This window comes from Winogradskyella marina (genome assembly GCF_015645385.1).
Taxonomy (GTDB): Bacteria; Bacteroidota; Bacteroidia; order Flavobacteriales; family Flavobacteriaceae; genus Winogradskyella; species Winogradskyella marina.
The window spans coordinates 115,343-173,013 of record NZ_JADOET010000001.1 but is presented as its reverse complement, the minus strand read 5'-3'; the positions used below and the strand labels follow the sequence as shown (position 1 = coordinate 173,013).

Genomic DNA, 57,671 nt, shown 5'->3' with positions numbered 1-57,671 from the left:
ATGTTGTGTTCTGCACTTGTTCAACTGCAGCTTCACCATTGTCTACAACGTCACAATAAAGATCCATTTTATTCAGAATCTTCTTAGTAATCATTTGATTGATTTTGTTGTCTTCTACAATGAGAATCTTAACCTTGCTTAAATCCAATCCTTCCATCTTATTTGCTTTATTAACTTCTTCTACTTCGGTTTTGTCGACCACTTCATCATACTCTAAAGGAATTTCAAAATAGAATGTTGTGCCTTTACCAAGCTCACTCTTTAAATGAATTGTTCCTTTAAGGATTTGAATTAGTCCTTTTACAATAGATAAACCTAAACCAGTACCTCCATACTTTCTGTTAATCTGTACAGAACCTTGAGAGAAACTCTCAAACATGTGGTCTTGTTTTTCTTTTGTAATACCTATGCCATTATCTTCAATTTCGAAGCGTAGCTTGTACATGTTGTCTTTTAGATCAACTTTACAAGCTCTCACCCAGATGTCTCCATCTTTTGTGAATTTAATAGCATTTCCAAGTAGGTTAATTAAGATTTGGGAAATTTTTAATTGGTCACCAACAAATGTTTCTGGTAACCCTTTTTCATATTCTAAATGAATATTAGTATTCTGATCCTTAGCAGAATTGCTAAGTGCCGAGATAACATTTTCTAATTTGTTTTTAAGATTAAAATGTTCTGGGTCAATTTCAACTTTATTGGCTTCAATTTTATTAATTTGAAGAATATCGTTGATAAAGGTTAATAGGTAATCTCCAGAAAACTTTAAGGATTTTAAGTGTGGCACTTGATGTTCTTTTGGATCTTCATCCAATAACATATTAGTAAGTCCTGTTACAGCATACAACGGTGTACGCAACTCATGTGTAACGGTAGATAAGAAGTTAGCTTTTGTTTTAGAGGCTAATTCTGCTTTTTCTTTTGCAACAATAAGTTCATCATTCTTTTTGTGAAGCATAGTGTTGGTGTTCAACCTAATATTATTGTTTTTATACAGCGATAAGGTTAACAACGATAAAATTGTTATTAATGCAATACTTAATATTGTAGTTATTCTGGTAAATGCACTTTCTGCACTTACTTCGTCTATTTGTGCTTTTAACTGCGCATTTTCGGCATCCTTGTAATTGCTGATAGATTCACCAGATATACTTGTTGTTATATTTTCTCGTTTTACATTTAGTATAGAGTCTGATAAATGAATATGCTTTTTAATGTATTCATGAGCACTTTTATAGCTTCCATTTTGTTCGTGAATATCACTTAAGGTTACAAAGGCTTCATTTATATTTTCTATTAACTTTTGTGACTGTGCAATAGTTAAACCTTCTTCCGTTTGTGCTAAAGCTATTTTTGTATTATGAAGTGCACTATATACTTTTCCGCTTTGAATCAAAGCACTACTCAGACGACGCTTTTGGTCGTACTTCTTAGCTATTATTATGGTTCTTTCGAGCTTTGATTTAGCATCTTCATAATTTTTTTGTGCAATAAGAGCTTTAGCTTCGTTCAGTGTAACTTCTGAGACATATTCTTCTAAATCTACTTGCTCAAAAAGGTTTCTTGCCGATTTGAAATACACTAAAGCTTTGTCGTATTCTTGTTTTGTACTTAAAATGACGCCTTTTATATTATAGGTAATGGCAAGATTGCCATAATCATCAATTTCGCGTTGAATTTTTATTGCTTTACTAAGAGAAATCGTAGCTTGATCTTCCTCTCCAACTAAAAACTGAACTTTGGCGATTTTGGTATGCGTTTTACCTTGGCTAGATTTATCGTCAATTGTTACTGCAATATCTAAGGCTTTTACAAGGTTGTCTTTAGCACTATAATACTTGCCTCGATCACTGTCTAATTTTGCTTGATTTATATGTTCATTAAGCCTCAAAGACAGAATGTCTTCATCTTCTACACTGGCTTCTTGTGCAAAAATAAGACTACAAAAACATGCTAAAAAAACAAATATGTAATATTTGATCTGGGACATTCAGCTCACTTTAGGTTTGAACAAATATAATTATTTATTCGATAAAAGTGATTGTTTGTTCGATAAATCGCAAATTAAATCTAAAATTCTTGAACTATAACCAGTTTCATTATCGTACCAACCGACTATTTTTACCATGTTTCCTATAACAGAAGTCATTTGCGCATCAAAGATACATGAGCTTGGGTTTCCAACAATATCTATAGATACAATTGGGTCTTCGGTATATTCAATAATTCCTTTTAGGCCATTATTGGCTGCATTTTTAAATATTTCGTTAACTTTTTTAATCGTTGTTGGTTGTTCAACATTTATTGTAATGTCTGTTAATGAGCCGTTTGCAACAGGAACTCTAATGCCACAACCACCTATAACATCAGATAAATCAGGAAATATTTTTGTCAATGCTTTTGCTGCTCCTGTTGTAGTTGGCACAATAGATTGTCCTGCAGCTCTTGCACGTCTTAAATCTTTATGAGGTTGATCGTGCAGACTTTGATCTGTTGTGTAAGAATGAATAGTTGTTATGTAGGCTTGTTTAATGCCAAGATGTTCTTTTATTAATGCAATCATTGGTGCTGCATTATTAGTTGTACAAGAAGCGTTTGACAATATGGTTTCTGTACCATCTATAGTTTGATCGTTAACGCCTAATACAATAGTTTTAATATCGTCTTCTAACGGCGGAACAGATAAAATAACGCGTTTTGCTCCATTTGTAATATGGTGTTGAAGTTCTGCTTTGGTTTTGAACTTTCCTGTGGATTCTATTACAAAATCGGGTTGTACTTGCGACCAATTAATATTTTTGGGATGTGATTCTCCATATAGAGGAATGGGGTCTCCATTAACAATTAAATGATGTTCGTCGAAAGAAATGGTGTCTGTTAAAACGCCATGAATACTATCATATTTTAATAAATGACTTAAAGTTCTGGTATCAGCCAAATCATTTATTCCAACGACACGAATTTGTGGATGCTTTAAAGCTAGTCTAAATACACGTCGGCCAATTCTGCCAAATCCGTTTATGGCTATAGTTATCATTAGTTAATATGTTTTTGTGCTTTGTACGAAGATCTAACTAATGCACTACTTTCTACATGTCTAAAGCCTAGTTCTAAACCAATAGCTTTATATTCATCAAACTGATCAGGGTTTATAAATTGCTTTACAGGTAAGTGCTTTTTGCTCGGTTGTAAATACTGACCAATCGTAACAACGTCGACATCATGAGCTCTTAAATCGTGAAGTGTTTGAATGACTTCTTCGCGTTCTTCTCCCAAACCCAACATAATACCAGATTTAGTTCTGCGTTGCCCTTGTGCTTTTAAGTATTTTAAAACGCCTAGACTACGATCGTACTTTGCTTGTATTCTCACCTCTCGGGTTAATCTTCTCACGGTTTCAATATTATGAGATACTACTTCTGGCGCGACATCAATAATCCGGTCAATGTGTTTTTCAACACCTTGAAAATCTGGAATAAGTGTTTCAAGCGTGGTTTCAGGATTCATCCGTCTTACAGCTTTTACGGTTTCTGCCCACATAATGCTTCCCATGTCTTTTAAGTCATCTCTATCAACACTGGTTAAAACAGCATGTTTAATTTGCATTAGTTTTATGGACCGAGCCACTTTTTCTGGTTCATCCCAATCAACTGTTTCTGGTCGACCTGTTTTTACACCACAAAATCCACAAGAACGTGTACATACATTTCCTAAAATCATAAACGTAGCTGTACCTTCGCCCCAGCATTCTCCCATATTAGGACAACTTCCCGACGTACAAATTGTATTTAATTTATACTTGTCAACTAAGGTTCTAAGTTCTGTATATTTTTTGCCTGTAGGTAATTTTACTCTTAACCATTTTGGCTTTCTTTCTGGTAAAATATTTGAAGCAACTTTCGTTTCCATGCAATTATCAATTTCAAGTCACAAAGATACAAAGTAAATAATAAAGATAGGTTATTGAATTGAGAGATGCCAGATGCTAAAGCCACTGATAAAAATGATTTTTAGCCTGGATAAAATATGAAGTTTTAAACGAGGTCTCTTGCTTTTTGGGGTGTATTTACCAGAAATTAATGTATAGTTGATAATGGCAAAAAAGGTGTTGAAGAAATAAATCGATAGTCGCAATGTTAATCAATAAACCCATTTACGGAGCAAATGCCAAATAGATTATTTGGTACGGATTGTTAAGATTAAAATCTGCTCTAACTCTTGTAAATTCTACTAAGTACGAAACACCAATTACAACAGCGGCAAATAATAAACGGAGACCTAGTTTTTGAAAGTTGAAGACATTAGCTTTTAACTATAATTTCGGCTAATAATTTCTTGGCTCTCAAAAGTTTTACTTTCACGTTGTTAATGGGCTCGTTAAGCTCAATAGATATTTCTTTGTAACTCAATTCTTGAAAATACCGTAAATTAATAATTTCCTGATAATGTGGTTTTAATTTTTTGATGTCACGTAAAAGATTTGCAAGGTTTTGCTCAGTGATAATCTTATCTTCAGGTGTAGGTGAATTGTCAACAATATCTAAATAACGGTATTCGTTGTCCTTAGAGGTGTTGTTAATTGTGTTTTTCTGTTTTCTAACTAGATCAATATGAATATTTTTTGAAATAGTAATCAACCATGTTTTAAACTTATAAGCGTCATTATAGGTGTCAATCTTATCGAATGCTTTAGAAAATGTCTGTATGGTAATGTCTTCAGCATCATTTTCATTCATGGTACGTTTAAGTTGAAACGCATAAACATCACTCCAATATGTGTCTAGCAAAAAATTGAATGCTATTTGATTATTGTTTTTCGCTTTATTTATGGCTTCTTTTACTTCCAATGCTTTGGCTTAGATATCAGATTAGCTATAAAGATACTTAATTGTGTAGTAATGAGAAATAATTCTAAAATTGGCATAAATAGAATGAGGTCTGATTCTTTAAACTTTTTTGCGGTAAACCCAAAGCATAACCATTGAATTATAAAGCGTAAACTAATTAATGCAACAATCCAAGGCCATGAAAACCCTATAATTAGTAAAGAACTACCTAAAATCCAAAATAGTAAATTGGTAATATAAAATAGCCCTAATAAATATTGATGCTTTAATTTGTAAAATTTAGCGGTACTAATATGTCTTCGTTTTTGAAGAATCCATGCTTTAAAAGATGTTTTCGGTTCTGAAATTGTAAAACTGTCATTTGTAAAACAAATTGATGTGTTAGACGCATTTGCGACTTCATTTATAAATAAATCATCATCACCAGATTTGATAGACATATGGTTGTTAAAACCATTATTATTGAAAAACAACTCTTTTCTATAAGCCATATTACGACCAACTCCCATATATGGTATTCCCATTTTGGTATAGGAGAAATACTGTAAGGCTGTCATTACAGTTTCAAATCTTATAAGCTTATTTAAGATTGAAAACTTCTTTTTAGAATAAGCTCCATAACCTAAAACAATAGAATTTTCATTTGAAAAATGACTGCTTATTTGTGCCAACCATTGATCAGAATTCGGTGAACAATCGGCATCTGTAAACACTAAAAAATCATGTTTAGAAGCTTTTATGCCTAAAGTAAGTGCGTATTTTTTATTTCCCCAAAAAGCTTCATTAGATTTTACATCAACAAGTTTAATGTTGGTGTTTTCCGCATCAAAAGATTTCATTGTTTCTAATGTGTCGTCGTACGAACTATCGTTGACTAAAACAATTTCGAAATTTGAATAAGCTTGGCTTAATATGGACGGAATATTTTTCTTTAGATTCTCAGATTCATTTTTAGCACAGATAATTATAGATATTGGGATGTGCTTTTTTAGTCGTGTTTCGGCACGTTTAATACTAAAAGAAAATAGAAAACTAAGGTAATATGTTATTTGAATACTAACAACTGCAATAAATGCATAAAATAGCATTGAGGGAAATACCATTAATGCTTATGAATGTTGAGGTTCGCTACAGTCTTTATATTCTTCTGGTGATTTTCCGCAAAACCCACAAGCTTCACCTTCTTTATTAAGCATAGGGTTTTGGCTTGCACAAGTACCTGCAAATTTACCGTCTTTTTTTGCCCATATTTTAATGGCTATTCCGGCCACTGCAAGAGCTAATAATCCTAATGTAAGTAGTAGTAATTTCATCTGTTTTTGTCTGTTATTTTTTAATTGCCAGATGGAACATCTATAACAATTCCTTTAGTAAACAAGTATTGAATGTTAAGATGTTTCACTTAAATGGAATGCAAAGATAGTGCTTTTACATTTATTTTCTTACTCATTTCGATGTGACTTAACTTGTTGATTATGTGTCATACTGCTAATACATATTTTTACTAACTAATTAATTTAAGAATTATGAAAAAATTATTCGCAGAGTTCTTCGGAACGTTTTGGCTTGTATTTGGAGGTTGTGGTAGTGCAATTTTTGCTGCAGGATTTCCTGAATTAGGAATTGGATTTCTAGGAGTTGCTTTGGCATTTGGTCTTACAGTATTAACAATGGCTTTTGCTGTAGGTCACATTTCAGGTGGTCATTTTAATCCGGCTGTATCTATTGGGCTTTGGGCTGGAGGAAAGTTTGAAGCTAAAGATTTATTGGGATATATTATTGCTCAAGTTATTGGAGCTGTTGCAGCTGCAGGTGTGCTATATCTTATAGTTTCTGGTAAAGCAGATTTTAATGGAGTAGGAGGATTTGCTGCTAATGGCTATGATAATTTGTCGCCAGGAGGATTTAGTATGATGTCTGCATTAGTCGCTGAAGTGGTTTTAACGGCATTCTTTTTAATTGTTATTTTAGGTAGTACAAACGTTAGAGCTCCTAAAGGTTTCGCTCCTATTGCTATTGGATTAGCCTTAACCTTAATTCACTTAATTAGTATTCCTATTACAAATACATCTGTAAATCCGGCAAGATCATTAAGTCAGGCTATATTTGCAGAAGGAGCGTATATGTCTCAAGTATGGTTGTTTTGGGTAGCTCCTATAGTGGGTGCTGTTATTGGTGGTATTATCCATAAATCATTTTTTGAAAAAGAGTAAACTTTTTTAAATTTCAAGTATAAAAAAAGAGGCACAGTTTAAACTGTGCCTCTTTTTTTTATGGTAATTACCTTATTGCTTATCTTTTAATGAAATTTCAGCAACTTCTGTGTCATTTTCTTTGGCATTGTCTTTTTTGCCAATTTTAATACTAAGTGCTAATGCATCTTCCATATAAGGGATCTGCTTTAACTTACGGTCAGATTCATCTAAAATACCTAGATTAACCATTCTATCTTGCAACTCAGCCCAAATTTGGTACTCCTGCTCTTTTGGTAATTGAGGTAAAGTAATTACATCAATCATAGAGGTTTTCTCAATAGGGTTAATGTAGGCTACCGTTTTAAGATTCTTAGCACGATCGTTACCGTTAATAACATACTTCTTAGAATCTGGATTGTTGAGTTTTAGCAACTCTCTAGATAATTCATCTAATTTTGAATTGTTATTTTCAATATCGCTGCGTAAGTCATAAATCTCATCAACTACAACATTGTTTTCGCTATTCAATTCAATGTTTTTTTGATAGAGCATAAACGAAGTCGCTGCAAATAAAATAGCTGCTGCACTTGCTGCAATACTGTACCAAGGTGTTTTTCTGTCTTGTACTAACTGAATTACTTTAGTGTCATTTGTTTCTTCTAAGGCGTCTAAAATGTCTTCTAAACTATTCTTTGGTACATCTACAGCACCTGCTTTTGCAATAATCTCTAAATTATCTTGAAGCTTTTCATAAGCCTGAGCTGCTTCTGGATACTTAGAAATGAAGTGTTCTACTTCTTTGGATTCTTCCAAAGAAATGTCTCCAACCAAATACTTATTAAGTAGGTCAGAATTTAAAAAGTGTTGTAATTTTTTTTCCATGATCAAATAATTTATGGATTGTAAACCTTTTTCAGTTCTCTTAATCCTATTTTTAATCTAGACTTAACTGTGCCAAGTGGAATATCTAATTCGTCGCTGGCTTCTTGTTGCGTCATCCCTTGAAAAAACAAGGCATCTAACACAATTTGATATTTTTCTTCTAGTCTCCCAACATGTTCTTTGATGTCCATGACATCTTGGTTAAAGTTTGTTGTTGGTAATATATATACGTTAGAAGTGTCAATTTGGACTTCTTTATGGTATCGGTTATTAAAACTACGCAGTTTATCAATGGCTGTATTTCTAGCAATACGAAATAACCAAGTAAAGAGTTTAGCTTTGGAAGCATCGTACTTTGAAGCGTTTTTCCACACTTTTACAAAGGTTTCTTGTAACGCGTCTTGTGCAACTTCTTCATTCACTGTTATTTTTAAAATAACACCATAAAGACTATTGGAATAATTGTCATAAAGCAAATTCAAAGCGCGTTTATCTCCTTGTTGGAGATATTCAATGATTTTTTTTTCTGTAGGTGTTATACTCAAAGTGTTAAAGTATTGTTTTTTGTAGGTTAAATAGTCTAAATCAGGTTTCTGAACGTAAATATACTTAAATACACCATATAGGTGCTTAATATATACTATTAGAATGATTTTTTCTTCATAAGAGGTTGATTAATAGCATTTTCAAAAGAATTATTCTAAATTCAAAAGTCACAATTCAAAATTGTGACTTTTGCTTTATATAATATTTACTTCAGTTTCTATTCTAATATTAAATATTCGTTTTACTGTTTTTTGAATTAATTGTGCTAAGTCAAAAATTTCCTTCCCGCTGGCATTGCCGTAATTAACTAAAACTAAGGCTTGTTTATTGTGGACACCATAATCATTAAATCGCTTTCCTTTAAATCCAGCTTTTTCAATAAGCCATCCTGCAGGTACTTTTATAGCTTCATCTGATATTTTATAAGAAGGCACATCTGGAAAATTGCATTCTAATTCACTAAATTCTTCAGCCGAAATAATAGGGTTTTTAAAAAAACTACCACTATTACCAATCTCATTTGGGTCTGGCAGTTTACTTTGTCTAATAGCAATTACAGCATTTGAAACGTCTTGAATCGTTGGTGCTTTTATACTATTAGCATCTAATTCGTTTCTTATAACACCATAATCCGTGTGTAATTGATGTTTGGTCTTGGTAAGTTTAAGGTTAACACTTGTAATGATGTATTGATTTTTTAAGCCTTGTTTAAAAATAGACTCTCTATAGCCAAAGTTGCAATCAGAATTTGTAAATGTTTTTACGGACTGATCATCGATTTTTATGGCTTCACAACTCACAAAAACATCTTTAAGCTCAACTCCATATGCCCCAATATTTTGAATAGGAGCTGTACCTATATTACCAGGAATTAAAGATAAATTTTCAATACCTCCATAATTGTGTTCCAAACACCAAAGGACAAAATTATGCCAGTTTTCACCAGCCATTGCTTTAATAATAACTGAGTTATCAGTGTCACTAACGATTTCTATGCCTTTTAGGTTAATATGAAGCACCAAGGCTTCAATATCTTTAGTTAATAACATATTGCTTCCTCCACCTAAAACAAATAATGGCGTTTTGTAATGCTTTTTTAAAACATTATAAAGCGTGTCAAGGTCGTTAATATCACAATAAGACTGCGCCTTAGCATCGATACCAAAAGTGTTAAACGACTTTAGAGAAGCATTGTTAATAATAGTCATTAGTCTTTATATGCCTTTAATGCTTTTTCTAGAATATTTACGGCAATTGTTAAACTCTCATTATTTAACACATAAGCGATTCGTATTTGGTTGAGTCCAACACCAGGAGTAGAATAAAACCCAGCAGCAGGAGCTACCATTACGGTATTGCCGTTATCATCAAAGGATTCTAATAGCCACTTTGCAAAATTATCAGAGTTTTTAACCGGTAATTCTGCAATACAGTAAAACGCTCCATTAGGTTTAGCGACTTTTACACCTTCAATTTTTTCTAAGGCCGAAATTACTGTGTTTCTACGTTTTACATATTCTTCTTTTACATCATCAAAATAACTTTGAGGCGTGTCTAAAGCAGCTTCGCTTGCAATTTGTGCTAAAGTCGGTGGACTCAATCTTGCTTGAGCAAATTTTAAAGCTGTTTTTATGAAGTCTTTATTTTTCGATACTAAATAACCAATACGTGCACCACACATACTATAACGTTTCGATACGGAATCAATAACTATAGCGTGTTCTTCTAATCCTGGCTCTTGGAGAACAGAATAATGTTCAATGCCATCGTAAACAAACTCTCTATAAACTTCGTCAGCTATTAAAAATAAATCGTGCTTTTTAACTATAGCAGCAAGTTGTTTTATTTCTTCCTTAGAATATAAATATCCAGTTGGATTACCTGGATTACAAATTAAAATAGCCTTTGTTTTTGGCGTTATTAATTTTTCAAACTCATCAATTGGAGGCAGTGCAAAATTATCTTCAATTTTAGAAATTACAGGCACAACATTCACACCAGAAGCTGTTGAAAACCCATTGTAATTAGCATAAAAAGGCTCAGGAATTATAACTTCGTCACCGACGTCCATAATGCTACCAAAAGCAAATAAAAGAGCTTCACTTCCTCCTGTGGTTACAATAATGTCGTCATGCGAAACCGAAATAGAATTGCGTTTGTAATAATCTGCAATTTTTATTCTGTAGCTTTCAGAACCTTCAGATCTACTATATGCTAATGTTTCTATAGTTGCATTTTTAATAGCATCGAGAGCTACTTGCGGAGTTTTTATATCTGGTTGACCTATGTTTAGGTAGTAAATGTTTTTTCCTTTTTTTTGAGCTTCTTCTGCGTAAGGAACCAATTTTCTAATTGGTGATTCTGGCATCTGGATGCCTTTGTTTGATATTGTTGGCATGTGGTATTAGTTTTAAATTGCTAAGTTCTGAAAATTCTTAAGGTTAATAGAAAAAATACATAAAAAAATGAGCTCTCAAATTGAAAGCTCATCTTTTATCTATTATTAATATACTAGATTATTGCTCAAGCATACTTTTACTTTTCTTTTCTAAAACACTAGTCTTATTAGGGTCAACTACTAATCCTTTTATTTTTAATGCTACTGTTGGTGTTTCAGCATTAGAAAAAACAGTAATTGTCTTTCTAATAGGGTTGACTCTTTTTGTGTCGTATTTTACTTCGATTTCCCCTGTTTCACCTGGCATAATTGGTCCTTTAGGTTTTTTAGGTACTGTACAACCGCAAGTCGATTTTACATTAGAGATAACCAAAGGAGCATCACCTGTATTGGTAAACTCAAATGTTCTTACTCCATCAGCACCTTTTTCAATGGTACCGTAGTCTATAACATCTGTCTTAAACTCTATTTTTGCAACTTTCTCTTGTGCAAAAGCACCAACGCTCATTAGTCCTACAAATAATACTGCTATTAAATTTTTCATCATTTTATTTTTAAAATTGATAATTCAAAACTACTTACTTTTTCCTTTCAATCAAAATTTATTAGATGTAATACACTCCATTTAACAGAAATTTTGGCTTATTACCTCACATTCTTACACTAATAATTTTTCGAAAAAGGAATTATAAGTACTTTTGCTCGTTATAATCTAAGTATTACAAAAACAATACCAAAATATGGAAATTCCATCTAAATATAATGCATCTTCAGTTGAAAATAAATGGTACAACTACTGGATGCAGCACAATTATTTTCACTCTACACCAGACGAAAGAGAACCATACACCATTGTAATTCCTCCACCAAATGTAACTGGAGTGTTACACATGGGACATATGTTGAATAACACGATTCAAGATGTTTTAATTCGTCGTGCACGTTTATTGGGTAAAAATGCGTGTTGGGTTCCTGGTACGGATCATGCTTCAATTGCCACAGAAGCTAAGGTTGTTGCCAAGTTGAAGGAACAAGGTATTGATAAAAATGATTTGTCGCGTGCAGAATTTTTAGAGCATGCATGGGAATGGACTGATGAATATGGAGGAGTCATCTTAGAGCAACTTAAAAAATTAGGCTGTTCTTGTGATTGGGATCGTACGAAGTTTACAATGGATGACGATATGTCTGAAGCGGTAATAAAGGTATTTGTAGATTTATATAACAAAGGCCTTATTTATAGAGGTTACCGAATGGTTAACTGGGATCCTGAAGCTAAAACGACCTTATCAGACGAGGAAGTCATTCATGTAGAAAAACAAGGCTTATTATATTATTTAGAATATAAAGTTGAAGGAAGCGATGAAAAATTAACCATAGCAACTACACGACCAGAAACCATTTTTGGTGATACAGCGATTTGTATCAACCCAAATGATGAACGATTCACGCATTTAAAAGGTAAAAAAGCGATTGTTCCTATTTGTGGACGTGTTATTCCTATTATTGAAGATGAGTATGTCGATATTGAATTTGGAACTGGTTGTCTTAAAGTAACTCCTGCTCACGATGAAAATGATAAAGTTTTAGGGGATAGACACCAACTAGAAGTGGTTGATATTTTTAATGCTGATGCGAGTTTGAATAGTTTCGGAATGCATTACGAAGGTCAAGATCGTTTTGTCGTAAGAAAAGGAATCGTTAAAGAATTAGAAGAAGCTGGTATTTTGGTTAAAACTGAGAGCCACGTTAATAAAGTCGGAACTTCTGAACGTACAAAAGCAGTAATCGAACCGAGATTAAGCGACCAATGGTTCTTAAAAATGGAAGATTTAGCCAAACCAGCTATTGATGCCGTTTTAAAAACAGGTGATGTAAAATTGTTTCCTAAGAAATTTGAAAATACGTACAGACATTGGATGGAGAATATTCGCGATTGGAATATCTCACGTCAGTTACTTTGGGGACAACAAATTCCTGCGTATTTCTATGGCGATGGGAAAGAAGATTTTGTGGTTGCAGAAAGTATTGAGGAAGCGATTAAGCTTGCAAGAGTAAAAACTTCTAACTCCGAGCTTCAAGCTTCAGACTTAACTCAAGACACAGACGCACTAGATACTTGGTTTAGTTCATGGCTATGGCCAATGAGCGTGTTCGATGGTATTAGAAACCCTGAAAATGAAGAAATAAAATATTATTATCCAACAAACGATTTAGTAACTGGACCAGATATTTTATTTTTCTGGGTAGCGCGAATGATTATTGCTGGTTATGAATATAAAGACGAAAGGCCTTTTGAAAATGTGTATTTAACAGGGTTAGTTAGAGATAAGCAAAGACGAAAAATGTCTAAATCTCTTGGTAATTCACCCGATGCTTTAAAACTTATTGAAGAATATACAGCGGATGGAGTACGAGTAGGGTTACTATTAAGTTCTGCTGCCGGAAACGATTTAATGTTTGATGAAGCCTTATGTCAACAAGGTAAAGGTTTTGGTCATAAAATATGGAATGCTTTTCAGTTAACGAATCTTTGGGAGGTAGCAGATATTGAACAACCAAACTCTAGTAAGATTGCTTTAGAATGGTACGAAGCTAAATTTCAGTCTGTACTGGTAGAAATAGAAGATCATTTTAGTAAATACAGACTAAGTGATGCACTAATGTCAATTTACAAGTTGATTTACGATGATTTTTGTGGTTGGATGTTAGAAATGGTAAAACCGGCTTATCAACAACCTATAGATAGAACAACCTATGAGAAAGTGATGTCTATTTTTGAAGATAATTTAAAAATAGTTCACCCTTTTATGCCCTTCTTAACGGAAGATATATGGCAATATATTAAAGAGCGTTCTCCAGAAGATGCCTTAATTGTTGCAAAGTGGCCAGAAGCAAAACCGATTAATACCACATTAATATCAGAGTTTGATTTTGCATCAGAGGTAATTTCAGGAATTAGAAACATTAGAAAACAAAAGAACATAGCGTTTAAGGATGCCATTGGATTTTCAGTGGTTAATAACGAAAATGCATCTACTACGTTTGATGCTGTAATTGCTAAACTAGGTAACTTAGAAAGCTTTGATTATGTGAAGGAACCTGTAGAAGGTGCTTTAACCTATCGCGTAAAATCGAATGAGTATTTTATTCCGATGGAAGGTAGTATAGATGTTGAGGCTGAGATTACAAAACTAACGGAAGAATTAAAATATACAGAAGGGTTCTTAAAATCAGTTCAAAAGAAATTGTCTAACGAGCGTTTCGTAGCAGGAGCACCGGAGCAAGTTGTAGCTGCTGAAAAGAAAAAAGAAGCAGATGCCTTAGCTAAGATTGAAACAATTCAAGCGAGTTTAACAAGTTTGAAGTAGAATATTTAATTCCAAACCTACTAGGTTTTTAAAACCTAGTAGGTTTTAGTTTGCTGGTATAATAATTTCTTCATCTAGCAAAATAATACTAAAGTCTGGCTTTGCTTCAGAAATATTGACTTTAAAATATTTATTTAAATAATTTTTAGAATTATTACCAAGTGCTTTTGTGTCTTCGTATGTTCTACCTTCAAAAGTGTATTCATATCTAATATGTCTCGCTGATTTGCTGTTTCGATATTGGTCTATCACTTTACCAATGACTTCTATTTTATGTTTTTTTATTTCTGTCTTTTCATAATAAGCATTTAGTTGAAAAATAAGAGAACCCAAAACAATTAATCCAAAGAGTACAAAGAAGAATGGTTTTGTAATTGGTTCATCAAGTTTCATACATCTACCACTCATTAATCTTATTACTATCTAGCTTCACAAAAATAAACAGCAAAATAGTAAAGCCCCAAAGTCCGGAGCCACCATAACTAAAGAAGGGTAGTGGGATACCAACTGTTGGGATTAAGCCCATAACCATTCCAATATTTATCGTAAAATGCACAAATAGAATAGACGCAACTCCATAACCATACACACGACTAAACTGTGACTTTTGACCTTCAGCTAAGTATAAAACCCTAAGAATGAGGAGTACAAAAATGATTACCACAAAGCTCGTGCCTAAAAATCCCCATTCCTCACCTACAGTACTAAAGATATAATCGGTATGTTGTTCGGGTACAAACTTACCTGTGGTCCTCGTGCCTTGTAAAAAGCCTTTTCCTGAAAAACCACCAGAACTAATAGCTTGTTCAGATTGAATAAGGTTATAAGCTTCTGCTTTTTTCATACGTTCTAGTTTGGCTGGATCTTTTTCTAATCGCAACCAAAGACTAATTCTATTCTGCTGATGTGCTTTTAAGCCATGTTCATAAAACAACTTTACACCGTAAGAGAATGCTAAAGAGACTAGAAGTATAACAATATACTGTATGATGGAACCTCTTTTTTTCTTTCTAATAAAATAGAGACTCGTAAGAATTATAGTAGCCACAATGGCTGTTATAATTATGCCAAATTTTAGTGCTAAAACGGCTAATACAATTAGGGATAAAGCGATAATTAAGTATACTTGTTGTAAGCCTTCACGATAAAAAACAAAGAAAAATGCTAAATAAACAATGGTACTTCCGGCATCATTTTGAAGTAAAATAAGTATGGCAGGAATAAGAATAATAGGGGCAACCTTAAGCTGATCTTTAATGGTTGTCATGTTAGTTTGTAAGTCACTAATATATCTAGCTACCGCTAATGCAGTGGCAAACTTAGCAAATTCACTAGGTTGTATGGTCATGCTACCAATACCATACCATGAGCGTGCTCCATTAACATCCTTTCCAAAGATAAATAAGCCAATTAAGGACAACATGGCGATGATGTAAATTATACTGGCAAACTGTTCGTAAAACTTAGCTTCTAAGGAAAGAATTATCACAATAAGTAAGAAGGTTAGACCAATAAATATGAGGTGCTTACCGTAGAGTTGACTCGTATCAAAATAACTGGTAATTTCTCCAACATGAGAAGCCGATAAAATATTAAGGTACCCAAAAGCAAGTAATAGTAAAAATAGAATGATGGTAATCCAATCAAACTTAAAATGTCTTTGGTTTTCTCTTAACATGAAAAATTATAATTTAACGTCACTTTCGTTTTGGGTTGCTACTGGATAATTTTCTTCTGTAGCGTAATTTTCAATTACCTGAAGTGTTGTTTCACCGTTAATTTTAAAGGGTTCTCCAGAATACGGTTTTTTGTATTCATTTTCTAAACTATGCGTTAAAATCCATCGCTCTAAATCGGTTCTTGTAATATGGCCTTTAATGTGTTTTTCAATCATTAAACTTGCCATTCGGCCAGCAAAACGACTGCCCCAATATCCATTTTCAACAAAAACGGCAAGGGCTATTTTTGGGTTGTCTTTTGGTGCAAAAGCGACAAATATGGAGTGGTCGGTAAGTTGCGTTTTAACGCTGTCTATTCTTGTAAAGTTTTCTGCCGTACCTGTTTTTCCACAGATTTCAATATCTGGAACTTGAAGATATCGGGCTGTTCCATTGTTATAAACATCAAACATACCCTGTACTACTGGTTCAAAATGACGTTTGTCTATTGTGGTGTATTTAGGTGTTTTGTACTTTTTAGGAATAGTATCACCTTCAATATTTTTAATAATATGAGGTGTATAATAATACCCTCGATTCCCGATAGCAGCCACCATATTGGCTAGTTGAATTGGCGTTGCTTCAACTTCTCCTTGGCCAATAGCATTAGACACAATATAGGTGGATCCCCAACGATTGTCTCCGTATGCTCTATCGTAGTAATCACCATCAGGAATTCTACCTGGTTGTCCAACAGATAAATCGTTATTCAAGTAATTACCTAAGCCAAAACTTTTTGCGTGCTCTGCCCAAATATTCATTCCTTCTCCTACATCATCATATTTATCAACAACACGGCGATAAACATTTATAAAATAAGCATTACACGATTGAGCGATACCATCATTCATAGCTATTGGGCTTCTGTGGTAGTGACAACCTGTAAGTTTTCTACTACCATAATAATACCCCATTCTGCATGGAAATGTTTCGTTAACTGTAACAACTTCTTCTTGTAACCCAATAAGTGCATTGATGACTTTAAATGGTGATCCAGGTGGATATTGAGCTTGTAAACCTCTATCGAACGTTGGTTTGTTTACTTTGTCTAGGAATAAGCTTGAAAAGTTTTTATTACGCTCTCTTCCCACTAATAAGTTAGGATTGTAACTTGGACCTGTGACCATGGCGAGAATTTCACCACTACTTGGGTCAATGGCAACGATACCTCCACGTTTATGCTTCATTAACAATTCTCCGTAGGCTTGTAACTCTGAATCGATAGTAATTGTGATGTCTTTTCCTGGTTGAGGCAAGGTATCTAGTGTCCCTTCTTTAAAAGGCCCAATGTTTTTATTAAATCGATTTTTTTGAATGAATTTTATACCTTTAACTCCTCTTAAGGTGTTTTCGTAGGTTTTCTCAATGCCTTGTTTTCCAATAAGGTCTCCTAGCGAATAATAAGGGTCGTTTACAATAGTTTTACGATTAACCTCTCCAAGGTCACCAAGTACGTTAGCACCAATATTTGTTTGGTATGATCTCAGTGAACGTTTCTGAATATAAAAACCTTCAAATTTTCTCATTTTTTCTTGAAGAACAGCATAATCTCTTTTTGAAAGTTGTGGTACAAACGGAGAAGGAAGTCTAGGAGAGTAATGCGTGGCTTTTTCTAATTTACTATCGTAATCCTCTCGTGTAATTTTTAGAAGATTACAAAATTCTTGAATTTCCAAAGAATCTAACGGAGCCACTTCTCTAGGAATTACCATAACATCGTAAGACGGTTGGTTGGCAACTAATAATTTCCCATTTCGATCGTAGACGTAACCACGTTTAGGGTAATGGTATTCCTTTCTAATGGCATTGTCTTCAAAAACATTGTAGGCGTCATTATCATAGACCTGAAGATAAAACAAACGCGCAATAAAAACAAGACCAACAAAGATCACAGTTGTTAATAAAAGCAGTTTTCTCATTTTCGGTTTCGGCTAAATAAAATTATTATCAATACACTTAGAAGTGTCGTGAAGATACTAGAAAATAACGTCTTTTTTAAGGTTATTAGTATGTTGGAAATGTTAAATATTTCTAGAGAAAATAAAACTAAATGATGAATAACAGTTCCTAATGAAATATAAGTAATTAAGCTACCAATATCTGTCGTGCTAAACTTTATACTGTGGTGCTCGTATAACATTCCAAATGAGCTTTTTAAAAGTATAGGTCTAATATAAGCCAAACTTACTGCGGCTGCAGCATGTACTCCTCCAGAATCTGAGAATAAATCCACAAGCAAGCCTAGTAAAAAGCTAACAATTAAAAGCGCTAATCGTTCTTCTCTAATCGGAAATAGAAAGATGAAAATGATATAGATATAAGGATTTATATACCCTAAAAAGTCGATATGATTACATATGACCACTTGTACTAATAGTAGTAGAATAAATCGTGTGAGATTGATACCAGCAATACTATTCATTACTTTTATTTTCTAAGGATTGAATTTCGGTACGGTCTAAGTTTTCTAAAATATAAACGGTTCCGATGTTAGTCATGTCATTAAACAATTTTACTTGTATGGTGTAGGTATCTCCACTAATATCGGTTTCAAAACTAGTAATTGTACCAATGCCAATGCCTTTTGGGAAAATTGATGATTCACCACCCGTTTCAATAGTGTCTCCAACTTTTACAGGTGCAAATTGCGATACATCTTCTAACTGAACATAAACAGGAGATTTGCCATCCCAAGTTAAAGAGCCAATATGATTCGTAGTTTTAATTTTAGCATTAATCTGGCTTTTTACATTTAAAATAGATAATACTGTAGAATAGTTGTTAGACGTATTATCGATAATACCAATTATGCCATTGGACGTCATTACACCAAAATCTTGCTTAATACTATCGTTTTTACCTTTGTTTAAAGTAAGAATATTGTGAGATAAAGAGTAACTGTTTTTATAAAGTTCTGCAATTGTAACTCGGTAGAGCCCTTTTGAATACGAACTGTCTATATATGTTGAGTCCTCAATACCAGCAGTATTAAAAAGCTGTTCTCTTAGAAGTCTATTTTCTTCAGACAGAATATCATTGGTTGTTTTTAAATCGAAATATTGATCTACAGAATTCATTGTTCCATACACTCCACCAGTTAAAAAATTGGCAGAATTAATGAATTTACTTCTGTGATAAGAATGCGATTGAATGGTTAAAGCAAAAGCAATACTAAAAAGCAATAAAAACAACAGAAATGTTTTGTTTCTTATAACAAAATTAATAATTTGTTGCATTATTTATGGCTTATTTAATCAATATGCTTTTGTATTTAGGTAAGTTTTTAAGCACAATACCAGTACCTCTAACTACAGCTCTTAACGGATCTTCAGCAATGTACACTGGTAAGTCCGTTTTTTGAGATAAACGCTTATCTAATCCTCTTAACATTGAGCCTCCACCTGCTAAATAGATACCTGTGTTATAAATATCAGCAGCTAATTCTGGAGGAGTTTGAGATAACGTTTCCATTACAGAATCTTCAATACGTAAAATAGATTTATCTAAAGCTTTTGCAATTTCGCGAAACGAAATCTGAACTTGTTTAGGTTTTCCTGTTAATAAATCACGACCTTGAACACTCATATCCTCTGGCGGTAATTCTAAATCTTCAGTTGCTGCACCAATTTGGATTTTTATTTTTTCAGCCGTTCTATCCCCAACATATAAATTGTGTTGCGTACGCATGTAATAGATAATATCATTTGTAAAAACATCTCCTGCAACTTTTACAGATTTGTCACAAACAATACCTCCAAGAGCAATTACTGCGATTTCGGTAGTTCCACCACCTATATCTACAATCATATTTCCTTTTGGCTGCATAATATCTACACCAATACCAATTGCTGCTGCCATTGGTTCGTGAATTAAATAGACTTCTTTACCGTTTACACGCTCACAAGATTCTTTTACTGCTCGCATTTCAACTTCGGTAATACCAGAAGGAATACAAACCACCATACGTAAAGCCGGATTGAAAAATTTCTTTTTCAATGCAGGAATGTTTTTTATAAACATACTAATCATTTGCTCAGAAGCATCAAAATCAGCAATTACACCATCTTTTAATGGACGAATTGTTTTAATGTTTTCGTGTGTTTTTCCTTGCATCATGTTGGCTTCTTTACCAACGGCTATGATTTTTCCGCTTATGCGGTCTCTTGCTACTATCGATGGATTGTCAACAACAACTTTGTCATTGTGTATTATCAGTGTATTTGCGGTTCCTAAATCTATGGCTATTTCTTCCGTTAGGAAATCAAAAAATCCCATGCGCTATTCTTAATTATTTGGGTTGTTCGTGTGTAATTCTTAAGACTATCTGTAAAAGTAGTAAAATATACGTTATTTATATGTTTAAAGATGTTTATTGCTGAATTTTTTTTATTTTTTCTTACTCATTAATAATAAAATAAATGAGATGAGGACTTTGGCAAAAAAAAAGAACCCAAAATTAAGATGATTTACATCTCAATTTTGGGTTCTCAAATGACGGTTCTAATGTTTAAAATGACGTGTTCCTGTCATTACCATAGCCACATTATTGTCGTTACAATAATCAATACTTAGTTGGTCTTTTATTGAGCCTCCTGGTTGAATTACAGCTGTAATTCCTGCATTATCCGCAATTTCTACACAATCTGGAAATGGAAAAAAGGCATCACTTGCCATAACGGCTCCGTTTAAATCAAATTTAAAAGATTGCGCTTTGTGAATCGCTTGGTTTAAAGCATCAACACGACTTGTTTGTCCTGTGCCACTTGCACATAATTGTTTGCCTTTAACAAGAACAATGGTATTAGATTTTGTGTGCTTACAGATTTTTGAAGCAAATATTAAATCGTCTAGCTCTTCAGTAGTTGCCGTTTTATTTGTTACCGGTTTTAAACCTTCAAGTGTGTCTGTTACGTTATTTCTATCTTGAACTAAAACACCATTTAAGCAACTTCTAACGTTGGTTTGTGGCATTTCAATATCATTCAAAATTAAAAGGATTCTATTTTTCTTTCCTTTTAAAATGTCTAAGGCTTCTGCAGAAAAAGAAGGTGCAATAACAACTTCACAGAATAGTTTATGAATTTCTTCAGCAGTGGCTACATCAATTTCTGAATTACTGATTAACACTCCGCCAAAAGCAGAAACAGGATCACCTGCTAAAGCATCTACATAAGCTTGATGTAATGTATCGCGTTGTGCTAATCCACATGCGTTGTTGTGTTTTAATACGGCAAATGTTGGTGCGTCGTTTTTAAATTCTAACATTAAATTAACGGCTGCATCTACGTCTAAAAGATTATTGTAGCTTAATTCTTTACCATGTAGTTTTGTGAAAATTTCATCAAAATCACCGAAGAAAAAGCCTTTTTGATGTGGGTTTTCACCATAACGCAATACCTTTCCGTTGTTTTCTGAAATTTTTAAAGATGGAATTTCTTGGTTTTTGTTGAAGTAATTAAAGATTGCAGAATCATAATGTGACGATACATTAAACGCTTTCGCTGCAAATTGCTTTCTGTCTTCTTCAGAAGTTTCACCATTTTTAGATTCTAATAATTCTAAAAATTCAGCATAATCATCTACTGAAGAAACGCAAGTGACATCAGCATAATTTTTAGCTGCAGCTCTAATCAAAGAAATACCACCAATATCAATTTTTTCAATAATATCTTGATTGCTTGCTCCAGAAGCAACTGTTTTTTCAAACGGATATAAATCAACAATAACCACATCGATTTGCGGAATGTCAAATTCTTTTAGCTCAGCAACATCACCATCGTGGTTTTGACGATTTAAGATACCGCCAAAAACTTTTGGGTGTAACGTTTTTACACGTCCACCAAGAATTGAAGGATAAGACGTTACGTCTTCTACAGGTACGACGTCGATACCTAAGTCTTTAATAAATTTTTCTGTTCCTCCTGTGGAATATATCGTAACGTTGAGGTCGTTTAATTTTTTTACGATAGGTGCTAATCCATCTTTACTAAATACCGAAATTAGTGCCGATGAAATGGTTTTGTTGCTCATAATGTTGTGTTGTGTTTTTGATGCTGCAAAAGTACGCATATTCAAAAAGAAAAACTTAATCCAAAAATGAGTTTCTTTAAGTTTTTTGTAACAATATATTGTTGAAAACGTCCTATCTTTAAAATGTTATAAAACAAACCTTGCATGCTGGTCTATTTACGTTTATTAAAAGAGAGTTTTTCATTCGCGATAAATGCGCTTCGCACCAATAAACTAAGGACATTCTTATCACTTTTAGGTGTTACAGTTGGGATATTTTCTATTATAGCTGTTTTAGCTGCGGTTGATTCATTAGACAAAACGATACAAGGTCAACTGAGTTCTTTAGACAGTAATACCATGTATTTAGCGAATATGTCTTTTGGTCCAACAGACGTGCCGCGTTGGCAAAGAGAAACTTTTGATGAGGTCTCTTTTAATGAATATAGAAGTATAAAATCGTCTGTTGCAGAAGCGGAGCATGTAGCATTACAGTTGTTTGTAAAACGCGAAAATATTAGGTACGAATCTGAATTGGTAAGCAGTGTAAATACGGTTGTAGTTTCACATGAGTTTATTGATATACAAGTTATGGAATTTGAAAAGGGGCGTTTTTACAACGAGTCTGAATCTAATTCTGGTCGACCTGTTGTCGTTATAGGATCAGAAATTGCAAAATCTCTTTTTGGTGAGTTAGAACCCATCGGTAAAAAAGTACGCTTGTATGGTCAGAAGTTTACCGTTATCGGAGTTGTTAAAAAAGAGGGGTCTGGTTTGTTTGGAGATAGTAATGATGTTTCAATATTTCTTCCAGCTAATTATGTGAGAAATCGATATGGCGATAATAACCCTTTTATGAAATATATTGTAATCATTAAACCAGAAAAAGGTGCTGATGTTGAAGGGGTAAAAGCCGAAATCACACAAGTAATGCGAACTAAACGAGGTTTGAAACCTGATGAAATTGACACATTTTTTATCAGTGTTTTGTCCGGATTTCAAGATGTTATTGATACTATAATAGGTAGTTTAAATCTAATAGGTTGGGTTATTAGTGGTTTTTCACTTTTAGTAGGTGGTTTCGGAATTGCCAATATTATGTTTGTAAGCGTTAAAGAACGAACGAATCTGATAGGAATACAGAAATCATTAGGTGCTAAGAATAAGTTTATATTGTTTCAGTTTCTATTTGAAGCTGTTATTCTTGCTGTAGTTGGCGGCTTAGTAGGTTTGGTTTTAGTATGGATAGGAACTATAATAGGAAGTAGTGCTGTAGAGGAATTTGAATTTGTACTATCGCCTCAAAATATGGCTCTTGGATTTTTTATATCTTCAATAATAGGCTTAATATCAGGTGTTATTCCTGCATTATCGGCTTCACGCTTAGATCCTGTAGAAGCGATACGTACAGGAATGTAGTTTTTCCTTTTAACAAAAGTAATCTGAGTACTTTTAGTTGAGTATACTAGCTACTTTTTTGCACACAAATTCTAAAAATCGTTCATCTGCTTCAGTAAATGGGTCAGGAGTGTTAGAGTCTATATCAATTTGACCTATATTTTCATCATTCACAAAGATAGGAATTACAATTTCTGCCTTAACGGTTATACTACACGCAATATAATTATCTTGTGCAGCCACATCTGGCACTACAAAGTTTTTGTTACTAATGGCAACTTGTCCGCAAATACCTTTACCAAACGGTATTATAGTATGATCTGTTGGCTCACCAACGTAAGGGCCTAATTTTAATTCGTTTTTGTCTCCGTTTTTAAAGTAAAACCCAACCCAATTATAATAACTTATATTAGCTTCTAGAGTTTCACAAATTTTTAATAAACGTTGATCTACAGAAAGGTTACTCTGTTCAATAATAGATTTTATTTCGGGCTTTAACTCTTGTAAATTCATAGGTGTAAAAAACTTTTTGCAAAAGTATCTAAAATACACTGTTTTAAAATACTGTTTTTATAAATTTAACACCAAACTAACATTAGAAACTTTTGAAGGCACTTTTAGTAAAATATAAATCTGTAATTCGTTTTATAGTCACTTTTTTGATTGTTTATGGTGTTTTAACTATAGGTTATAATCTCTATTTAAATGTGTCAGATGGTTCTCACTTTTATCCGGATTACTTAACCCATTTAGTGGCAGAACAAACCAATGTTTTATTAAATGGTTTGGGTTATGAGTCTCGTATTATGCCACATCCTAATGAACCGTCAATGAAACTGATTATTAACGGAAAGTACTTGGCACGAGTTATTGAAGGCTGTAATGCCATAAGCGTCATTATTTTGTTTTTGTCTTTTATAATTGCTTTTGCAGGTAAAATTAAAACTACCGTATTATATGGCTTAGCAGGTAGTATAATTATTTATGCATTCAATTTAATTAGGATTGTAATTTTATCCATAGGACTTTATCATTATCCATGGAGAAGAGAAATTCTACATTCTGTAATTTTCCCATTGATAATTTATGGTACTGTTTTTCTGCTTTGGATGGTTTGGGTGAATCGATTTTCTAAAAAGTTGAATCAAAATGAGTAAAATAGTCTCCTATATAATAGTTGGAATTCTGATCTTGCTTTTAATTTTAATAAGAGCTTTTGAAAACATTCTATTTTACGACCCATATTTGTCGTTCTTTGAAAATGACTATTTATATATGGATAGCCCAAGACGAGAAATTGCTAAACTTGTGTTGTATACAACATTGCGATTTGTTTTAAATACTGTGATTTCTTTAGGTATTTTATACATCATCTTTAAAGATAAAAGCATTGTTAAGTTTTCGGTTTTAATATTTTCCATAGCGTATGTTTTATTACTCATTCCTTTTTTATATTTTGTAATAAATCCTAAGCAAGAAGATTACTACTTGTTTTTTAATATTAGACGCTTTTTAATTCAGCCAATTGGGTTAATTTTGCTTTTGCCAGCTTTTTATTACCATAAGCTAAATCGTTAAATGTTATTAAATCATATGCTGAGAATTTAATAATTTTGTAGCTTTGCATCGTGAAATTTTCATACACATATAAAACATTTTCTGTAGTCCTATCGTTATTGGTGTTGTTATCAACCTTATCATTAACCATAGAAAAACACTTTTGTGGTGATGTTTTAATTGATGTTGCTATATTTTCAGAATCTGAAAAGTGCGAAGATGATATTGCTATCAATGATGATTTGAATGAATCAAAGACCATTATAAACGATTGTTGTAAAGATGAAATTGATGTTATTGAAGGACTTTCTGAAATAATCATTACATCGTTTGAAGACTTTGAGGTTATTCAACAACACGTTTTAATAGCTTATAGCTATTCTTACCTTAATCTTTTTGAAGACGTATCAAATCAAGTCATTCCTCACAAAGATTATGTTTCACCGCTACTCATCAAGGATATACAAGTCCTAGATGAAACTTACCTAATTTGATTTAGATATAACTTTTTGAAACATTAAAATAGTGCAGTTTATGCACGATTAAGTTATACTTATAAATCAAACAAATGAAAAGATATTTAGTTATTAAATTCTTGTTCTTGTCGCTTATGTTATCAGCACAAGACCAATTAAAAGGCGTTGTTTTAGAAACTAGCAGCGGAAAAGAAATGCCATTACCTGGTGCAAATGTTTACTGGTTAGATTCCTCAATCGGAGCAATTACAGCTGAAGACGGCACATTTACATTACCATATAAGTTTTCATATAACGAGTTAGTTATTAGTTATGTAGGCTTTAAAACAGATACGTTAATAGTTAATAAAAACAAGCACATAAAACATGTGCTTCAAGCTAGCGATGAGTTAGATGCTGTAGAAATCACATCGCGAAATCAAGCAACCCAAAAATCCTACTTAAAAGCCGCCAATACATTTACAGTTACTAGTGATGAGCTGCTAAAAGCGGCTTGCTGTAACTTGGCAGAAAGCTTTGAAACCAACCCATCTATTGATGTTAATTTTGCTGATGCGGTTACAGGAACACGACAAATAAAGATGTTGGGTTTAACCTCTCCGTATATTTTGATTGCAACGGAGAATATTCCTGCTATTAGAGGCGCATCTCAGGCTTATGGTTTAAGTTTTATTCCTGGTACTTGGGTAGAAAGTATTCAGATTACCAAAGGAACAGGAAGTGTGGTTAATGGTTTTGAGAGTATTGCTGGTCAAATAAATGCCGAACTTGTTAAACCTTCAACCGATGATAAACTTTTTGTAAATCTTTATGGAGCTTCTAGCGAGCGGTTAGAGCTAAACACGCATTTTAATACTAAAGTGTCTGAGAAGTGGAGTACAGGTTTGTACTTGCATGGTAATACGCATCAAGAAAAGCACGATGTTAATGACGACGGGTTTTTAGATATGCCACTTTACAATCAGATTAATGTTATGAACCGTTGGCAATATACCAACCCTGAAAAAGGCATTGTTACCTTCATTAATTTGAAATACCTAAATGATGAAAAACAGGCAGGTGAAGTCGATTTTGATCCGGATACGGATAGTGGAACAACTAATGCTTGGGGAAGCGAAATAAATTCTGAACGTTTTGAATTGACAACAAAATTAGGTTATGTTAATCCGGAAATTCCATATCAAAACCTTGGAGTTCAAATGGCGTTTAGTCATCATGAACAAGATTCGTATTTTGGATTGAATCAATATGATATTCAGCATAATAGTTTTTATTCTAATGTAATTTATAGTTCTATTATTTCAGATTCGCGTCATAAAGTCAAGACAGGTTTGAGTTTTACTTACGATCATTTTGATGAATTGGTGAATACAACGGATTATGAACGTACAGAAAATTCCGTAGGTGGATTTTTTGAGTATGCTTTCGATAACTTAGATGATTTAACAATGACAGCTGGCATACGAGCCGATCAGCACAATAGATTAGGCTTTTTTGTAACACCTCGTTTCCATTTGCGTTATACACCTTGGGAGAAATCAGCGTTAAGATTCTCAATAGGAAGAGGAAAACGAAGTGCTAATATTTTTGCTGAAAACCAAAATATGTTTGCGAGCTCTAGACAAATCAACATATTAAATTCAGGCGGAAAAGTTTATGGGTTAGATCCTGAAATTGCATGGAATTATGGAATAAGCTATTTGCAAGGCTTTAACCTATTTGATAGAAAAGCAGATGTTACTTTCGATTTTTATAGGACTGATTTTCAGAATCAAGTGGTGGTCGATTGGGAAAACCCCTTTGAAGTTAACTTTTATAATTTAGAAGGAGATAGCTATGCTAATAGTTTTCAGTTTGAATTTAATTATAACGCTTTTGAGCATTTTGATTTACGAATGGCATATAAGTATTATGACATACAAACTGATTATGAATCTGGTCAATTAGAAAAACCACTAGTGCCAAAGCATCGCTTATTTACTAATGCATCTTATGAAACGGAAATAAAGAATAATTCGCAGTGGAAATTTGATGCGACCTATAATTGGTTAAGTGCGCAACGTTTTCCGAGTACAGATTTAAGTGCGCCGCAATATCAATTGCCAGACGAAACACCAACGGTAGGAACGTTGAATTTACAAGTCACTAAAGTATTTTCTCCAAAATTTGAAGTATATTTAGGAGGAGAAAATGTGACTAATGTGCGTCAAGACAATCCTGTAATAGGCGCAGATAATCCATTTGGCTCAAATTTTGATAGTAATTTTGTGTACGGTCCAATTTTTGGCAGTATGTATTATGCAGGATTGCGTTTTAGGATAAAGTAACCAATTCTTACCAGCACAGTCATTTAATAAATAGAAAAATTTAATTGTAAACAAATAGATTTCTGCTTTGGCAGGAATGACAAAAATCAAATAATATGAAAAACGTAATTTTAATCTTTACATTATTAGTAACTACACTAGCATTTGCACAAGACAAAAACAAAAAAGCGACAATAGAAGTTGATGGTGTTTGTGGTATGTGTAAAGAGCGCATTGAAAAAGCAGCGATTAGAACCAAAGGTGTAAAATCTGCTGTGTGGACAATCAGCACACATGAGTTGAAACTTATTTTTGATGAACGTAAAACGAATTTAAAAACTATTTCTAAAAAGGTAGCTTCTGTTGGTCATGACACCAAAGAAATTAAAGCTACAGAAGAACAATACAATTCAATACACGCTTGTTGTAAGTATCGCGATGAACAAGTTAGAAAAGACCATGACGTCGAGGAGAAAGAAGACGGTCAATAAAATTATTTTAGATAGGTCATAAAATAATTAAGAAAGCCCGAATGACAATTCGGGCTTTTTTTTTATGTAGTGTGCTTTATAACTTCTAATTAAAACAAAAGCCTTTGATGAAAATCAAAGGCTTTTTTAACGTTATAGTGTTATACACACTGATGTTACTTGTACCAGTATATAATTTATGTGTTTGTTCTATACAAACTACATCATGCCTGGCATTCCGCCTCCACCCATTGGTGGCATAGCAGCAGGTGCATCTTCTTTAATATCTACTAAAGCACACTCCGTTGTTAAGATCATACCAGCTACAGAAGCGGCATTTTCTAATGCAATACGTGTTACTTTCTTAGGATCGATGATTCCAGCTTTAAGCATATCTACATAAGTTTCAGTTTTAGCATCGTAACCGAAGTCTTTTTTGCCTTCTAAAACTTTATTGATAACTACAGAACCTTCTCCACCAGCATTTTCTACGATAGTACGTAATGGAGATTCAATTGCTCTATTCACAATTTGTACTCCTGTAGTTTCATCTAAATTGTCAGTAGTTATTTTTTCTAACGTTTCTTTAGATCTCACTAATGCAACTCCACCACCAGCAACAATGCCTTCTTCAACTGCAGCTCGTGTAGCATGTAAAGCATCGTCAACGCGATCTTTCTTTTCTTTCATTTCTACTTCAGAAGCAGCACCAACATAAAGTACAGCAACTCCACCAGCTAATTTAGCTAAACGTTCTTGAAGTTTTTCTTTATCGTAATCAGAAGTTGTTGTTTCTATCTGTGCTTTAATTTGATTTACTCTAGCTTTAATATCAGCCGCTTTTCCTTCACCATTAACAATGGTAGTATTGTCTTTGTCAATCGTTACAGTTTCAGCCGTACCTAACATTGATAAGTCTGCATTTTCTAAAGAGAAACCTCTTTCTTCAGAAATAACAACACCACCAGTAAGGATAGCGATATCTTCTAACATTGCTTTACGTCTGTCTCCAAAACCTGGTGCTTTTACTGCAGCGATTTTAAGACCACCACGTAATTTGTTTACAACTAAAGTGGCTAAGGCTTGTCCTTCAACATCTTCTGCGATGATTAATAATGGACGTCCAGATTGTGCAACGGGTTCTAAAATTGGAAGAATTTCCTGTAAGTTTGAAATCTTCTTATCAAATAATAAAATGTATGGATTTTCTAAATCAGCAATCATTTTATCAGAATCGGTAACGAAGTATGGTGATAAATACCCTCTGTCAAACTGCATACCTTCAACCACGTCAACGTAAGTTTCCATGCCTTTAGCTTCTTCTACAGTAATTACACCTTCTTTACCAACTTTTCCGAATGCCTTAGCGATTAAATCACCAATAGTGTCATCGTTGTTAGCAGAAATAGCTGCCACTTGCTTAATCTTGTCAGAGTCGCTACCTACTTTTTTAGATTGCTTGTCAAGATCTTTTACAATCGCTTCAACAGCTTTGTCAATACCACGTTTTAAATCCATTGGATTTGCGCCAGCAGCAACGTTTTTTAGACCTTCTTTTACGATAGCTTGCGCTAAAACAGTTGCGGTAGTTGTACCATCACCTGCTAAGTCGTTAGTTTTAGAAGCGACTTCTTTTACCATTTGCGCTCCCATGTTTTCAAGCTCATGCTCAAGTTCAATTTCTTTTGCTACAGAAACACCATCTTTAGTGACTTGTGGTGCGCCAAATGATTTACCAATAATCACATTACGACCTTTTGGGCCTAATGTTACTTTTACTGCGTTTGCTAAAGCATCAACACCACGTTTTAATCCGTCGCGTGCTTCAATATCGAATTTTATATCTTTTGCCATTTTTAATGTTTTTGTCATTCCTGCGAAGGCAGGAATCTATTTATTTAATTTTAGATTTTGGATTCCGCATCAAGTGCGGAATGACAGAATTTAAGTTTGTTATGGTTAAATAATTGCAAGAATATCGCTCTCACGCATCATTAAATAATCTTTGCCTTCTAACTTAAGCTCAGTGCCTCCGTATTTTCCATAGAGAACAGTGTCACCAACCTTTACCGTTAAAGGTTCGTCTTTTTTACCATTACCAATGGCAATTACAGTTCCTTTTTGTGGTTTTTCTTTTGCATTATCTGGAATAATAATACCTGAAGCTGTTTTAGTTTCAGCTTCCTTTGGTTCTACAAGAACACGGTCTGCTAATGGTTTAATGTTTAAGCCCATTTGTTATATGTTTTTAGTTGTTTAATTATTAATGCTACTGTCCTTTGACAGGCAGGTTGGTTTAGTTCGAAAATTATGCCAAGGCAGAAAGTCTGACAAAGTTTCAGACCCTAATTGTCGAACGTTATAGAATAAAAAAAGCCAACTTAAAAAAGTTGGCTTCATGTATTTATGGAAATAACCTCGTTATTGTCCTGATGTATCTTCTGAGGTTCCTGCATCGTTAGTTGTAGGTGCTGGAGTCGACATTGGCATTTCTGTTGTTTCGTCTGCATCGTAAGCCTTAGATTCGATGTTTCCACCAGAATTAATGGTTAAATTAGATGCTAAGATTAAAACGATTAATGCTGTTGCTAAAAACCATGTACTCTTATCTAAAAAGTCACCAGTTTTTTGAACTCCACCCATTTGCTGTGTGCCACCACCACCAAAAGATGATGATAATCCTCCGCCTTTAGGGTTTTGTACCATAATTACTATAACAAGTAAGAAGGCAACGATTACGATTAGTATTAGAAAAATTGAAAATGCACTCATTTTATTTTGTATTATTATCTTTTAACTCTTGTACCAATTTTATTTGGTGTGCAAAGAAACTACTTTTTTCTGGATATTTCAAACTTAAAATTTTGTAAGATTGAATTGCCTTATCATAGTTTTTTTGTTCTAAATATATTCGTGCCAAAGTTTCAGTCATTAAACTGTCTGAAATAGCGTTGTCATTGTTAACTAGCTTAGGCTTTGGTGTGTTGTCAGAGATGGGTTTAATCTTTGGGTTTTCGGTTATAAACTTATCTATAAGAGCTAGTTTTTTGTCAAGTGGAGATTCGGTTTCGGGTTTTGAAACGTCATTTTCTGCCTCAATTTCTGTTTCAGATTCTAGTTCTGAATCAACTTTAGCTTCATTTTTATCTCTGTTTATAGGTTTAAAACTCGTAATTTTTAGCCATTCTGTAAATGAATGATTTTCAGTTTTATCAAATTCTAAAGGTTTCCCAATTTCGAGTTCTTTTTCTGGTGTTATGTTTTTAACATCAACAGCAATAATTGAATCTTCAATTTTTGGTTCTAATCGAGGTTTTGGTAATGGTTTTACCTCAAATAGTCCTGGATCTAAAACACCTTCTGTTGCCTTAATGTGTTCTTTTAAAGCATCATCTATAGTAACGCTTTTATTAACAGAAATATCATCTACTTCATTAACTTCTATAGCTTTTATATATTCTGTATTCTGTTTTATTTGTTCAGATATTTCATTTTGATTGAAAACAGCCGACGTAATATATTCGAAAAGCACACTGCGATCTGTAGTATGAGCAGCTGTGATTTTTAAAGCATTATTGTATTTATAACTTTCTTTCTGTTTTAAGCCTTTAAGGTATAAAGCTCTTAAAGGTTGAAAATAAGGATACTCTTTAATTGCCGAAGAAAGCGTTTCGGTCTGAGATGCTGTAATGGCTTCTGGGTGTTGTAATAAATATGTAAGGTCTTGAAGCTGCATAGTTTTACCAATCTGCTAATGTAGCGTTGAGAATGTCTTGTGTGAGTCGTTCTAAAATTTCATCGAAAGCAGTGTCTTTTATGCTTCCAGAAAGCTGTGCTGCTGCAGGATAATCATAAAAAAAGGAAAAACGTTGCTCCAAATCTTTTTCTTCATCTTTAGTGTTAATATAACGTACATTGACACTTATAGTTAATCTGTTTTGAGCCGCTGTATTCTCAGCAGTTGCGGTCATTGGTGAAATGCGGTATTCTACAATTTCACCTTCATAGATCACTTCTCCTCCTGAAGTTACCAGGTTAGCACTCGTTTGGTTGACTATACGGACTTCAAGTGCATTTGTAAAGTCTCTATCCAAACCAGGTTCTACCAAATCGGCATTATTCTGAAAGAAATTAACCTGAAATGTTTCTGGTGTTTCTGTAATTCCTGTAAAAGAATAGTTCACCTTACAACCAAAGGATAAAAGGCAAATTGCAATTATAAAAAGATATTTGAATGCGTTCATTTAATAGATATTTGGTTTCTTTAGAGTTATCAACTTCAAAAAGATTTTAATCTTATTGTTGCTGTCATAAACTTTTCTTAAAGATCAAATTGTTTAATTTTTCTGTAGAGTGTTCGTTCACTAATGCCTAATTCTGCGGCAGCTAATTTACGTTTTCCGCTATGGCGTTCTAATGATTTTTTAATTAACTCTAATTCTTTATCGTGTAAAGATAAGGTTTCCTCTTCTTCAATTTCTTCAGCAAAATGATATTTGTCTTCCGTTTCGGGCTCAATTTCTTCTATAGTTTCTTTGTGTTCTGGAATTGATAATATTTCTAAATCTTCAACTGCAGCTTCAAACGCTTCATCCTTATCTTCGCCATATATTTTCTGAATTAAATGCTCGTTGTCTTTTTGAACATCGGAATTACTTCCTTTTTTCATGAGCTCCATGGTGAGTTTTTTAAGATCGCTGAGATCTCCTTTCATGTCAAATAAAACTTTGTATAAAATTTCACGTTCACTACTAAAATCACTTTCAGATTTAGACGTATTCACTATGGCTGGTAAATTACTGCCAGTGTTAGGTAAATAATTCTGAATTGTATTACCGTTTATAGTACGATCTTGCTCTAAAACAGAAACTTGTTCTGCCACATTTCGTAATTGTCTAATATTTCCATTCCACCTATATTTTACTAGTAAGCTAATGGCGTCATCAGTTAATTTAACCGTTGGCATCTTATATTTTAATGCAAAATCACTGGCAAATTTTCTGAATAACAAATGAATATCGTCTTTACGATCTCTTAAAGGTGGTAAGTTAATTTCAACAGTACTTAGTCTGTAATATAAATCTTCCCTGAATTTTTCTTTTTTAATAGCTTCAAACATATTAATATTTGTCGCTGCCACAATTCTAACATTGGTTTTTTGAACCTTACTAGAACCTACTTTAATAAACTCTCCATTCTCTAAGACACGTAATAAACGCACTTGGGTTGTTAATGGTAATTCACCCACTTCATCTAAAAAAATGGTACCTTCATCTGCAACTTCAAAATACCCAGAACGTGTTGATGTAGCTCCTGTAAAGGCTCCTTTTTCGTGTCCAAATAGCTCACTATCAATGGTGCCTTCTGGAATAGCACCACAGTTTACTGCAATATATTTACCGTGTTTTCTGTGCGATAATTGGTGTATTATTTTTGGGATACTCTCTTTTCCTACACCACTTTCTCCTGTTACTAAAACCGAAATATCAGTAGGTGCAACCTGAATCGCTTTCTCAATAGAACGATTAAGTTTAGGGTCGTTTCCTATAATACCGAAACGTTGTTTTATGGCTTGTATAGATTCCATCTTTAATTAATATATGAAAATACTTCGTTGAACTCAAAAGATAATTCAGGGCCGAAATTATAAGCGATATCTCTACTTTTTATTCTGCCTACAGTATTGTATTCTAAATCAAAATTAAACGCTGTACCATTGAATGAAGCTCCATTCCAATTGTTTGTAGAAAGAAATTGTGCAATTTGACCTCCAATTTCATCTGAATAATCATCCTTCAAAAAGGTTAAAATGTAATTGTCTTCATAAATGACTTGTAATGGGTTTGATTTATCGTCAAACTGATACGTTGTATTGCTTTGTGTTTCACCAGTAGTTGTGCTACTAGTAATATTACCTGCGGCATTGTAAGCAACTGTTTCAGTCTGAATAGAAAATTCGCCATCAAACGATTCTTTTTTAATAACACGATCTTGTCCGTCTACTGTAAATTGCGTAGAAATAGTAGAGCCAGGTTCTGTTCTTGTAATTATGTTTCCGTCGTATGTGAAGTTGTAGTTGTAATCGTCTTCGTCGTTATCATAATAATCATATGTTATATTAGAAACAACTCCATTGGTGTAGGTTATAACAGTTTCGTTTGTAGTAACTCCTGCTGAATTTACAGATTTATCGTTAATAATTTGTCCTGAACTATTTCGGGTTATAATGACATCTTCGTTTTCAAATGGGCTTCCATTAGCAGATAATGCGTTGGTTCCAGATGCAATTTTATTATTAGAAATATGTAATTCTGAATTGGTAATCGTTTCAATAGGAGCTCCAAAAAACACCACATTAATCTTTGTATCTAATTCATAAACCGACATGGATAAGTCAGCGCTCTCGCTACCTCCTCCTTGGTTACCACCTCCTTCTTGGTTGTAAGCCGAGTCTAAAGGCTCAATATTACAAGAGGTAATTAAAGTTAACGTGAATAATATTAAGGCTAATTTTTTCATTGATGTTTTATTTTTTTACTTCTCATAGCTATGAGAATTTAGTTGTTGGTAATCTCTTTTTTATTTCGAATAACCTATCAATTAAATAGTTTTCTAAATTATTCAGTTATGTCTTGAAGCTAGTAATACGAATAGGTTATTGTGTTTGTAACTTCGCCTGTAACTGTATTCGTAATTGTTGCAGAAACAGGATAATTATCATTGTTGTAAATATAAGTATACACGTCTGTGACCCCTTGAGCATCGGTTTTACTTAACACATTATTTGGTGACATGTCTACAATGTTATAGTCATCCATAAAGTAAAGTGCTAATTTGTAATTGTCCATAGTTTCAGCAATCGGATTTTTTTTATCGTCATACGTAAAAGTAGTGCTGTAATCAGCTTGAGAACCAAAATTTATGGTGGTATGACTTTCAATCATGTTGAAATTGGCATCATATTCATAATCTGTTATATTCCATACCGAGTTATCATTGTTTATCAAGGTGGACTTCTTTTGTATTAAATACTTTAAATTATCTAAACTAAATGTCCATTGAATATTTAAATCATCTTCTTCTATACCTGATTCTAATAGGTCATTATAATTAATGGTGTTATTATCTATGATAATGTTAGCATCCGTTTGATAACCAAATGTGACATAGTGATAATTAGAAATATCAGTACCAGTATAGGTTAGGTCTGCAAATGATTCTTCAGTCCCATAGGTATGATAAGAACTTATTAATTTATCGTCGTTTGAATATTCAAATTTAGACAGAATATAATTATACGCAGAAAGCGCACTAGTATCTGTTATAGAATCTAACCTTCCGTTTATATCGAAATAAAAATTACGCTCATTATTGTCTCCAATATCTTTAATGTGTTTTATAATTAGCGTGTTTGGAGTTTCATTTTCAGAATCTTGAATGTCATCAGAGTTACATGAAAATAAAACTGCAAATAATACGATATAAAACGTGTATTTCATGTTAATTGTTTTTTGAATAACCTACGGCTTTTCCAATAAGCGTAGCACTTGTGCAATCTGTAATTAACACATTAACAAAATCTCCAACTTTATAATGTTCTTTAGGAAAAACAGCAACCGTATTGTCTGAGGTTCTTCCAGACCATTCTAAATCCGATTTTTTTGAGGCCTTTTCAATTAAGACTTCTACCGTTTTATTAAGGTGAGATCTAGTATTCATCGCACTATACTTACGTTCTAATTGAATAATTTCGCTTAGTCGACGTTTTTTAATTTTTTCTGGGACATCATCTTCCATTTTACGACCAGCTAATGTTCCAGGACGTTCAGAATAGGTAAACATATAACCAAAATTATATTTTACATATTCCATTAAAGATAAGGTGTCTTGATGATCTTCTTCTGTTTCTGTTGGAAAACCAGCGATTAAATCTACACTGATTGAGCATTCAGGAATTAATCGTTTTATATTATCGATAATTTCAAAATATTCCTCACGCGTGTGCAAACGATTCATTTCTTTTAAAATACGATCGCTTCCGCTTTGTACAGGTAAATGAATGTGTTTACATATATTATCGTACTTCGCCATGGTTTCAATAACATCCATGGTAAAATCTTGTGGATTAGACGTAGAAAATCGGATTCTCATTTTTGGCTGAGCCTTAGCACACAACTCTAAAAGTTTAGCAAAATTTACAGCTGTAGCTTTTTGAAGATCAGAAGCGTTATTAAAATCTTTTTTCAAGCCTCCTCCGTACCAAAGATAACTATCTACGTTTTGTCCTAGAAGGGTGATTTCTCTAAACCCTTTAGACCATAAATCATTAACTTCTTCAATAATACTTTGTGGATCTCTACTACGTTCTCTTCCACGTGTAAATGGAACAACACAGAACGTACACATATTATCACAACCACGAGTTATTGAAACAAAAGCCGTTATGCCATTGGTGTTAAGCCTTACGGGTGAAATATCTCCATAAGTTTCTTCTTTAGAAAGAATAACGTTAATGGCGTCTCTTCCTTCTTCAACTTCGGCAAGCAAATTAGGTAAATCCTTGTAAGCATCTGGTCCTACAACCAAATCCACGATTTTCTCTTCATCTAAAAATTTCGTTTTTAGACGTTCTGCCATACAGCCCAAAACACCAACTTTCATTTTTGGGTTAATACGCTTTACAGCATTATATTCTTGCAATCGCTTTCTAACGGTTTGCTCTGCTTTATCTCTAATAGAGCAGGTGTTAACTAAAACAAGATCTGCTTCTTCAAGGGTTTGTGTTGTGTTGAAACCTTGTTCAGAAAGAATGGAAGCTACAATTTCGCTGTCACTAAAATTCATTGCACAGCCGTAACTCTCAATGAATAGTTTGCGTTGGTTGCCTTCTTTTTTGTCTATGACTAGGGTTTCTCCTTGTTTATTTTCGTCTATTATTTTTTCCATCAGTTATAGTGAATACTTCTAAATCTCAATAAGCATGCAAAGGTAATACTATTTTATTGATTGTGACAAAGTGGCAGTTATAATGTTTTATTAAACCTTAAAAGTCGTAAGGCTAAAGTTTTTTTGAATATGTAAAGAAAATAGATTTCTTTTGGAGAACTAACCAAATAAATAAAAATGAATAGTACAGAAATTAAAGGTCGAATTGACGATGCGAATGCTTTAGACTTTGGGCTTATATTTAATCAATCTATAGCGTTGTTTAAAAAAGTTTGGGTACAAGGCTTGGTGATTTTACTATTAAATATGGTGTTGGCCATACCAGTAATAATGATTGTTTATATACCGCTATTGTTCTTTGGTTTTGTTAGTGCTTTTACTTTTGATAGTAATTATGATTCTTATGGTCACACAGGTATGAGTGTTGTTATGGTTATTGTGGTTGTGTTAGTTTATGCTTTTATGATAGTAGCCATGAGTGCCATTGGGCTTGGATTAAAAGCAGCATTTTATCGTATATGTCAACTTAAAGACTTAGAACAACTAGGTAAAGAAGATTATTTTTATTTCTTCAAAAAACCGTATTTAGTTAAAACGATTAAGTTGGGAGTTGCGTATTCAGGCATTTCGCTTTTAGCGGCTATGTTATGTTTTCTACCCATTCTATACGTCATAGTGCCACTATCTTTTGTCGTTATTGTCTATGCTTTTAATCCAGATTTATCCATATCGGAAATCATTAAATTGGGGTTTGATCTCGGTAATAAAAAATGGTTGCTTGCTTTCGGTCTTATGTTTATCTCTGGGTTTTTAGCAATAGTAATTGGTTTTTTAATGTGTGGTTTTGGTGTCTACGTCACAACGTCGTTTGTTCAGTTGCCATCTTATTTTATTTATAAGGACGTGGTTGGGTTTGATAATGACAATGATCAAATGAGGCGAATTGAGCAATTATCTACCTTTTAACGCAACCCTTTATCAAATTATGCATCTATAAAGAAACAGTTTTATGAGTTTGAAAAAAATCACAGTATTTTCTTTGTTTTGTTTATTGTTGCTGAATTTTCAATGTGATGAAGATGATTTGTCAACGAAATCATGTGGATTAGTGGTCGTAAGTAATAATGAAACATATGACAATGCAGAATCGGAGCATTATGATGTATTAGATGTTAACTTATATGGTCATTGTTTAGTGTTTAATATCAGTTCAAGTGGCTGCGATGGTAGTTCTTGGGATTTATCGTTAATAGATTCAGAAAATATTGCTGAGTCGATGCCGCCACAACGTTATTTGAAACTGACACTTACTAATAATGAAGACTGCTTAACAGTTATAGAAAAAACGGAGCCATTTAATTTAACACAGTTACAGGTAGATGGCTCAAATGAAGTTTTGTTAAACATTGAAGGTTTATCAGAACCTATTTTATATGTCTATTAAATAAGATTAAATATTTTTTTTAATCCTAAAAGCCTTGCAAATCGTAAGGCTTTTTCTGTGTTTTACATTCATTTAATTGCGTTAAAATGTATGGTATTTACGACCAAATTAGGTTTGTATCTTAATTTTCACATACATTTGTAAACGCAAAATTTTAAGAATGTCAAAAAATCTCGTTATTGTTGAGTCACCTGCAAAGGCTAAAACTATTGAAAAATTTTTAGGTAAAGATTTTAAAGTGGAGTCCAGTTTTGGACACATTGCAGATTTACCATCCAAAGAATTAGGGGTAGATGTCGAAGGAGACTTTATGCCTAATTATCAGGTGTCTAAGGATAAAAAGGATGTCGTTAAAAAACTAAAAGAATTAGCAAAAAAAGCGGATATTGTATGGTTAGCGAGTGATGAGGATCGGGAAGGAGAGGCTATTGCTTGGCATTTGGCAGAAACTTTAAAATTAGATAAAGATAAAACGAAGCGAATTGTATTTCATGAGATTACTAAAAGCGCGATTAATAAAGCCATTGAAAATCCAAGGAGTATAGATTATAACTTAGTAGATGCACAACAAGCAAGACGTGTTTTAGACCGTATTGTAGGTTATGAATTATCTCCGGTTTTATGGAGAAAAGTGAAAGGTGGCTTATCTGCTGGTCGTGTACAGTCGGTTTCTGTACGTTTAATTGTAGAACGTGAACGCGCTGTACAAGCTTTTGAAGCAAAAGCATCGTATAGAGTAGATGCAGAGTTTACAAATGAAAACGGCAATTCATTCAAAGCAAAATTACCTAAGAATTTTAGTTCAGAAAAAGAAGCCTTAAAATTTTTAAATGATAATATAGGAGCATCTTACGAAGTTTCAGATTTACAAAAGAAACCAGCAAAAAAATCACCTGCTGCGCCATTTACAACGTCAACACTTCAGCAAGAAGCGTCACGTAAATTAGGATTTTCTGTGAGTAGAACGATGCAAAATGCACAACGTTTGTACGAAGCTGGTCTTATTACTTATATGAGAACAGATAGTGTTAATTTATCTGATGAAGCTAAAAAAGGAGCGGAGAACGAAATTATTTCGGCCTATGGTTCTAAGTTTAGTAACCCAAAAAATTATAAAGGAAAATCTAAAGGAGCACAAGAAGCACACGAAGCAATTAGACCAACAGATTTTTCAAATCATACCGTTAATGCAGAGCGCGATCAGGCAAGATTGTACGATTTAATCTGGAAACGAGCTATTGCATCTCAAATGAGTGATGCAAAATTGGAACGTACCAACCTTAAAATTCAGATTAATGCAGAAAATAAGATTAGTGAGCAATTCACTGCAAATGGTGAAATCATAACATTTGAAGGATTCCTTAAAGTCTATTTAGAAGGAACCGATGATGAAGATACTGAGCAAGAAGGTATTTTGCCAGATTTAAAAGTAGGTGAGGCACTTCAAAATAAATATATTACAGCAACCGAACGTTTTACAAGACCTCCGGCAAGATTTACTGAAGCCTCATTAGTAAAGCAATTAGAAGAATTAGGTATTGGTCGTCCGTCAACGTATGCACCAACAATTTCTACCATTCAGAATAGGAACTATATTGAAAAAGGAACGCATGAAGGTGACCAGAGAACATACAAGCAATTAGTTTTTGAAGATCAAAAGATAAAAGATAATACACTATCAGAACAAACAGGTTCTAATAAAGGTAAATTGGTACCAACAGATATTGGTATGATTGTTACTGATTTCTTAGTGAATCATTTTGAAAGCATATTAGATTACAACTTTACTGCTAAAGTAGAAGATAAGTTTGATGATATTGCGGAAGGAAAAGAAGATTGGCGAGAAATGATGAAAGATTTCTATAAAGGCTTTCATCCACAAGTTGAAGATGTGCAAGAAAATGCTGAACGCGAGTCTGGAGAACGTATTTTAGGTACAGATCCAAAAACAGGTAGACAAGTTAGTGTGCGTTTAGGGAAGTTTGGACCTATGGTTCAGCTTGGTGTTCAAGACGAGGAGGAAAAACCAAAGTTTGCGTCATTATCGCCAGACCAACAATTAAATTCCATTACGTATGAAGAGGCTATGGATTTATTTAAGCTTCCAAAAGCACTTGGACATTATAAAGAGGAAGAAGTAGAAGTTAACAACGGTCGTTTTGGACCTTATGTTCGTTTTGGGAAAAAGTTTGTATCGCTTCCAAAAGGAGTAGATCCGTTGAGTGTTGATATGGATGAAGCAATGATATATATTAAGGAGAAAGAATTAGCAGATGCTCCTATATATATGTATAAAGATTTAGAGGTTACCAAAGGTAAAGGACGTTTTGGGCCATTTATAAAATGGAACAATATGTTTATAAATGTGAATAAAAAGTACGATTGGGATAATTTATCTGAAGAAGACATTGTAACTTTGATCGAAGAAAAGATACAAAAAGAAATTGATAAGGTTATTCATAACTGGGAAGATGAAGGTGTAAGAGTAGAGAAAGCACGTTGGGGAAGACATAACATTATTAAGGGTAAACAAAAAGTAGAGTTAGCCAAAACGGTAGATGTGAGTAAAATGACGCTAGAGAAAGCATTGGGCATTCTCGAAAAAAATGCGCCAAAGAAGAAAACTACCAAAAAGAAAGCAACAAAGAAGAAGACGGCTACAAAGAAAAAAACGACCACAAAAAAGAAGTAATTGAGTATGAATTTTAATTTCCTTACGCCTGTTTCAGATGCGATTTTAGCTCATAACGAACTAACAGCGCAACAAGCGCTAGGAAAAAAAATCAAGGTTCATTCGCGTCAAAACGGAATTCCAGATTTGGAAAACGTTCAAATGGCGATTATCGGAGTTCAAGAAAATAGAAATGATGTTAATTATATAGGTGCTCCTATTAATTTCGATACGATTCGAAAAACACTTTATACGCTATTTCCTGGAAATTGGCATACTACAATAGCAGACCTTGGTGATATTGAACCAGGCGAAACAGTTGAAGATACTTATTTTGCAATTCGCACTGCAATTACTGTTTTGGTAGAAAAAGGTATTATACCTATTGTGTTGGGAGGAAGTCAAGATTTAACGTATGCCAATTACCGTGCGTACGATTCTATTCTACCAATGGTTAACGTTGTAAGTGTAGATACAAATTTTGATTTAGGTGATGCCAACCTTCCTATAAAGAATAATAGTTATGTGGGTAAAGTCATTGTAGAAGAGCCCTATAATTTGTTTAATTACACAACAATAGGATATCAAACATACTTTAACTCCCAAGAAGAAATAGATCTCATAGAAAAGCTGTACTTTGAGGCCTACCGATTAGGAGAGATTTCTGGAGACATAAGTAGAGTAGAACCGTTAATGCGAGATGCGCATATTGTTTCAGTAGATTTAAAATCAGTTAGAGCTGCTGAGGTAAGTGAAAATCAGAAATATTCACCAAATGGTTTTTCAGGAAAAGAAATATGTGCTATTAGTAGATATGCTGGTATAAGTAATAAGGTCACTTCTTTTGGTATTTATGAATATAACGTATCTAAGAATGATAGTGCAACCGCAATGTTGGTAGCACAAATGATATGGTACTTTATAGAAGGAGTTAATTGTAGAGTGAAAGATGACGATTTTAAAAATGAAAACCATTACCAAAAGTATAATGTATTAGTTGATAATGATGAATTAATATTTTATAAGAGTTTAAAAACAGGTCGTTGGTGGATAGAGATTCCGTTTTTGCCAAACGTTAATAATAAATTAAAAAAGCATACGTTATTACCATGCATGCATTCCGATTATGTGCATGCAACTCAAGGTGAAATACCAGAACGCTGGTATAAAGCTTACAGGAAGAATAGCTTTTGAAATGCGCATTTTATCGGATTTTAACATAAGTTTAATCGACGAAATGCTTATTTTAAGGGTGAAGTGTAAAAAAAAGAGAAAAAAAGTTGTTTATTCGGAAATATATAAATATGTTTACGACCTCAAAAATAATAAGGACTAATTTAACCTAGAGTTACTATGAATATTAAGAAGTTTATTTTACTAACCACAGTACTAGTTATGGTAGCCAGTTGTAATTCTGGTGATCGTGGACAATTGGTTGGTGTACAAGGTAAAAAATGGCACCCGGAAAAGCCCTATGGAATGACCTTGGTACCTGGAGGTGCTTTTATTATGGGTAAATCAGATGATGATTTAGCTGGAGTACAAGATGCCCCAACAAGAACAGCAACAGTTCGTGCATTTTACATGGATGAAACTGAGATTACAAATAGCGAGTATCGTCAATTTGTAGAGTGGGTAAGAGATTCTACTCTAAGATTAAAATTAGCTGAGATGGCTGACTTAGAGGGTAAAACACCAGGAAATGGAGATATTGGTGAATTTGCATATGTAGACGCAGATCCAGAAAATCTTAACGCTTACGAAAGCTACATGGTGAATACCTATGGTAATCAGCAAAGAAAAATTAATAGAGACGTAGATTTACACTTTAGCACGGATGACTATCCAGATGAATTGTATGCTGAGGTAATGGATGGTATGTACTTACCATTAGAAGAGTCATATAATGGTCAACGTACTTGGGATGTAAAGCAATTTAAGTTCCAGTATACCTATATGGATATTCAAAAAGCCGCTAAAAATAGAGGGTTAAAGCGATCTGAGGTTGTAGTTCAGCAAGAAGTTGAAGTATATCCAGATACAACAGCTTGGATTAGAGATTTCGCATATTCTTATAATGAACCAATGCATAACGATTATTTTTGGCATGATGCTTATGGAGATTATCCGGTTGTAGGTGTATCTTGGAAGCAAGCGCAAGCGTTCTGTCAGTGGAGAACGTTATATCACAATGCCGATAGAAAGAAGAGAGGTAGACAACCAGTAAACTCATACAGATTACCATCTGAAGCAGAGTGGGAATATGCTGCACGTGGAGGTTTACAAGGAGCATCGTATCCTTGGGGTGGACCATATACTAAAAACGACAGAGGTTGTTTTATGGCAAACTTTAAACCATTACGTGGAGATTATGCTGCAGATCAGGCATTATATACTGTAGAAGCAGATGCTTACGATCCTAATGATTTCAACTTGTATAATATGGCAGGTAATGTTTCAGAATGGGTAAATGGTTCTTACGATCCTGCATCATATGAATATGCTTCATCAATTAATCCTAATGTAAACGATCCTGATAATGCTCGTAAAGTAGTAAGAGGTGGATCTTGGAAAGATGTTGCTTATTTCTTACAAGTAAGCTCTAGAGATTATGAATATGCAGATTCTGCAAGAAGCTATATCGGATTTAGAACAGTTCAAGATTATATGGGAACTGAAGTCACTAAAAACGCAGCAACAAATTAACCTAAACTTAACTTAAAACTAAATATTAATCCTAAATGAGTATTAATTAACCAAGCTCATTTGAAAACAAAAACTTAAAAATCATGGCACAAAAGAAATTATCAACAATGAATATGGTCTACGGACTTGGAGCTGCAATTGTAATCCTTGGAGCGTTATTTAAAATTCAGCACTGGCCTTATGCATCCCTTATTTTAACTATAGGTATGATTGTTGAAGCTTTAGTATTTACAATTTCAGCATTTGAAAAGCAAGGAGACGACTTAGATTGGTCACTTGTATATCCAGAATTAGCTGGTGGACAAACCTTAGGAGCAAAAAAGAAAGCTGTTGAGGCACCAAAAGATGCTGAAGGAATGTTATCTAAAAAATTAGACAACTTATTAAAAGATGCTAAAATTGATGGTGCGCTTATGGCAAGCTTAGGAGATAGCATTAAAAACTTTGAAGGAGCAGCAAAAGGAATCTCTCCAACTGTTGATTCAATGGCAGCACAAAAGAAATACAGTGAAGAAATGTCTTTAGCGGCAGCTCAAATGGAGTCTTTAAATAGCCTTTATAAAGTACAAATGGATAGTGCAAACCGTCAAGCTGCAATTAATGAAGAAGCTGTAGAAAATGCTACTAAATTAAAAGAGCAAATGCAATCTTTAGCTTCTAACTTATCATCTTTAAATGGTGTGTATGGTGGTATGCTATCTGCAATGAACAAAAACTAATTGGTTTTTATAATCAAAATTAATTATTAACAATTAAAAACTAATTAGAAATGGCAGGAGGAAAACTATCCGCAAGGCAAAAAATGATTAACTTAATGTACTTAGTATTTATTGCTATGATGGCAATGAATATGTCTAAAGAAGTATTATCTGCATTTGGGTTAATGGAAGCAAAATTTGCTGATGCGAATGAATCTACGGCAGAACGAAATGATATGTTGTTGGCCGAACTAGAAAGAAAAGGAGAAGAAAACCCTGAAGCATTTAAGGCTTCAGCGGCAAGAGCACAACAGGTGAAAATCGCATCTGATAAGTTCTTTACTTATCTTGAGTCCCTTAAAAGAGATATTATCGAAACTGGTGAATATGAATTAGATGAGAACGGTAAATTACCTTTCGAAGCTATGGATAAAACCGATATTCTTGATGAAGCTTGGTTTACAGGAGATCGTCTTACTAAAAAAGGCGAAGAAGTAATGGCGAATTTAAACCAGTACAAAAGTGCAATCAATGATATCTTAGCTAAAGATGAGAGCTATAGAGGTAGAGCTGAAGCTTTTGAAAAAACATTCAGTACAGCACAAGAAGAGAATAAAGATGGTAAAAAAATCGATTGGTTAAACTATAACTTTCAAGGTTACCCAGCGATTGCATCTTATACTAAGTTAACAGCATTACAGAATGATGTTAGAGTTACAGAGTCTGATATGTTTAGTTTATTTCTAGGTAATATCGTTTCTGAAGCGACAACACTTAATAACTATCAAGCCATTGTATTAGCTGATAAGTCTGCATTTTTTGCAGGAGAGCAGTTTCAAGGTAGAGTTGTAATTGGTAAGTATGCTAATGTACCGCCAACAGCATTAACGGTTCAAGGACAAGAGGTTAACCTAAGTGAAGCAATTGATTCTACAGGTGCTGCAACATTAGGTTTTAATGTTGGTAATGTTGGTGAACATGAAATTAATGGTGAGTTTACTTTTATTGAAAACAATGAAGAGTTAAAAATTCCAATTAAAGCAAACTATGTGGTTGTACCAAGACCAAATTCTGCAACAATTTCTGCAGATAAGATGAACGTTGTTTATCGTGGTGTTGCTAACCCAATGACTATTTCTTTTGCTGGTGTACCAGACAATAAAGTAAGAGCTTCAGGTGCTGGACTATCACCTGCAGGTAGTGGTGGAAAATATGTTATGAATCCAGGTACTGGTAGAGAAGTAACAATTAATGTGACTGCTACTTTAGACGATGGTTCACCTGCTAGTGATCAAAAAACCTTTAGAATTAAAGATATTCCAAAGCCAACTGGTACTATTTCAGGACAAGATGGTATGGTAAGATTACCAAAAAGAAATATAGAAATTGGTACTGTTGGTGCTAAGTTAGACGACTTTGTATTTGATTTACCAATTAATGTAACATCATTCCAAGTTAAAGTTCCGGGTCAGCCTACAGTAAATGTTGCTGGTACTAAAATGAACAGTCAAGCTAAAGCAGCAATTGGTAGAGCACGTACTGGTGATGTAGTTACAATTTTTAATATTAAAGCGAAGATAACTGGAAATTCTAGTTATAATCTAAAGGGTGTATCTCCTGTAACAATTGAGGTATCTAACTAAGATAATTAATCGCAGTTAAAAAGAAAATCCCAAATTATAATAAACGACAAGATGAATTTAAAAAGCTTTTTATGTATAGGAATAGGTGTTTTAGCCGCAAACAGTATGTTTGCTCAGGCTAATATCCTAAATGCAAAAATACCAGAAGAAATTGGTATGAAAACTGAAGCGCAGTTACTTCTAGATAACGATAAGCCTTTAGAATATGGATATGTCGGAGACAGAGATATTTTGTTTTCTAAAATGACTTGGGAAAAAATTGTTCTAGATGAGCGTGCAAACTTTCCGTTATACTTTCCTATTGAAGATAACTTAGGCGATGATAGAAAATCATTGTATATGGTATTAAAGGAAAATATCGAGAATGGCACTATTCCAAAGGTATATGCAGATGCCTATTTTACTGAAGAACGTACCATGGAAGATTTGGCACCTGCTTTAGTAATGGAAAGAGTTCTTGATGTAGGAATTGATTGGATGAATGCAGAAGGTGTTACTGATACGGCTCTTGTACCAGAAGAATATAAAGTTCGTAGAGAGATTGGACCAGCAGACATTAAATCGTATTTAGTAAAAGGACTTTGGTACTTTGATAAACGTCAAGGAGAATTAAAATATCGTATTCTTGGTATTGCACCTGCAGCACCAGATGTGAATTTTATTGACTCTGATGATGAAATGAATAAAGAACCAATTGGTTTGTATTGGGTGTTTTTTCCAGAAATAAGAGATATTCTTCATGAGGCTAAAGCTTTCAATAATAAGAATAGCGCAGTGCCTTTATCTTTCGATCATTTATTAAATAGCAGACGCTTTAGTGGTATTATCTACAAAGAAGAAAATGTTTATGGTGATAGAGAAGTAAAAGAGTATGTGGCTGAAAATGCATTAATGCAACTTTTAGAATCAGAACGAATCAAAGATAAAATCAGAAACTTTGAACAAGATATGTGGAGTTACTAATTAGCTTCAACATAAAACAATATAAACGCTCACTTTTTAAGTGGGCGTTTTTTTTATATCGAAATGTTTGGGATATTATGATTGCTCCAAACATAATTTGCGCCTTGCGACGTTAGGAATATAGATTTATTTACTTTTGTGATAATGTTAAAAAAATGAAGGAAGTAGATTATATCATAGTAGGTTGTGGATTAGCTAGTATAGCATTTTGTGAAGAATTGCGTGTACACAATAAAACATTTGTTGTGTTTGATGATAGCTCACAAAAATCATCTATAGTAGCAGCCGGGTTATATAATCCTGTTATACTTAAGCGATTTTCAAAGGTTTGGAAAGCAAAAGAACAGTTAGCCTTAGCCCGTCCTTTATATTCTAAAATTGAAAACGAATTAAAGATTAAAATAGATTATGAACTCTCCATCTTAAGACGTTTCATATCAATAGAAGAACAAAATAAATGGTTTACAGCCTCAGATAAGCCGTCATTAGAGCCTTTTCTATCTACAAATTTGATTAAAAATTCGTCTGAATATATTGATGCGAATTTTGGGTTTGGTGAAGTGTTACACGCAGGCCGAATTGATACCGAAACATTAATCCTAAATTATAAAGCGTTTTTAAAATCCAATAACAGTCTGTTTGAAACATCATTTGTTTATAACAACATACAGTTTGAAAATGATGCCATTCATTATGAAAATTTAAAAACGAATCAAATTGTTTTTGCAGAAGGCTTTGGTGTGAAACAGAACCCATATTTTAATCACCTTCCTCTTACAGGTTCTAAAGGTGAAATTTTAACGATAAAAGCACCAGATTTAAAAATTGATTACGCCATTAAATCTTCAGTTTTTGTTATTCCACTTGGAAATGATTTGTATAATGTAGGTGCAACTTATGATAATAACGATAAGTCTAATGTGCCTACAGAAAAAGCAAAAGAAGAGTTGCTATTGAAACTGGGAAAATTTTTAACATGTAATTTCGAAGTCGTAGGTCATATTGCAGGAGTAAGACCAACCGTTAAAGATAGAAGACCTTTAGTGGGAAGACATTTTAAGCATAACAACTTATATGTGTTAAATGGGTTAGGAACACGAGGAGTTATGATAGCACCTTATGTGTCTAAGCAACTTTTTAAGTTAATTGAAACGAATGAATCTTTAGATTCTGAAATTGATATCAACAGATTTAATGAAAAATAGAACTAAATAGAAGAGCGATTTTTAGTCACGTGGTTCATTCAATTTTAGGATTCTGCCTTTGTACTTTTCTCAGCTAATTCTTTATCATAACTCATAAAGATATTAATCCAAATATTTCGAGATAGACGCATTATTACAGGGAAAAGCCCAATTAAGGTAGCCATAATAGCAACAAATGCAGTAATAAGCGAAGATCCTAAAATGTTATAACTAATTATAAACGCGGCTACGGCAAAAGCAATACCAACAGCATAACTCACATACATAGACCCATAGAAAAAGGAAGGCTCAATCTGATATTTTGTATTACAGTGGGAGCAGGTCTCGTTCATTTTTATGACTTCAGTAATCGCATAAGGGTTTTTGTTTTGATACATAGATTCTTGGTGACATTTAGGACATACACCAAAAAGTATACTATAAAGTTTCATTCCTTTTCTAATCATAACTAAAACCTTTATTTTTGCGAATTATAACCATGCAAAGATAAAATTTTATTAGTTAAGCATTGTAACAATTGTAACGCAAAGTACAGTTGAAATTTTAAACTATTTATGTTAAACATTCATAACCTTTCTATATCATTCCAAGGAGAATACCTCTTTGAAGAAATTACTTTTAAGCTAGGTCTTGGCGATCGTATTGGTTTAATAGGTAAAAATGGAGCAGGCAAATCGACCATGCTTCGTATTTTGTCTAAAGAACAAGAAGCCGATTCTGGTCAGATTGCTGCAGACAAGGATATGAAAATTGGATTCTTAAAACAAGATATTGATTTCGATCTAGGAAAAACCGTATTAGAGGAATCCTATCAAGCATTTAAAGACATAAAAAAATGCGAAGCCCAACTCGAAGAAATTAACACACAACTGGCCGAACGTACAGATTATGAGAGTGATTCTTATCATCAGTTAATGGTTGATTTGAATGATGTACAACATCAATACGAAATATTAGGAGGTTATAACTACCAAGGTGAAACTGAGAAAATTCTTCAAGGTTTAGGATTTAAGCGTGAAGACTTTGATAAGCTAACAGATACCTTTTCTGGTGGTTGGAGAATGCGAATAGAGTTAGCAAAGCTTTTACTTCAAAACAACGATTTATTATTGTTAGATGAGCCAACCAACCACTTGGATATAGAATCTATTATTTGGTTAGAAAATTTCTTAAAAAGTTATAGTGGTGCAGTGGTAATCGTATCGCACGATAAAATGTTTTTAGATAACGTTACAAATCGTACCATCGAAATCTCTTTAGGTCGTATTTACGATTACAATAAACCATACACCAAATTTTTAGAGCTGAGAAAAGAAATGAAGGTGCAGCAATTGGCAGCTCAAAAAAATCAAGAGAAAAAAATTGAGCAAACCGAAAAACTCATTGAAAAGTTTAGAGCAAAAGCTTCAAAAGCTACAATGGCACAATCGCTAATAAAAAAATTAGATAAGATTGATCGTATTGAAGTCGATGAAGATGATAATAGTGTAATGGCTTTAAATTTTCCGGTGTCAATTACACCTGGAAAAGTGGTTGTTGAGATAGAAAATGTCTCAAAATCGTATGGAGATTTACAAGTGCTACACAATGTAAATTTAGCAGTTCCTAGAGATATTAAAACAGCTTTTGTTGGTCAAAACGGACAAGGAAAATCAACATTGGCTAAAATTATAGTTGGAGAAATTGAGCACGAAGGCCACTTAAATTTAGGTCATAATGTGCAAATAGGCTATTTCGCGCAAAATCAGGCAGAATATTTAGACGGTAATAAAACGGTTTTAGATACTATGATCGATGCTGCCAATGAAACCAATAGAAGTAAGGTTCGAGATATTTTAGGGTCGTTCTTATTTAGAGGAGAGGAAGCTGAGAAATATGTTAAGGTGCTTTCTGGTGGTGAACGAAATCGTTTGGCTCTGGCGAAACTATTATTACAGCCTTTGAACGTCCTTATTATGGATGAGCCAACCAACCACTTAGATATTAAATCTAAGAATGTTTTAAAAGAAGCTTTAACGAAATTTGAAGGGACTTTGATATTAGTGTCTCACGATAGGGATTTTCTTCAGGGTTTAACAGATACGGTTTATGAATTTAAAGATCAAAACATCAAAGAGTATTTAGGTGATATAGATTTTTACTTAGAACAACGTAATCTCGAAAATCTAAGAGAAGCCGAAAAACGAACGGTCGTTGCCAACAAACCCAAAGAAAGCAATAAACAGAGTTACGAAGATCAAAAGAAATTAAAGTCTTTAAATAATAAGTTGAGTAATATTGAGTCTAAAATTAGTCAACTAGAAAAAGACATTAAAAATGACGATATTAAACTCGCTACAAATTATGATGAAACTGCTGCTAATCCAGCATTTTTTGATACGTATCAAAGTAAGAAGAAATCCTTAGGGAAGCTAATGGAAGACTGGGAGTCCATTCAGTTTCAACTCGATGAAATATCGTAGTCTACACTGCGTTTTTAAGTTTTTTTTAACGACTTGGCGTCAACAATTGAATATTTTTGTCTTCTATTCATTTAGTTTTAAAATTGCGAATAGAAACTAATTCATTAAAAACGAAACAATGAGAAAAATTCTTCTATTTGTAATTGGCGTCATTATAATTTTAGCAGCTAGTGTTGGTGCTTATTTTATTATAGAAAGTAATACAAAAGAAAAGCCAGAAGTTTCAAAAGTCGTAAAAACGGTTTTTGTAGATACGATAAAAAATAGCACTGTACCTGTTATAATTCCTGCAAATGGAAATCTTCTAGCTAAGAATAGGTTAGAGCTTTATTCTGAGGTGCAAGGTGTGTTTGAAAATAGTGCTAGTGACTTTAAAGCTGGTGAGACTTACAGAAAAGGACAATTACTTATTCGTATTAACTCTAATGAATACTACGCTTCAGTTCAATCTGCTAAAAGTGAGTTATACAATCTTATAACCTCTTTAATGCCAGATTTAAGATTAGATTATCCAAATGCTTTTCCTGTTTGGAATACGTATCTTCAAAATTTTGATATGAATAAAAGTGTGGCTGCTTTGCCAGAGTCTTCTGATGAAAAAGTTAATTATTTTATCACAGGTCGTGGAGTGCAATCAGCATATTATAATGTAAAAAATCTTGAGCAACGTTTATCTAAGTATAGGATCTACGCACCATACAATGGTATTTTAACCGAAAGTTTAGTTAACAAAGGAACGTTGGTTAGACCTGGTCAAAAACTTGGAGAATTTATTGATACTTCCGTTTATGAATTAGAATTAGCCATAGGTAGCACTTACAGTGATTTGTTGTCAATAGGTGAAAAAGTGAAACTTAATACGTTAAATAAACAATCTAATTATACTGGTGTCGTTTCTAGAATAAATGGTCGTATTGATCAAGCCACACAAACCGTTACAGTTTTTGTAGAGGTTGAAGGCGACAATTTAAAAGAAGGTATGTATCTAGAAGCTCAACTTGAAGCTGAAGAAATTCCGAACGCCATAAAAATTTCAAGAACACTCTTGGTAGATCAATCTAAAGTTTTTGTCTTAAGAGACAGTGTTCTAGATATAATTGATGTCAAACCTATATATTTTTCATCTAAGGATGTTATTATAAAAGGTGTGCCAGATGATGCCGTAATACTTTCAAGATCTATTCCTGGTGCTTATGCTGGTATGTTAGTGAAAGTAAATGAAGAATCTGTAAATACGACTCAATCAAACGAAACTGCACAATAGAATGAGAAAAATAATCACTTATTTTATAAAATACGATGTTGCAGTAAACGTCATCATTATAGCCATTGTCATTTTTGGTATTTTAGGAATGTCTCACCTAAAATCGTCGTACTTTCCACTACAAGACGCGGAGATTGTTTCAATAAGTATTGCATATCCTGGTGCTGCGCCTCAAGAGATTGAAGAAGGTATTGTGCTAAAAATTGAAGATAATCTTAAAGGGCTTATTGGTATTGAGCGTGTGACATCGACGTCTCGAGAAAGTGGAGGTAGTATTACCGTTGAAATTGAAACCGACGAGGATATTAATAATATGCTTGCCGAAATTAAGAATGCGGTAGATCGTGTGCCCAACTTTCCTTCAGGTATGGAACCTTTGGTAGTTGCCAAACAAGAACGTGTAAGGCAAACCATAGATTTTGCAATTAGTGGAGACAACATTGAGCTTGCTACTTTAAAACAAATAGGACGAGATATAGAGAATGACCTTCGTGCTATGGAAGGTATATCGCAAATTGAAATAACGGGTTATCCCGAGGAAGAAATAGAGATTGCAGTTAGAGAAAATGACCTTTTAGCTTATAATATTACGTTTGGTGAAGTTGCGAGAGCTGTTTCACAATCTAATATCCTAACCACAGGTGGTAATATAAAAACAGATAGTGAAGATTATTTAATAAGAGCTAATAACCGATCTTATTATGGAGACGAACTGAATATTCTTCCTGTTAGAGCACGTGAGGATGGTACTGTTGTTAGACTACAAGATGTTGCAACCGTTAGAGATCGTTTTTCAGAAACACCAAATGCTTCCTTTTTTAATGGCAATGTTGCTGTAAATATTGAAATTACAAATACCAATAGTGAAGACTTAATTTCAACAGCCGGTAAGGTTAATACGTATATCGATGAGTTTAATCAGAAATATACTGGAGTTCAAATTGACGTCGTTAGTGATTCGTCTATTCGTTTAAATCAAAGAACAAAATTACTTTTAGAAAATGGTGTCATGGGAGTTATTTTGGTGCTCTTATTTTTATCAATATTTCTAAATACAAGAATGGCTTTTTGGGTGGCTTTTGGCTTACCTATTTCATTTTTAGGAATGTTTATGTTTGCTGCTCAGTTTAACGTTACTATTAATGTCTTGTCTCTATTTGGGATGATTATTGTCATCGGTATTTTGGTGGATGATGCCATTGTTATTGCCGAAAATATTTATCAGCATTATGAAGAAGGTAAACCTAGAGTCCAAGCTGCCGTTGATGGCACAATGGAAGTGTTACCTGCAGTACTTTCAGCAATTACAACAACGATTTTAGCATTTTCAACGTTCTTATTCTTAGAAGGTCGAATGGGTGAATTCTTCAGTGAAGTTTCTGTTATTGTTATACTTATATTAATCATTTCGTTGATTGAAGCATTAATTATTTTACCTGCGCATATAGCGCATTCTAAAGCTTTATTGAAAATATCAGCAGCAGACAGAAAAGAAAAAACAGGAATTGCCAAAGTCTTTGTAAAACTGCGTAATCTCAATGAGTATGGTGATCAATTTATGGTGTATTGTCGAGATAAGATTTATAGTCCAACTTTAAAGTTTGTACTTAAACAACGCTTTATTACGTTTGCTATACTTATCGCTTTAATGATTTTAACCATTGCAGCAAATCAAGGAGGTGTTATAAAAACGTCTTTCTTCCCAAGTATTGCGAGTGATCGTGTAAGTATTAATTTATTAATGCCAGAGGGTACAAACCCTAAAATAACCGACTCCATTATCACTTTGGTTGAAGGTGCAGCATGGCGCGTTAATGAGGATTTTAGTAAAAACCAATCAGGAAACAAGCAAGTAGTAGAAAACATTACAAAGCGTGTTGGTCCAGGAAACAACAAAGCAAGTATAAATGTTAACCTTTTACCAGGTGAGGAACGGGATTTTGGTTCGCCAGAAATTACAAATGCCATACGAGAAGAAGTAGGAGAAGTTTATGGTGTAGAGAGTTTAACCTTTGGTTCTGGTGGTAACTTTGGTGGTTCGCCTATTTCAATTTCGTTATTAGGAAATAATACCGAAGAACTTAAAAACGCTAAAACAGAATTGCGTAGGGTGTTACAAGAGAACGCATTGTTAGCTGATATTTCAGATACCGATCCAGAAGGAATTAAAGAAATAAATGTTGAACTTAACGAAACGGCATATGCACTTGGCCTAAACCTTCAGGAGGTAATGAGTCAGGTAAGAGCAGGTTTCTTTGGTTTACAAGCACAACGTTTCCAAAGAGGTCAAGATGAAATTCGTGTTTGGGTAAGATATGATAGAACCGATAGAGCGTCAATAAACAACTTGGACGAAATGCGTATTGTGTCACCATTGGGACAACGAGTACCGTTTGGAGAAATTGCAACCTATACTATAATGAGAGGTGACGAAAGTATAAAACACCTCAATGGGCAACGAGAAATACAAGTTAATGCTGATTTAAAAGATCCTAACGGAAGTTCTGCAGAAATTCTTCTTGAAATACAGAATACGGTTATGCCAGATATACTTTCAAAATACCCAACAGTTGGTGTGTCTTACGAAGGTCAAAATAGAGAAGCAGGAAAACTAACACGATCAGCAAAAACTGCTGTCCCAGTCATCATATTTTTAATCTATGTGGTTATCGCATTTACGTTTAGAAGTTATAGCCAGCCATTATTATTAATTTTTATGATTCCATTCAGTTTTATAGCAGTGGCTTGGGGACATTGGATTCACGATTTTCCTGTTAACATTCTTTCAGCGTTAGGTATTATAGCACTTATTGGTATTATGGTAAATGATGGATTGGTATTGATAAGTAAGTTTAATTCATTTTTAAAAATGGGATTAACATTCGATAACGCATTGTTTGAAGCTGGTAAAGCACGATTCAGAGCTATATTTTTAACATCAGTAACCACTATTGCTGGTATTGCACCATTACTGTTAGAAAAAAGTAGACAAGCACAGTTTTTAAAACCTATGGCAATTTCTATTGCTTACGGTATTGCTATAGCAACCGTTTTAACTTTAGTTATTTTACCACTTTTATTGTCTGCAACTAACAGTTTTAAAACGAATAAAAAATGGTTGATTACAGGCGATAAAATTTCAAAAGAAGAAGTAGAACGCGCCATAATAGAACAAAAAAATGATGATGAACATTAAAACCTATATTGTATTTAGTTTTGTTTTCTTCGGATTCATTGCAACCGCACAGGATGTGTTGACTACTGACGAAGCCATGAAACTTGCTTTAGAGCACAATTACGGTATCAAAATAGCCACAAATACTGTTGAAGTGGCAGACAATAATCAAGGCATTTTAAATTCTGGTTATTTACCAACACTTACTGGTAATGCTGGTGCTTCAATTGATGTACAAAACTCAGATGGTGAGTTGGCCAATGGAGAAACACGTGTAGCAGATGGAGCAGAGACGAGGCGTTATAATGCGTCAATTAATTTAAATTACACCTTGTTTGATGGTATGGGTCGTTTGTACAACTACAAGCGTCTAAAGGAAGAATATTTATTGTCTGAGTTAGAAGCGCGTCAAACCATTGAAACAACTATGGTGCAATTGTTTTCTATCTATTATACCATTGCACAGCTCTCTGAAAATTCAGATGTACTTGAAGAAACGCTTATTATTTCTAAAGATCGCTTAAGACGGTCTGGTTATCAGTTTGATTATGGACAAAATACCAAACTAGATGTTTTAAATGCTGAAGTAGATATAAATAACGACAGTATTAGTGTAATAAATATAAAACAACAATTAAAAAATACGAAGCGCGATCTCAATGTTGTTTTAGGCAATAAAAAATCCGAAGAATTCCGAGTTGAGACCGAACTTAATTTTCTACTTGAACTTAACAAGGAGACACTTTTAGAAAAAATGAAAGCTAATAACGTGTCGTTATTACAAGCTGAAAGTAATATAAATATTAGTGAATACGATATTAAAACAAGTAAAGCACAATTTTTGCCAACGGTTGGTTTAGTAGGGTCTTACGGATGGAACGAGTCCACCAACAACAGTCCATTAGCCTTTACTTTGCAAAACACAAATACAGGAGTTTCTGCAGGTTTAAATTTAACTTGGAATTTGTTTGATGGAGGTGGAACCATCACTCGTGTAAAGAATACTAAACTATTTCTTGAAAATCAGAAACTACAAAAAGAGCAATTAATTATAGATATTGAACGAAACTTTAATAATGCTTGGGACAATTACCAAAATAAATTATTGATTTTTCAAGTACAGGAAGACAATATTAAAACCGCACAAAATAATTTTGACCGTACTGAAGAAAAATTCAAATTAGGTCAAGTGACTTCTATCGAATTTAGACAAGCCCAACTCAATCTATTAAATGCAGAATTAAGCCGAAATCAAGCAAAATATGATGCAAAATTAGCTGAGTTAGATGTGCTTCAAATTAGTGGAGAATTGTTAAATGTTCAATTTTAATCTAAACTGGACTTATGGAAGAACACTTTTTTCAATGTCCATATTGTTGGGAGCAGATTTCTATGCTTGTAGATGTTTCTCTAAGGCATCAAAAATATATTGAAGATTGTGAGATTTGTTGCAATCCCATTCAAATTTCTATAACCGTAGAAAGCCAGGAAATCGTAAGCTTTCAGGTCGACGATATAGGTCAATAATTGTGTTTGTTTTACTTGTTTGTTATAGGTGCAAATTTTGAAATAATGCATTTCGTCGAAAAAATTTGCAGTTTAAAGGATATATACTTAGGTTTGTATTGTTATTGTGTCCCTCCACAAAATCTTATCAATTATGAAGACACTTAAAATAACATTAGTATTCTGCTTAATTTCATTATTCTCATTTGCAGAAGTTTCACAAGATCAAAAAGCAGCACTTGTAGATTTATACAAGGCAACTAACGGTGATTCTTGGAGTCATTCTTGGAACTTGGAAGAATCTGTTTCAACATGGCATGGCATAACTATTGAAGAGCAAAATATTGTTGGAATCAACTTAAGTTTCAATGGTTTAAAAGGGGAACTTCCAGAGTCTATTTCAAAATTAAAACATTTAAAAATACTTAACTTATCATTCAATAAATTAAGTGGTGAATTACCCAGTTCTTTGGTACGCTTGAAAAAGTTAGAAGAGTTAAAATTATTCTCAAATATATTTAGTGGAACTATTCCTTCAGATATCGGAAAATTATCAAATTTAAAATCATTAGAATTGTTTAATAATGATTTTTCTGGGGAAATTCCGTTGTCTATAGGAAGCTTAACACGTTTAGAAAGCCTAATATTAAGTAGTAATAAATTGAGAGGTACGCTTCCTTCAAGTTTATCGCGATTAAAATCTTTAAAAGTATTAAGCGTTTTTGATAACCAATTATTAGGAAAGATTCCTTCATCTATTGGAGGGCTTGTAGAACTAGAAGAATTAGTATTATCTAATAATGCTTTTTATGGCG

52 protein-coding genes (2 of these 52 running past the window's edge) are annotated in these 57,671 nt (G+C 33.5%); 23 read left to right on the top strand and 29 right to left on the bottom strand.

The window, feature by feature from the left end:
• The 6 genes from ITJ86_RS00820 to ITJ86_RS00795 all read right to left on the bottom strand — a co-directional run.
• Positions 1–1,990, bottom strand: the 5' portion of a protein-coding gene (locus tag ITJ86_RS00820; RefSeq protein ID WP_195869703.1) for an ATP-binding protein. Its footprint begins 251 nt before the window's first position; the window shows 1,990 of its 2,241 coding nt (coding positions 1–1,990); the start codon lies at positions 1,988–1,990; its stop codon lies beyond the left edge, outside the window.
• A 30-nt stretch (positions 1,991–2,020) separates the two neighbouring features.
• Complete coding sequence (gene gap / locus ITJ86_RS00815; protein WP_195869702.1) at positions 2,021–3,037, bottom strand: type I glyceraldehyde-3-phosphate dehydrogenase; 1,017 nt, start codon at positions 3,035–3,037, stop codon at positions 2,021–2,023.
• A complete protein-coding gene (lipA, locus tag ITJ86_RS00810; protein WP_195869701.1) occupies positions 3,037–3,909 on the bottom strand; it encodes a lipoyl synthase in 873 nt (290 codons plus the stop codon). The genes gap and lipA overlap by 1 nt, the downstream gene beginning before the upstream one ends.
• A 392-nt stretch (positions 3,910–4,301) precedes the next feature.
• The gene (locus ITJ86_RS00805) at positions 4,302–4,847 is read right to left on the bottom strand and encodes an RNA polymerase sigma factor (RefSeq protein WP_195869700.1); all 546 of its coding nucleotides are present in this window, start codon (positions 4,845–4,847) and stop codon (positions 4,302–4,304) included.
• Positions 4,838–5,950, bottom strand: coding sequence for a glycosyltransferase (locus ITJ86_RS00800; protein WP_195869699.1), 1,113 nt, complete (start codon positions 5,948–5,950; stop codon positions 4,838–4,840). Before ITJ86_RS00800 ends, ITJ86_RS00805 begins: the two co-directional genes overlap by 10 nt.
• Before the next feature lie 6 nt (positions 5,951–5,956).
• On the bottom strand, positions 5,957–6,160 hold the full coding sequence (locus ITJ86_RS00795; protein WP_178983597.1) for a membrane or secreted protein: 204 nt from the start codon (positions 6,158–6,160) through the stop codon (positions 5,957–5,959).
• A 213-nt stretch (positions 6,161–6,373) separates the two neighbouring features.
• Here ITJ86_RS00795 and aqpZ point away from each other — a divergent pair, with 213 nt between their 5' ends.
• On the top strand, positions 6,374–7,060 hold the full coding sequence (gene aqpZ, locus ITJ86_RS00790) for an aquaporin Z (RefSeq protein ID WP_195869698.1): 687 nt from the start codon (positions 6,374–6,376) through the stop codon (positions 7,058–7,060).
• Between the two features lie 72 nt (positions 7,061–7,132).
• Here aqpZ and ITJ86_RS00785 read toward each other — a convergent pair whose 3' ends face one another.
• The 5 genes from ITJ86_RS00785 to ITJ86_RS00765 all read right to left on the bottom strand — a co-directional run bounded on the left by ITJ86_RS00785 (position 7,133) and on the right by ITJ86_RS00765 (position 11,412).
• On the bottom strand, positions 7,133–7,924 hold the full coding sequence (locus tag ITJ86_RS00785; RefSeq protein WP_195869697.1) for an RNA polymerase subunit sigma-70: 792 nt from the start codon (positions 7,922–7,924) through the stop codon (positions 7,133–7,135).
• A gap of 11 nt (positions 7,925–7,935) precedes the next feature.
• On the bottom strand, positions 7,936–8,469 hold the full coding sequence (locus tag ITJ86_RS00780) for an RNA polymerase sigma factor (RefSeq protein WP_195869696.1): 534 nt from the start codon (positions 8,467–8,469) through the stop codon (positions 7,936–7,938).
• Between the two features lie 195 nt (positions 8,470–8,664).
• Positions 8,665–9,678, bottom strand: a complete 1,014-nt coding sequence (gene murB, locus ITJ86_RS00775; protein ID WP_195869695.1) for a UDP-N-acetylmuramate dehydrogenase — start codon at positions 9,676–9,678, stop codon at positions 8,665–8,667.
• On the bottom strand, positions 9,678–10,868 hold the full coding sequence (locus ITJ86_RS00770) for a pyridoxal phosphate-dependent aminotransferase (RefSeq protein WP_195869694.1): 1,191 nt from the start codon (positions 10,866–10,868) through the stop codon (positions 9,678–9,680). Before ITJ86_RS00770 ends, murB begins: the two co-directional genes overlap by 1 nt.
• A gap of 118 nt (positions 10,869–10,986) precedes the next feature.
• A complete protein-coding gene (locus ITJ86_RS00765) occupies positions 10,987–11,412 on the bottom strand; it encodes a DUF1573 domain-containing protein (protein ID WP_195869693.1) in 426 nt (141 codons plus the stop codon).
• A gap of 196 nt (positions 11,413–11,608) precedes the next feature.
• Between ITJ86_RS00765 and ITJ86_RS00760 the strand changes: the two genes are divergently transcribed.
• Positions 11,609–14,239: a valine--tRNA ligase gene (locus tag ITJ86_RS00760; RefSeq protein WP_195869692.1), complete on the top strand. Its 2,631-nt coding sequence runs from the start codon at positions 11,609–11,611 to the stop codon at positions 14,237–14,239.
• A 45-nt stretch (positions 14,240–14,284) separates the two neighbouring features.
• Here ITJ86_RS00760 and ITJ86_RS00755 read toward each other — a convergent pair whose 3' ends face one another.
• From ITJ86_RS00755 to purH, 7 genes are all read right to left on the bottom strand, one after another.
• The gene (locus ITJ86_RS00755) at positions 14,285–14,632 is read right to left on the bottom strand and encodes a hypothetical protein (protein ID WP_195869691.1); all 348 of its coding nucleotides are present in this window, start codon (positions 14,630–14,632) and stop codon (positions 14,285–14,287) included.
• 4 nt (positions 14,633–14,636) lie between these two features.
• Positions 14,637–15,917 (bottom strand): rod shape-determining protein RodA, encoded by a 1,281-nt coding sequence (rodA, locus tag ITJ86_RS00750; RefSeq protein WP_195869690.1) that lies wholly within the window; start codon positions 15,915–15,917, stop codon positions 14,637–14,639.
• A gap of 6 nt (positions 15,918–15,923) precedes the next feature.
• Positions 15,924–17,876: a penicillin-binding protein 2 gene (gene mrdA, locus ITJ86_RS00745; RefSeq protein WP_195869689.1), complete on the bottom strand. Its 1,953-nt coding sequence runs from the start codon at positions 17,874–17,876 to the stop codon at positions 15,924–15,926.
• Positions 17,873–18,379, bottom strand: coding sequence for a rod shape-determining protein MreD (gene mreD / locus ITJ86_RS00740; protein WP_195869688.1), 507 nt, complete (start codon positions 18,377–18,379; stop codon positions 17,873–17,875). The genes mrdA and mreD overlap by 4 nt, the downstream gene beginning before the upstream one ends.
• Complete coding sequence (mreC, locus tag ITJ86_RS00735; protein WP_195869687.1) at positions 18,372–19,193, bottom strand: rod shape-determining protein MreC; 822 nt, start codon at positions 19,191–19,193, stop codon at positions 18,372–18,374. Before mreC ends, mreD begins: the two co-directional genes overlap by 8 nt.
• 10 nt (positions 19,194–19,203) lie before the next feature.
• Positions 19,204–20,232 (bottom strand): rod shape-determining protein, encoded by a 1,029-nt coding sequence (locus tag ITJ86_RS00730; protein WP_195869686.1) that lies wholly within the window; start codon positions 20,230–20,232, stop codon positions 19,204–19,206.
• A gap of 225 nt (positions 20,233–20,457) precedes the next feature.
• On the bottom strand, positions 20,458–21,987 hold the full coding sequence (gene purH / locus ITJ86_RS00725) for a bifunctional phosphoribosylaminoimidazolecarboxamide formyltransferase/IMP cyclohydrolase (RefSeq protein ID WP_195869685.1): 1,530 nt from the start codon (positions 21,985–21,987) through the stop codon (positions 20,458–20,460).
• A gap of 144 nt (positions 21,988–22,131) precedes the next feature.
• On the opposite strand from purH, the gene ITJ86_RS00720 reads away from it, so the two are divergent.
• Positions 22,132–23,385 carry an ABC transporter permease gene (locus tag ITJ86_RS00720; RefSeq protein ID WP_195869684.1) on the top strand — a complete coding sequence of 418 codons (1,254 nt, stop codon included), beginning with the start codon at positions 22,132–22,134 and terminating at the stop codon, positions 23,383–23,385.
• A gap of 33 nt (positions 23,386–23,418) precedes the next feature.
• Here the strand turns inward: ITJ86_RS00720 and ITJ86_RS00715 are convergent, their stop codons facing one another.
• The gene (locus ITJ86_RS00715) at positions 23,419–23,877 is read right to left on the bottom strand and encodes a GAF domain-containing protein (RefSeq protein ID WP_195869683.1); all 459 of its coding nucleotides are present in this window, start codon (positions 23,875–23,877) and stop codon (positions 23,419–23,421) included.
• Between the two features lie 92 nt (positions 23,878–23,969).
• On the opposite strand from ITJ86_RS00715, the gene xrtF reads away from it, so the two are divergent.
• The 5 genes from xrtF (at position 23,970) to ITJ86_RS00690 (ending at position 28,194) form a co-directional block, all read left to right on the top strand.
• Positions 23,970–24,521 carry an exosortase family protein XrtF gene (gene xrtF / locus ITJ86_RS00710; RefSeq protein WP_195869682.1) on the top strand — a complete coding sequence of 184 codons (552 nt, stop codon included), beginning with the start codon at positions 23,970–23,972 and terminating at the stop codon, positions 24,519–24,521.
• Complete coding sequence (locus ITJ86_RS00705) at positions 24,514–24,942, top strand: exosortase F system-associated membrane protein (protein ID WP_195869681.1); 429 nt, start codon at positions 24,514–24,516, stop codon at positions 24,940–24,942. The genes xrtF and ITJ86_RS00705 overlap by 8 nt, the downstream gene beginning before the upstream one ends.
• A gap of 50 nt (positions 24,943–24,992) precedes the next feature.
• Positions 24,993–25,415 carry an HYC_CC_PP family protein gene (locus ITJ86_RS00700; RefSeq protein ID WP_195869680.1) on the top strand — a complete coding sequence of 141 codons (423 nt, stop codon included), beginning with the start codon at positions 24,993–24,995 and terminating at the stop codon, positions 25,413–25,415.
• Positions 25,416–25,489: 74 nt separating this feature from the next.
• Positions 25,490–27,724: a TonB-dependent receptor gene (locus ITJ86_RS00695; RefSeq protein ID WP_195869679.1), complete on the top strand. Its 2,235-nt coding sequence runs from the start codon at positions 25,490–25,492 to the stop codon at positions 27,722–27,724.
• Between the two features lie 95 nt (positions 27,725–27,819).
• Positions 27,820–28,194 carry a heavy-metal-associated domain-containing protein gene (locus ITJ86_RS00690; RefSeq protein ID WP_195869678.1) on the top strand — a complete coding sequence of 125 codons (375 nt, stop codon included), beginning with the start codon at positions 27,820–27,822 and terminating at the stop codon, positions 28,192–28,194.
• Between the two features lie 198 nt (positions 28,195–28,392).
• Here the strand turns inward: ITJ86_RS00690 and groL are convergent, their stop codons facing one another.
• From groL to miaB, 9 genes are all read right to left on the bottom strand, one after another.
• Complete coding sequence (gene groL, locus ITJ86_RS00685; protein WP_195869677.1) at positions 28,393–30,027, bottom strand: chaperonin GroEL; 1,635 nt, start codon at positions 30,025–30,027, stop codon at positions 28,393–28,395.
• Between the two features lie 105 nt (positions 30,028–30,132).
• Entirely contained in the window at positions 30,133–30,408 is a 276-nt protein-coding gene (locus ITJ86_RS00680) for a co-chaperone GroES (RefSeq protein ID WP_195869676.1), read from the bottom strand.
• A gap of 186 nt (positions 30,409–30,594) precedes the next feature.
• Entirely contained in the window at positions 30,595–30,945 is a 351-nt protein-coding gene (gene secG, locus ITJ86_RS00675) for a preprotein translocase subunit SecG (protein ID WP_195869675.1), read from the bottom strand.
• Position 30,946: 1 nt separating this feature from the next.
• The gene (locus ITJ86_RS00670; protein ID WP_195869674.1) at positions 30,947–31,909 is read right to left on the bottom strand and encodes a hypothetical protein; all 963 of its coding nucleotides are present in this window, start codon (positions 31,907–31,909) and stop codon (positions 30,947–30,949) included.
• 4 nt (positions 31,910–31,913) lie between these two features.
• Positions 31,914–32,417, bottom strand: a complete 504-nt coding sequence (locus tag ITJ86_RS00665; RefSeq protein WP_195869673.1) for an LptE family protein — start codon at positions 32,415–32,417, stop codon at positions 31,914–31,916.
• A 77-nt stretch (positions 32,418–32,494) separates the two neighbouring features.
• Positions 32,495–33,760 carry a sigma 54-interacting transcriptional regulator gene (locus ITJ86_RS00660; protein WP_195869672.1) on the bottom strand — a complete coding sequence of 422 codons (1,266 nt, stop codon included), beginning with the start codon at positions 33,758–33,760 and terminating at the stop codon, positions 32,495–32,497.
• A gap of 2 nt (positions 33,761–33,762) precedes the next feature.
• Positions 33,763–34,692 carry a hypothetical protein gene (locus tag ITJ86_RS00655; RefSeq protein ID WP_195869671.1) on the bottom strand — a complete coding sequence of 310 codons (930 nt, stop codon included), beginning with the start codon at positions 34,690–34,692 and terminating at the stop codon, positions 33,763–33,765.
• Positions 34,693–34,811: 119 nt separating this feature from the next.
• Positions 34,812–35,672, bottom strand: coding sequence for a hypothetical protein (locus tag ITJ86_RS00650; protein ID WP_195869670.1), 861 nt, complete (start codon positions 35,670–35,672; stop codon positions 34,812–34,814).
• A 1-nt stretch (position 35,673) separates the two neighbouring features.
• Positions 35,674–37,119 (bottom strand): tRNA (N6-isopentenyl adenosine(37)-C2)-methylthiotransferase MiaB, encoded by a 1,446-nt coding sequence (miaB, locus tag ITJ86_RS00645; RefSeq protein WP_195869669.1) that lies wholly within the window; start codon positions 37,117–37,119, stop codon positions 35,674–35,676.
• 177 nt (positions 37,120–37,296) lie between these two features.
• On the opposite strand from miaB, the gene ITJ86_RS00640 reads away from it, so the two are divergent.
• The 9 genes from ITJ86_RS00640 (at position 37,297) to ITJ86_RS00600 (ending at position 48,449) form a co-directional block, all read left to right on the top strand.
• A complete protein-coding gene (locus ITJ86_RS00640; RefSeq protein WP_195869668.1) occupies positions 37,297–38,085 on the top strand; it encodes a hypothetical protein in 789 nt (262 codons plus the stop codon).
• Positions 38,086–38,128: 43 nt separating this feature from the next.
• Positions 38,129–38,563 carry a hypothetical protein gene (locus ITJ86_RS00635; RefSeq protein WP_195869667.1) on the top strand — a complete coding sequence of 145 codons (435 nt, stop codon included), beginning with the start codon at positions 38,129–38,131 and terminating at the stop codon, positions 38,561–38,563.
• Positions 38,564–38,723: 160 nt separating this feature from the next.
• Complete coding sequence (gene topA / locus ITJ86_RS00630; protein ID WP_195869666.1) at positions 38,724–41,255, top strand: type I DNA topoisomerase; 2,532 nt, start codon at positions 38,724–38,726, stop codon at positions 41,253–41,255.
• 6 nt (positions 41,256–41,261) lie between these two features.
• Positions 41,262–42,428: a formimidoylglutamase gene (locus tag ITJ86_RS00625; protein ID WP_195869665.1), complete on the top strand. Its 1,167-nt coding sequence runs from the start codon at positions 41,262–41,264 to the stop codon at positions 42,426–42,428.
• A gap of 165 nt (positions 42,429–42,593) precedes the next feature.
• The gene (gene porK, locus ITJ86_RS00620; RefSeq protein ID WP_449663529.1) at positions 42,594–43,940 is read left to right on the top strand and encodes a type IX secretion system lipoprotein PorK/GldK; all 1,347 of its coding nucleotides are present in this window, start codon (positions 42,594–42,596) and stop codon (positions 43,938–43,940) included.
• A gap of 83 nt (positions 43,941–44,023) precedes the next feature.
• Positions 44,024–44,659, top strand: a complete 636-nt coding sequence (gene porL / locus ITJ86_RS00615; RefSeq protein WP_195869663.1) for a type IX secretion system motor protein PorL/GldL — start codon at positions 44,024–44,026, stop codon at positions 44,657–44,659.
• 50 nt (positions 44,660–44,709) lie between these two features.
• Positions 44,710–46,281 (top strand): type IX secretion system motor protein PorM/GldM, encoded by a 1,572-nt coding sequence (porM, locus tag ITJ86_RS00610; RefSeq protein ID WP_195869662.1) that lies wholly within the window; start codon positions 44,710–44,712, stop codon positions 46,279–46,281.
• Positions 46,282–46,332: 51 nt separating this feature from the next.
• Complete coding sequence (gene porN, locus ITJ86_RS00605) at positions 46,333–47,244, top strand: type IX secretion system ring subunit PorN/GldN (protein ID WP_195869661.1); 912 nt, start codon at positions 46,333–46,335, stop codon at positions 47,242–47,244.
• A 155-nt stretch (positions 47,245–47,399) separates the two neighbouring features.
• Positions 47,400–48,449 carry an NAD(P)/FAD-dependent oxidoreductase gene (locus tag ITJ86_RS00600; RefSeq protein WP_195869660.1) on the top strand — a complete coding sequence of 350 codons (1,050 nt, stop codon included), beginning with the start codon at positions 47,400–47,402 and terminating at the stop codon, positions 48,447–48,449.
• Positions 48,450–48,493: 44 nt separating this feature from the next.
• On the opposite strand, the gene ITJ86_RS00595 is transcribed toward ITJ86_RS00600, so the two are convergent.
• Positions 48,494–48,895: a DUF983 domain-containing protein gene (locus ITJ86_RS00595; protein ID WP_195869659.1), complete on the bottom strand. Its 402-nt coding sequence runs from the start codon at positions 48,893–48,895 to the stop codon at positions 48,494–48,496.
• Positions 48,896–49,003: 108 nt separating this feature from the next.
• Between ITJ86_RS00595 and ITJ86_RS00590 the strand changes: the two genes are divergently transcribed.
• The 6 genes from ITJ86_RS00590 to ITJ86_RS00565 form a co-directional block, all read left to right on the top strand.
• Complete coding sequence (locus ITJ86_RS00590) at positions 49,004–50,911, top strand: ABC-F family ATP-binding cassette domain-containing protein (protein WP_195869658.1); 1,908 nt, start codon at positions 49,004–49,006, stop codon at positions 50,909–50,911.
• 118 nt (positions 50,912–51,029) lie between these two features.
• Positions 51,030–52,175 (top strand): efflux RND transporter periplasmic adaptor subunit, encoded by a 1,146-nt coding sequence (locus ITJ86_RS00585; protein ID WP_195869657.1) that lies wholly within the window; start codon positions 51,030–51,032, stop codon positions 52,173–52,175.
• Between the two features lies 1 nt (position 52,176).
• Positions 52,177–55,371 (top strand): efflux RND transporter permease subunit, encoded by a 3,195-nt coding sequence (locus tag ITJ86_RS00580; protein WP_195869656.1) that lies wholly within the window; start codon positions 52,177–52,179, stop codon positions 55,369–55,371.
• Entirely contained in the window at positions 55,361–56,680 is a 1,320-nt protein-coding gene (locus ITJ86_RS00575; RefSeq protein WP_195870156.1) for a TolC family protein, read from the top strand. Before ITJ86_RS00580 ends, ITJ86_RS00575 begins: the two co-directional genes overlap by 11 nt.
• Before the next feature lie 14 nt (positions 56,681–56,694).
• On the top strand, positions 56,695–56,877 hold the full coding sequence (locus ITJ86_RS00570; protein WP_195869655.1) for a CPXCG motif-containing cysteine-rich protein: 183 nt from the start codon (positions 56,695–56,697) through the stop codon (positions 56,875–56,877).
• A gap of 133 nt (positions 56,878–57,010) precedes the next feature.
• Positions 57,011–57,671, top strand: partial view of a leucine-rich repeat domain-containing protein gene (locus ITJ86_RS00565; protein WP_195869654.1) — the 5' portion only. 182 nt of this gene lie beyond the right edge of the window; the window shows 661 of its 843 coding nt (coding positions 1–661); its start codon is at positions 57,011–57,013; the stop codon falls past the right edge of the window.

What these genes read in the sequence shown, in the direction of transcription:
- ITJ86_RS00795 (WP_178983597.1), bottom strand. Translation starts at nt 6,160, where the DNA reads ATGAAATTACTACTACTTACATTAGGATTATTAGCTCTTGCAGTGGCC.
- secG (WP_195869675.1), bottom strand. Translation starts at nt 30,945, where the DNA reads ATGAGTGCATTTTCAATTTTTCTAATACTAATCGTAATCGTTGCCTTC.
- ITJ86_RS00680 (WP_195869676.1), bottom strand. Translation starts at nt 30,408, where the DNA reads ATGGGCTTAAACATTAAACCATTAGCAGACCGTGTTCTTGTAGAACCA.
- ITJ86_RS00785 (WP_195869697.1), bottom strand. Translation starts at nt 7,924, where the DNA reads ATGGAAAAAAAATTACAACACTTTTTAAATTCTGACCTACTTAATAAG.
- ITJ86_RS00770 (WP_195869694.1), bottom strand. Translation starts at nt 10,868, where the DNA reads ATGCCAACAATATCAAACAAAGGCATCCAGATGCCAGAATCACCAATT.
- ITJ86_RS00660 (WP_195869672.1), bottom strand. Translation starts at nt 33,760, where the DNA reads ATGGAATCTATACAAGCCATAAAACAACGTTTCGGTATTATAGGAAAC.
- ITJ86_RS00730 (WP_195869686.1), bottom strand. Translation starts at nt 20,232, where the DNA reads ATGGGATTTTTTGATTTCCTAACGGAAGAAATAGCCATAGATTTAGGA.
- ITJ86_RS00575 (WP_195870156.1), top strand. Translation starts at nt 55,361, where the DNA reads ATGAACATTAAAACCTATATTGTATTTAGTTTTGTTTTCTTCGGATTC.
- topA (WP_195869666.1), top strand. Translation starts at nt 38,724, where the DNA reads ATGTCAAAAAATCTCGTTATTGTTGAGTCACCTGCAAAGGCTAAAACT.
- ITJ86_RS00595 (WP_195869659.1), bottom strand. Translation starts at nt 48,895, where the DNA reads ATGATTAGAAAAGGAATGAAACTTTATAGTATACTTTTTGGTGTATGT.
- ITJ86_RS00695 (WP_195869679.1), top strand. Translation starts at nt 25,490, where the DNA reads ATGAAAAGATATTTAGTTATTAAATTCTTGTTCTTGTCGCTTATGTTA.
- ITJ86_RS00765 (WP_195869693.1), bottom strand. Translation starts at nt 11,412, where the DNA reads ATGAAAAATTTAATAGCAGTATTATTTGTAGGACTAATGAGCGTTGGT.
- ITJ86_RS00585 (WP_195869657.1), top strand. Translation starts at nt 51,030, where the DNA reads ATGAGAAAAATTCTTCTATTTGTAATTGGCGTCATTATAATTTTAGCA.
- ITJ86_RS00580 (WP_195869656.1), top strand. Translation starts at nt 52,177, where the DNA reads ATGAGAAAAATAATCACTTATTTTATAAAATACGATGTTGCAGTAAAC.
- ITJ86_RS00665 (WP_195869673.1), bottom strand. Translation starts at nt 32,417, where the DNA reads ATGAACGCATTCAAATATCTTTTTATAATTGCAATTTGCCTTTTATCC.
- murB (WP_195869695.1), bottom strand. Translation starts at nt 9,678, where the DNA reads ATGACTATTATTAACAATGCTTCTCTAAAGTCGTTTAACACTTTTGGT.
- ITJ86_RS00705 (WP_195869681.1), top strand. Translation starts at nt 24,514, where the DNA reads ATGAGTAAAATAGTCTCCTATATAATAGTTGGAATTCTGATCTTGCTT.
- ITJ86_RS00655 (WP_195869671.1), bottom strand. Translation starts at nt 34,692, where the DNA reads ATGAAAAAATTAGCCTTAATATTATTCACGTTAACTTTAATTACCTCT.
- groL (WP_195869677.1), bottom strand. Translation starts at nt 30,027, where the DNA reads ATGGCAAAAGATATAAAATTCGATATTGAAGCACGCGACGGATTAAAA.
- ITJ86_RS00670 (WP_195869674.1), bottom strand. Translation starts at nt 31,909, where the DNA reads ATGCAGCTTCAAGACCTTACATATTTATTACAACACCCAGAAGCCATT.
- ITJ86_RS00625 (WP_195869665.1), top strand. Translation starts at nt 41,262, where the DNA reads ATGAATTTTAATTTCCTTACGCCTGTTTCAGATGCGATTTTAGCTCAT.
- ITJ86_RS00715 (WP_195869683.1), bottom strand. Translation starts at nt 23,877, where the DNA reads ATGAATTTACAAGAGTTAAAGCCCGAAATAAAATCTATTATTGAACAG.
- ITJ86_RS00600 (WP_195869660.1), top strand. Translation starts at nt 47,400, where the DNA reads ATGAAGGAAGTAGATTATATCATAGTAGGTTGTGGATTAGCTAGTATA.
- ITJ86_RS00650 (WP_195869670.1), bottom strand. Translation starts at nt 35,672, where the DNA reads ATGAAATACACGTTTTATATCGTATTATTTGCAGTTTTATTTTCATGT.
- ITJ86_RS00690 (WP_195869678.1), top strand. Translation starts at nt 27,820, where the DNA reads ATGAAAAACGTAATTTTAATCTTTACATTATTAGTAACTACACTAGCA.
- aqpZ (WP_195869698.1), top strand. Translation starts at nt 6,374, where the DNA reads ATGAAAAAATTATTCGCAGAGTTCTTCGGAACGTTTTGGCTTGTATTT.
- purH (WP_195869685.1), bottom strand. Translation starts at nt 21,987, where the DNA reads ATGAGCAACAAAACCATTTCATCGGCACTAATTTCGGTATTTAGTAAA.
- ITJ86_RS00640 (WP_195869668.1), top strand. Translation starts at nt 37,297, where the DNA reads ATGAATAGTACAGAAATTAAAGGTCGAATTGACGATGCGAATGCTTTA.
- ITJ86_RS00760 (WP_195869692.1), top strand. Translation starts at nt 11,609, where the DNA reads ATGGAAATTCCATCTAAATATAATGCATCTTCAGTTGAAAATAAATGG.
- porN (WP_195869661.1), top strand. Translation starts at nt 46,333, where the DNA reads ATGAATTTAAAAAGCTTTTTATGTATAGGAATAGGTGTTTTAGCCGCA.
- ITJ86_RS00570 (WP_195869655.1), top strand. Translation starts at nt 56,695, where the DNA reads ATGGAAGAACACTTTTTTCAATGTCCATATTGTTGGGAGCAGATTTCT.
- mreC (WP_195869687.1), bottom strand. Translation starts at nt 19,193, where the DNA reads ATGCAACAAATTATTAATTTTGTTATAAGAAACAAAACATTTCTGTTG.
- gap (WP_195869702.1), bottom strand. Translation starts at nt 3,037, where the DNA reads ATGATAACTATAGCCATAAACGGATTTGGCAGAATTGGCCGACGTGTA.
- porL (WP_195869663.1), top strand. Translation starts at nt 44,024, where the DNA reads ATGGCACAAAAGAAATTATCAACAATGAATATGGTCTACGGACTTGGA.
- rodA (WP_195869690.1), bottom strand. Translation starts at nt 15,917, where the DNA reads ATGTTAAGAGAAAACCAAAGACATTTTAAGTTTGATTGGATTACCATC.
- miaB (WP_195869669.1), bottom strand. Translation starts at nt 37,119, where the DNA reads ATGGAAAAAATAATAGACGAAAATAAACAAGGAGAAACCCTAGTCATA.
- mreD (WP_195869688.1), bottom strand. Translation starts at nt 18,379, where the DNA reads ATGAATAGTATTGCTGGTATCAATCTCACACGATTTATTCTACTACTA.
- porM (WP_195869662.1), top strand. Translation starts at nt 44,710, where the DNA reads ATGGCAGGAGGAAAACTATCCGCAAGGCAAAAAATGATTAACTTAATG.
- ITJ86_RS00635 (WP_195869667.1), top strand. Translation starts at nt 38,129, where the DNA reads ATGAGTTTGAAAAAAATCACAGTATTTTCTTTGTTTTGTTTATTGTTG.
- ITJ86_RS00755 (WP_195869691.1), bottom strand. Translation starts at nt 14,632, where the DNA reads ATGAAACTTGATGAACCAATTACAAAACCATTCTTCTTTGTACTCTTT.
- ITJ86_RS00590 (WP_195869658.1), top strand. Translation starts at nt 49,004, where the DNA reads ATGTTAAACATTCATAACCTTTCTATATCATTCCAAGGAGAATACCTC.
- lipA (WP_195869701.1), bottom strand. Translation starts at nt 3,909, where the DNA reads ATGGAAACGAAAGTTGCTTCAAATATTTTACCAGAAAGAAAGCCAAAA.
- ITJ86_RS00720 (WP_195869684.1), top strand. Translation starts at nt 22,132, where the DNA reads ATGCTGGTCTATTTACGTTTATTAAAAGAGAGTTTTTCATTCGCGATA.
- mrdA (WP_195869689.1), bottom strand. Translation starts at nt 17,876, where the DNA reads ATGAGAAAACTGCTTTTATTAACAACTGTGATCTTTGTTGGTCTTGTT.
- ITJ86_RS00800 (WP_195869699.1), bottom strand. Translation starts at nt 5,950, where the DNA reads ATGGTATTTCCCTCAATGCTATTTTATGCATTTATTGCAGTTGTTAGT.